Annotated in this window: 52 protein-coding genes (2 of these 52 cut by a window edge); 35 read left to right on the top strand and 17 right to left on the bottom strand. The window is 67.2% G+C overall.

Annotated elements, in window-relative coordinates; genetic code table 11:
- The 18 genes from VF167_14240 to VF167_14155 all read left to right on the top strand — a co-directional run.
- Positions 1–832 carry the end of a TonB-dependent receptor gene (locus VF167_14240; GenBank protein HEX6926577.1) on the top strand. Its footprint begins 2,171 nt before the window's first position, so only the last 832 of its 3,003 coding nucleotides appear in the window; the start codon falls outside the window, past its left edge; the stop codon is at positions 830–832.
- Positions 833–926: 94 nt separating this feature from the next.
- Entirely contained in the window at positions 927–2,618 is a 1,692-nt protein-coding gene (locus VF167_14235) for a RagB/SusD family nutrient uptake outer membrane protein (protein ID HEX6926576.1), read from the top strand.
- Between the two features lie 348 nt (positions 2,619–2,966).
- Positions 2,967–4,151, top strand: a complete 1,185-nt coding sequence (locus VF167_14230) for an O-succinylhomoserine sulfhydrylase (protein ID HEX6926575.1) — start codon at positions 2,967–2,969, stop codon at positions 4,149–4,151.
- 294 nt (positions 4,152–4,445) lie between these two features.
- A complete protein-coding gene (locus VF167_14225; GenBank protein HEX6926574.1) occupies positions 4,446–4,967 on the top strand; it encodes a M67 family metallopeptidase in 522 nt (173 codons plus the stop codon).
- Between the two features lie 273 nt (positions 4,968–5,240).
- Positions 5,241–5,468, top strand: coding sequence for a ferredoxin family protein (locus VF167_14220; protein HEX6926573.1), 228 nt, complete (start codon positions 5,241–5,243; stop codon positions 5,466–5,468).
- Positions 5,469–5,563: 95 nt separating this feature from the next.
- On the top strand, positions 5,564–7,258 hold the full coding sequence (locus VF167_14215; GenBank protein ID HEX6926572.1) for an NADPH-dependent assimilatory sulfite reductase hemoprotein subunit: 1,695 nt from the start codon (positions 5,564–5,566) through the stop codon (positions 7,256–7,258).
- Positions 7,255–7,971 (top strand): phosphoadenylyl-sulfate reductase, encoded by a 717-nt coding sequence (locus tag VF167_14210; protein HEX6926571.1) that lies wholly within the window; start codon positions 7,255–7,257, stop codon positions 7,969–7,971. Before VF167_14215 ends, VF167_14210 begins: the two co-directional genes overlap by 4 nt.
- A 30-nt stretch (positions 7,972–8,001) precedes the next feature.
- Positions 8,002–8,886, top strand: coding sequence for a sulfurtransferase (locus VF167_14205; protein HEX6926570.1), 885 nt, complete (start codon positions 8,002–8,004; stop codon positions 8,884–8,886).
- Positions 8,887–9,074: 188 nt separating this feature from the next.
- The gene (locus tag VF167_14200) at positions 9,075–10,844 is read left to right on the top strand and encodes an SLC13 family permease (protein ID HEX6926569.1); all 1,770 of its coding nucleotides are present in this window, start codon (positions 9,075–9,077) and stop codon (positions 10,842–10,844) included.
- Positions 10,845–11,810, top strand: a complete 966-nt coding sequence (gene cysD / locus VF167_14195; protein HEX6926568.1) for a sulfate adenylyltransferase subunit CysD — start codon at positions 10,845–10,847, stop codon at positions 11,808–11,810.
- Positions 11,811–11,996: 186 nt separating this feature from the next.
- Complete coding sequence (gene cysN / locus VF167_14190) at positions 11,997–13,904, top strand: sulfate adenylyltransferase subunit CysN (protein HEX6926567.1); 1,908 nt, start codon at positions 11,997–11,999, stop codon at positions 13,902–13,904.
- A 75-nt stretch (positions 13,905–13,979) separates the two neighbouring features.
- Positions 13,980–14,570 (top strand): DUF2231 domain-containing protein, encoded by a 591-nt coding sequence (locus VF167_14185; GenBank protein ID HEX6926566.1) that lies wholly within the window; start codon positions 13,980–13,982, stop codon positions 14,568–14,570.
- Positions 14,571–14,678: 108 nt separating this feature from the next.
- A complete protein-coding gene (locus tag VF167_14180) occupies positions 14,679–14,927 on the top strand; it encodes a hypothetical protein (GenBank protein HEX6926565.1) in 249 nt (82 codons plus the stop codon).
- A gap of 145 nt (positions 14,928–15,072) precedes the next feature.
- On the top strand, positions 15,073–16,656 hold the full coding sequence (locus VF167_14175; GenBank protein ID HEX6926564.1) for an alkaline phosphatase family protein: 1,584 nt from the start codon (positions 15,073–15,075) through the stop codon (positions 16,654–16,656).
- A 157-nt stretch (positions 16,657–16,813) separates the two neighbouring features.
- Positions 16,814–18,778 (top strand): M1 family metallopeptidase, encoded by a 1,965-nt coding sequence (locus tag VF167_14170; protein HEX6926563.1) that lies wholly within the window; start codon positions 16,814–16,816, stop codon positions 18,776–18,778.
- 15 nt (positions 18,779–18,793) lie between these two features.
- Positions 18,794–21,364 (top strand): carboxypeptidase regulatory-like domain-containing protein, encoded by a 2,571-nt coding sequence (locus VF167_14165; protein ID HEX6926562.1) that lies wholly within the window; start codon positions 18,794–18,796, stop codon positions 21,362–21,364.
- Positions 21,365–21,369: 5 nt separating this feature from the next.
- A complete protein-coding gene (locus VF167_14160; GenBank protein ID HEX6926561.1) occupies positions 21,370–21,864 on the top strand; it encodes a sigma-70 family RNA polymerase sigma factor in 495 nt (164 codons plus the stop codon).
- Positions 21,861–22,631, top strand: a complete 771-nt coding sequence (locus VF167_14155) for a zf-HC2 domain-containing protein (GenBank protein HEX6926560.1) — start codon at positions 21,861–21,863, stop codon at positions 22,629–22,631. Before VF167_14160 ends, VF167_14155 begins: the two co-directional genes overlap by 4 nt.
- Positions 22,632–22,826: 195 nt before the next feature.
- On the opposite strand, the gene VF167_14150 is transcribed toward VF167_14155, so the two are convergent.
- From VF167_14150 to VF167_14130, 5 genes are all read right to left on the bottom strand, one after another.
- The gene (locus VF167_14150; protein ID HEX6926559.1) at positions 22,827–23,687 is read right to left on the bottom strand and encodes an RNA polymerase sigma factor RpoD/SigA; all 861 of its coding nucleotides are present in this window, start codon (positions 23,685–23,687) and stop codon (positions 22,827–22,829) included.
- Positions 23,688–23,925: 238 nt separating this feature from the next.
- Complete coding sequence (gene fabF, locus VF167_14145) at positions 23,926–25,215, bottom strand: beta-ketoacyl-ACP synthase II (GenBank protein HEX6926558.1); 1,290 nt, start codon at positions 25,213–25,215, stop codon at positions 23,926–23,928.
- Positions 25,212–25,706: an SRPBCC family protein gene (locus VF167_14140; GenBank protein ID HEX6926557.1), complete on the bottom strand. Its 495-nt coding sequence runs from the start codon at positions 25,704–25,706 to the stop codon at positions 25,212–25,214. The genes fabF and VF167_14140 overlap by 4 nt, the downstream gene beginning before the upstream one ends.
- Before the next feature lie 37 nt (positions 25,707–25,743).
- Positions 25,744–26,823: a M42 family metallopeptidase gene (locus VF167_14135; protein HEX6926556.1), complete on the bottom strand. Its 1,080-nt coding sequence runs from the start codon at positions 26,821–26,823 to the stop codon at positions 25,744–25,746.
- Positions 26,824–26,948: 125 nt separating this feature from the next.
- The gene (locus tag VF167_14130) at positions 26,949–27,464 is read right to left on the bottom strand and encodes a CoA pyrophosphatase (protein ID HEX6926555.1); all 516 of its coding nucleotides are present in this window, start codon (positions 27,462–27,464) and stop codon (positions 26,949–26,951) included.
- A 300-nt stretch (positions 27,465–27,764) separates the two neighbouring features.
- Here VF167_14130 and ilvA point away from each other — a divergent pair, with 300 nt between their 5' ends.
- From ilvA to VF167_14110, 4 genes are all read left to right on the top strand, one after another.
- Positions 27,765–28,973 carry a threonine ammonia-lyase gene (gene ilvA, locus VF167_14125; protein HEX6926554.1) on the top strand — a complete coding sequence of 403 codons (1,209 nt, stop codon included), beginning with the start codon at positions 27,765–27,767 and terminating at the stop codon, positions 28,971–28,973.
- Between the two features lie 11 nt (positions 28,974–28,984).
- On the top strand, positions 28,985–29,320 hold the full coding sequence (locus VF167_14120) for an HNH endonuclease (GenBank protein ID HEX6926553.1): 336 nt from the start codon (positions 28,985–28,987) through the stop codon (positions 29,318–29,320).
- Positions 29,321–29,495: 175 nt separating this feature from the next.
- Positions 29,496–31,889 (top strand): hypothetical protein, encoded by a 2,394-nt coding sequence (locus tag VF167_14115; GenBank protein ID HEX6926552.1) that lies wholly within the window; start codon positions 29,496–29,498, stop codon positions 31,887–31,889.
- 49 nt (positions 31,890–31,938) lie between these two features.
- A complete protein-coding gene (locus VF167_14110) occupies positions 31,939–32,409 on the top strand; it encodes a hypothetical protein (protein ID HEX6926551.1) in 471 nt (156 codons plus the stop codon).
- Between the two features lie 160 nt (positions 32,410–32,569).
- On the opposite strand, the gene VF167_14105 is transcribed toward VF167_14110, so the two are convergent.
- Positions 32,570–33,571, bottom strand: coding sequence for a DUF4837 family protein (locus VF167_14105; GenBank protein HEX6926550.1), 1,002 nt, complete (start codon positions 33,569–33,571; stop codon positions 32,570–32,572).
- Positions 33,572–33,575: 4 nt separating this feature from the next.
- Positions 33,576–34,250 (bottom strand): bifunctional phosphoribosyl-AMP cyclohydrolase/phosphoribosyl-ATP diphosphatase HisIE, encoded by a 675-nt coding sequence (hisIE, locus tag VF167_14100; protein HEX6926549.1) that lies wholly within the window; start codon positions 34,248–34,250, stop codon positions 33,576–33,578.
- 404 nt (positions 34,251–34,654) lie between these two features.
- Between hisIE and otsB the strand changes: the two genes are divergently transcribed.
- The gene (gene otsB, locus VF167_14095; GenBank protein ID HEX6926548.1) at positions 34,655–35,488 is read left to right on the top strand and encodes a trehalose-phosphatase; all 834 of its coding nucleotides are present in this window, start codon (positions 34,655–34,657) and stop codon (positions 35,486–35,488) included.
- A gap of 71 nt (positions 35,489–35,559) precedes the next feature.
- Here the strand turns inward: otsB and VF167_14090 are convergent, their stop codons facing one another.
- Complete coding sequence (locus VF167_14090; GenBank protein HEX6926547.1) at positions 35,560–35,751, bottom strand: hypothetical protein; 192 nt, start codon at positions 35,749–35,751, stop codon at positions 35,560–35,562.
- A 90-nt stretch (positions 35,752–35,841) separates the two neighbouring features.
- Between VF167_14090 and hisZ the strand changes: the two genes are divergently transcribed.
- The 4 genes from hisZ to VF167_14070 are packed head-to-tail and all read left to right on the top strand — an operon-like array spanning position 35,842 to position 39,212.
- The gene (hisZ, locus tag VF167_14085; protein ID HEX6926546.1) at positions 35,842–36,825 is read left to right on the top strand and encodes an ATP phosphoribosyltransferase regulatory subunit; all 984 of its coding nucleotides are present in this window, start codon (positions 35,842–35,844) and stop codon (positions 36,823–36,825) included.
- Complete coding sequence (gene hisG, locus VF167_14080) at positions 36,822–37,475, top strand: ATP phosphoribosyltransferase (protein ID HEX6926545.1); 654 nt, start codon at positions 36,822–36,824, stop codon at positions 37,473–37,475. The genes hisZ and hisG overlap by 4 nt, the downstream gene beginning before the upstream one ends.
- Complete coding sequence (hisD, locus tag VF167_14075) at positions 37,459–38,805, top strand: histidinol dehydrogenase (GenBank protein HEX6926544.1); 1,347 nt, start codon at positions 37,459–37,461, stop codon at positions 38,803–38,805. The genes hisG and hisD overlap by 17 nt, the downstream gene beginning before the upstream one ends.
- Positions 38,802–39,212 carry a hypothetical protein gene (locus VF167_14070; protein HEX6926543.1) on the top strand — a complete coding sequence of 137 codons (411 nt, stop codon included), beginning with the start codon at positions 38,802–38,804 and terminating at the stop codon, positions 39,210–39,212. The genes hisD and VF167_14070 overlap by 4 nt, the downstream gene beginning before the upstream one ends.
- Here VF167_14070 and VF167_14065 read toward each other — a convergent pair.
- Positions 39,209–40,306, bottom strand: coding sequence for a quinone-dependent dihydroorotate dehydrogenase (locus VF167_14065; protein HEX6926542.1), 1,098 nt, complete (start codon positions 40,304–40,306; stop codon positions 39,209–39,211). The two genes, VF167_14070 and VF167_14065, sit on opposite strands and share 4 nt — an antisense overlap.
- Positions 40,307–40,640: 334 nt before the next feature.
- On the opposite strand from VF167_14065, the gene VF167_14060 reads away from it, so the two are divergent.
- Genes VF167_14060 through VF167_14050 form a run of 3 tightly spaced genes read left to right on the top strand, consistent with a single transcriptional unit; the run spans position 40,641 to position 43,608 of the window.
- Positions 40,641–41,846, top strand: a complete 1,206-nt coding sequence (locus VF167_14060; protein ID HEX6926541.1) for an acetyl-CoA C-acetyltransferase — start codon at positions 40,641–40,643, stop codon at positions 41,844–41,846.
- 28 nt (positions 41,847–41,874) lie between these two features.
- A complete protein-coding gene (locus tag VF167_14055) occupies positions 41,875–42,702 on the top strand; it encodes a hypothetical protein (GenBank protein ID HEX6926540.1) in 828 nt (275 codons plus the stop codon).
- A gap of 9 nt (positions 42,703–42,711) precedes the next feature.
- Positions 42,712–43,608, top strand: coding sequence for a 3-hydroxybutyryl-CoA dehydrogenase (locus VF167_14050; GenBank protein ID HEX6926539.1), 897 nt, complete (start codon positions 42,712–42,714; stop codon positions 43,606–43,608).
- A 12-nt stretch (positions 43,609–43,620) separates the two neighbouring features.
- Here VF167_14050 and VF167_14045 read toward each other — a convergent pair whose 3' ends face one another.
- Positions 43,621–44,961: a radical SAM protein gene (locus VF167_14045; protein HEX6926538.1), complete on the bottom strand. Its 1,341-nt coding sequence runs from the start codon at positions 44,959–44,961 to the stop codon at positions 43,621–43,623.
- A 280-nt stretch (positions 44,962–45,241) separates the two neighbouring features.
- On the bottom strand, positions 45,242–46,252 hold the full coding sequence (locus VF167_14040) for an L-threonylcarbamoyladenylate synthase (protein HEX6926537.1): 1,011 nt from the start codon (positions 46,250–46,252) through the stop codon (positions 45,242–45,244).
- Positions 46,253–46,435: 183 nt separating this feature from the next.
- On the opposite strand from VF167_14040, the gene VF167_14035 reads away from it, so the two are divergent.
- Positions 46,436–46,729 carry a hypothetical protein gene (locus VF167_14035; GenBank protein ID HEX6926536.1) on the top strand — a complete coding sequence of 98 codons (294 nt, stop codon included), beginning with the start codon at positions 46,436–46,438 and terminating at the stop codon, positions 46,727–46,729.
- A gap of 30 nt (positions 46,730–46,759) precedes the next feature.
- Here VF167_14035 and thiI read toward each other — a convergent pair whose 3' ends face one another.
- The 3 genes from thiI to VF167_14020 all read right to left on the bottom strand — a co-directional run bounded on the left by thiI (position 46,760) and on the right by VF167_14020 (position 50,963).
- Positions 46,760–48,244: a tRNA uracil 4-sulfurtransferase ThiI gene (gene thiI, locus VF167_14030; GenBank protein ID HEX6926535.1), complete on the bottom strand. Its 1,485-nt coding sequence runs from the start codon at positions 48,242–48,244 to the stop codon at positions 46,760–46,762.
- A gap of 80 nt (positions 48,245–48,324) precedes the next feature.
- Positions 48,325–49,623: a pitrilysin family protein gene (locus tag VF167_14025; protein ID HEX6926534.1), complete on the bottom strand. Its 1,299-nt coding sequence runs from the start codon at positions 49,621–49,623 to the stop codon at positions 48,325–48,327.
- An 8-nt stretch (positions 49,624–49,631) separates the two neighbouring features.
- Positions 49,632–50,963: a pitrilysin family protein gene (locus VF167_14020; protein HEX6926533.1), complete on the bottom strand. Its 1,332-nt coding sequence runs from the start codon at positions 50,961–50,963 to the stop codon at positions 49,632–49,634.
- 105 nt (positions 50,964–51,068) lie between these two features.
- Between VF167_14020 and asd the strand changes: the two genes are divergently transcribed.
- Entirely contained in the window at positions 51,069–52,019 is a 951-nt protein-coding gene (gene asd / locus VF167_14015; GenBank protein ID HEX6926532.1) for an archaetidylserine decarboxylase, read from the top strand.
- Here the strand turns inward: asd and VF167_14010 are convergent.
- Positions 51,977–53,362, bottom strand: coding sequence for a dipeptidase (locus VF167_14010; GenBank protein ID HEX6926531.1), 1,386 nt, complete (start codon positions 53,360–53,362; stop codon positions 51,977–51,979). The genes asd and VF167_14010 overlap by 43 nt on opposite strands.
- Positions 53,363–53,501: 139 nt before the next feature.
- On the opposite strand from VF167_14010, the gene VF167_14005 reads away from it, so the two are divergent.
- Positions 53,502–54,725 (top strand): hypothetical protein, encoded by a 1,224-nt coding sequence (locus tag VF167_14005; GenBank protein ID HEX6926530.1) that lies wholly within the window; start codon positions 53,502–53,504, stop codon positions 54,723–54,725.
- 283 nt (positions 54,726–55,008) lie between these two features.
- Here VF167_14005 and VF167_14000 read toward each other — a convergent pair whose 3' ends face one another.
- Positions 55,009–56,154, bottom strand: coding sequence for a hypothetical protein (locus tag VF167_14000; protein ID HEX6926529.1), 1,146 nt, complete (start codon positions 56,152–56,154; stop codon positions 55,009–55,011).
- Between the two features lie 40 nt (positions 56,155–56,194).
- Positions 56,195–57,022, bottom strand: coding sequence for an acyltransferase (locus VF167_13995; protein ID HEX6926528.1), 828 nt, complete (start codon positions 57,020–57,022; stop codon positions 56,195–56,197).
- 195 nt (positions 57,023–57,217) lie between these two features.
- Here VF167_13995 and VF167_13990 point away from each other — a divergent pair, with 195 nt between their 5' ends.
- Together VF167_13990 and VF167_13985 are read left to right on the top strand one after the other, a co-directional pair.
- On the top strand, positions 57,218–57,622 hold the full coding sequence (locus tag VF167_13990) for a hypothetical protein (GenBank protein HEX6926527.1): 405 nt from the start codon (positions 57,218–57,220) through the stop codon (positions 57,620–57,622).
- Positions 57,623–57,645: 23 nt separating this feature from the next.
- Positions 57,646–57,671, top strand: the 5' end (the start) of a protein-coding gene (locus VF167_13985) for a YkvA family protein (protein ID HEX6926526.1). 460 nt of this gene lie beyond the right edge of the window; the window shows 26 of its 486 coding nt (coding positions 1–26); the start codon lies at positions 57,646–57,648; its stop codon lies beyond the right edge, outside the window.

Raw genomic sequence — 57,671 nt, 5'->3', positions numbered from 1 at the left:
TACCGGCTTCACCAGCGTCCTGCAGAACATCGGTGAGACCCGCAACACCGGCGTGGAGGTGGCGCTCTCGACGGTGAACCTGGACAACTGGCACGGGATCACCTGGACCAGCGACATCTCCTGGACCAAGAACAAGAACGAGATCGTCAGCATCTACGGCGGCAAGGAGGACGACGTCGGGAACGAGTGGTTCATCGGCAAACCGATCGACGTCCACTATGAGCTGGAGTTCGCCGGGATCTGGCAGCTCGACGAGGCGGAGGAGGCTGCCAAATACGACCGCCGTCCGGGCGACGTGAAGGTGGTCGACCAGGACGGGGACGGCCGCATCACTGCGGACGGCGACCGCGTGATCATTGGCCGCCACCCCGACCATCCGGCCTGGGTGGGCAGCTTCTCGAACCGCATTACGTTCGGACAGTTCGACCTGTCGGCGCTGGCCACCGCCCGTTGGGGCTACATGGTCGACACCAACACCTGGCCGGGCCAGATGTCGTCTCGCTACAACCAGCCGAAGATCGACTACTGGACTCCGGAGAATCCGAGCAACCGCTGGCCGCGGCCGAACCTCGACTCCGAGGGAGCGGTCGACGCCGGGGCACTCCAGATCATGGACGCCTCGCACTGGCGCATTCGCAACATCACGCTCGGGTACACCGTGCCTTCGTCCGTTCTGGGACGACTGAGCGATGGGAGCTCCATGCGCGTTTATCTGCAGGCGCAGGATCCCTTCCTCTTCACCGACTTCCCCGGCTTCGATCCGGAGGGAGGAGACAACACCGGCGTGCCGAGCTTCCGGACGCTGCTCATCGGTGCTTCGGTCGGCTTCTGACGCCGGGCGCGAGATCGCTGGTCATGTGCTCCACCTGAGCCGTGCCCCGCGCTCGACGCACGAACCTGCATAGCCCAGAACACGAAGAATAGAGATGAAATCCATACAATCACTCTCGATCGGCCTCGCCGCGGTCATGGCGTTGACGACCGCGACCGCCTGTGTCGATCTCGACGAGAAGATCGTCGCAGGCGTGACGGCGGACTACTACGAGCAACCCGAAGGTTTCGAGGCCGCGGTGAATGCCGCCTACGCCGGGCTCTGGCACCTGTACGGCCAGGAGCGCGACATGACCTTCCTGGAGTACGGTACCGACATCTGGGCGGGAGGCGCCGACGGTAGCCGGAAGCAGTGGAATACCTACGACGCCCGCATCGACCCGCGGGAGACATGGCTGCGGGACATCTGGAACGATGTGTATCGGCACATCAACACCACCAACGCAGTGGTAGGGCGAGCGGCGAACCTCGACCCCGCCGTCGTCGACGAGGCGACCAAGACCTTGCGGGTGGCGGAGGCACGCTTTCTCCGCGCGCTGTACTACTTCTATCTCCTGCGCTACTTCGGCGACATACCGATCTCCCTGGAGGAGACCACCACGGTGACCAACCAGGCGCGCCGGGCTCCGGTGGCGGAGGTCTACTCGACCGTGATCATTCCGGATCTGGAAGCAGCAATCCAGGCGCTACCGCCTACGGCGGATCCCGGTCGGGCCACCAAGGGAGCAGCGCAGCACCTTCTCGCCCTCGCTCTTCTCTACCGGAACGAGCCGGGTGATGCGGAGCGCGCGGAGCAGCTCGCAAAGGAGGTCATCAATTCGGGAGTTTACTCCCTGATGCCGAAGTACTCCGACATCTGGACGCTGGAGAACGAGGCGGGCCCGGAGGTGGTCTTCTCTCTCCAGTCCACCAACGATCCGCTCACGCGCTCGAGCGGCAACCGTTGGCATCTCTACTGGGGGATGGTCTATGACCTCGAGCCTGGCATGACCCGTACGCTCGAGTACGGGCGTCCCTTCCGCCGGCTGCGGCCATCCGGCTACATGCTGGATTCCCTCTGGGATCGGAGCATCGACGACCGCTACGACCTGAGCTTCAACCACGTCTGGTTTTCCAACAGCGCCAACCGGCCCGAGGGGATGGAGCTCGGGGACACCGCGATCTTCCTGCCGAAGGTCAAGACCTCCGAGCTGGATCAGGCTGTGTACTGTGGCAAGCCCTACGTGATCTACACGGAGCCGGACGACTTCTGGAACGCGAAGGCGAATCCGATTCCGAACTGCTCCAACGTCAAGGGCGAATACAACCCGAGCAAGTTCCCGGTCCTCAACAAGTACCTGGATCCCACCCGCCTCTCGCTGAACGAGGAGATCAGCCAGCGCGACTTCCTCGTCTACCGGCTGGCTGAAACCTACCTGCTGGTGGCGGAGGCTCTGGTCCGCCAGGGCAAGCTGGACGAAGCCGCGGAGTACGTGAACGCGGTCCGCGTGCGGGCGGCCAAGCCCGGCTTCGAGGAGGAGATGAAGGTGACCGCGGCCGACATGAGCCTGGAGTTCATTCTGGCCGAGCGGGGCCGCGAGCTCTTCGGCGAGGGGCACCGCTGGTTCGACCTGGTGCGCTTCGGCAAGCTGGTCGAGTATGTCCGCGCCAGGAACATGGACGCGGCGCCGAACATCCAGGATTACCATACCCTGCGGCCGATTCCGCAGTCACAGATCGACCTGACGCGGAACGAGGACGGCACGCCGTTCCCGCAGAACCCGGGATACGGGGTAGCGGAGGAGTAGCCCCGCCGCGCTGGCTCCTCCGCCAGCGGTTTGAGCCGCTGGCGGAGGGGCCGGGTAGGAAAGGTGAAGGGCGGGAGGCCTGTACGGCTCCCGCCCTTTCCGCTGTCGCTTCCTGTTTTCGTTCCCTGTTCCGGTTTCGTTTTTCCGAGTTCCTGTTCCGGGTGCCTGTTCTCGCTTGCCGCGCAGTACGCCCGCTCGTGCGGTCGGGGACCGGGTCGAAAACCCCCGGCTGGATGCCCGGGCGAAGCGAGTCTGTTCTCCCGGATCGCCCCGAGGCGATTGACAGGAGTGGGGGTGCAGCGATATCTCCCCAGCCGGGCTCATTGTGACTCGTCCTCGGTGAATTGCATGTCCCATCGACCGTTCCACCCGGAGACGCTCGCCGTCCGCACGCAGGCCGCGCGCGGGCCCGAGCGCGAGCACTCCGTACCGCTCTACCTCACTTCCAGCTTCGTCTTCGACAATGCGGAGCAAGCGCGGGCGCTCTTTGCCGAAGAGGAAGTTGGCAACGTCTACAGTCGCTACTCCAACCCCAACATCGACGAGCTCGTACGGAAGCTCTGTGCGCTCGAAGGCGCGGAGGACGGCATCGCCACAGCCAGCGGTATGGCGGCCGTGTTCGCCACCTTCGCGGCGCTGCTGAGCGCGGGTGACCACGTGGTCGCGTCGCGCGCGCTGTTCGGATCGACGCACCAGCTCCTCACGCGGGTGCTTCCGCGCTTCGGCATCACGGCGAGCTACGTCGATACCACCGCCACGGCGGCTGACTGGGAAGCTGCCATGCGCCCTGAGACCCGCATGGTCTTCGTCGAGACCCCCTCCAACCCGGGGCTCGACCTGATCGACATGGCGCAGCTGAACGGCCTGTGTCGCGCGCATGGCGCCCTGCTGGTGGTGGATAACTGCTTCGCCACACCATACCTGCAGCGACCGATCGATTTCGGGGCCGATATCGTGGTTCACTCGGCCACCAAGTTCATCGACGGGCAGGGGCGGACGCTCGGCGGGGCAGTCCTCGGCTCGGGGGAGCTGATGCGCGAGCTGCGCTTCTTCGCTCGGCACACCGGCCCCGCGATCTCGCCCTTCAACGCGTGGGTGCTCTCCAAGAGCCTGGAGACGCTGGCGGTGCGCATGGACCGCCACTGCGAGACGGCGCTGGCGCTGGCGCGGCACTTCGAGGGCCACCCCGAGGTCGAGCAGGTACGCTATCCGTTCCTGGAGAGCCATCCGCAACACGAGCTCGCGCGGCGGCAGATGCGGGCGGGCGGCGGCATAGTCGTGCTCGTGATCCGCGGTGGATTGGAGCGCGCTCGCCGCTTTCTCGACTCGGTGCGGATGCTCTCGCACAGCACGAACCTCGGCGATACGCGCAGCATCGTCACCCACCCAACCTCCACGACGCACTCCAAGCTGTCCGAGGAGGAGCGGCAACAGGTGGGTATCGTGCCCGGGCTGATCCGCATCTCCGTCGGCCTCGAGCACCCGGACGACATCATCGGGGATGTTGAGCACGCGCTGACGGCTTCGGCCTGAGCCTTGCTGTACTTCTGGCCAGGGCCGCTTGACGATTACAGAGACTATGGTTATCGTCCGATAGTCTAAAGTGTGGGAAAATCTACGAACCGGATCGGTTTCGTGAATCGCTACTCTGCCTGCTGCGCGTGTTGTATGTGCGCCTGTCCCCGCTGTCGAGGGGCCGGGGCGGAGAGCCATTGCGCGATGGTGGACGACGTAAGCCGATAGCGTCCGATCCGGAGACAAAGGCAGATCGCCCCGGCCCGCGCGTACGCGGACCGGGGTTTTCTTTTTCCTGCAGCAACGAGTCAGATGCCCGCACAGCTCGCCAGGGAGTTCGAAGAAGAGGCGGTCCAGCCGTGGCTGGTCAGCCAGGTGGTGGTCAGCGGTCCCGTGCGCGATTCGCTGCGGGCTCACGCGACGCGGGCTTACCCGGAGGAGGCCTGCGGTCTCCTCATAGGCCGCATCGAGGCGGAGGAGGTGCTGATCACCCGCGCGGTCCCCTGCCCGAACCAGGCGCCGCTTGCGGAGCGGCACCACCGCTTCAGCATCGACCCGCGGGCGGTCATCAACGTGCGGCGCACGCTGCGCGGAAGTCCCGAGTCGGTCGTGGGCTTCTATCACTCCCACACGAACGGGCGGGCGGTCCCCTCGGCGCTCGATGTGACGCACATCCGCCTCTGGCCGGAAACGGTCTGGGTCATCGTACCGGAGGGGGGAGAACCCGGAGCGGCCCCCAGGGCGTGGTGGCTCGACGAAAGAGAGGCGGAGGTGAGGGAGTTGACCATCGAGGTGGCGGCGCTCGGCTCGGGCCGGCTCGTCTGCCCTGAATGAGAAGCTGTATCGTGTCCACCAGCGCAATGACCCCTCGTTCCGCCCGTGCGGCGAGGCCGACTCAGCTCGGTTTCGCCCGGATGTGTGCTTGTTGCTGCGGCTGCACCTGCTGTCCCGCGTGTAGCGGGGCCGTGGCATCGGAGCGCGCGCCCGGCGGGCGCGGCGGATAGCGGATTGCTAGGTAATACGCCATTCAACGTTCCAGGCCACGGCACACATCGGCGCCGTGGCCTTTTTTCATGGCCTCATTGAAGGAGAACCGAGTTGACGTACGTGATCGCCGAGCCGTGCATCGGGACCAAGGACGCAAGCTGTGTCGAAGTGTGCCCGGTGGACTGCATCTACGAGGCGGAGGACATGTACTACATCAACCCCGAGGAGTGCATCGACTGTGGGGCGTGCGAGCCGGAGTGCCCGGTGCAGGCGATCTTCCCGGACACCGACGTCCCGCCGGAGTGGGCGGAGTACATCGAACGGAACCGGGCGCTATCCGGCGCCTGATGCGGGTTTCCGCGGCGACCGTCACGCCGCCCCCGCCGCATGGCGGACGCCCAGCGCCGCCAGACCTCGACAAGAGCGAATTAACGGAAGGTTTTATGAGCACGATCGTCGATGATGTGGCCCTGAGCGAGGTCGAGAGGCTGAAGGAGGAGAGCCTCGGTCTGCGCGGGGGGCTCGCGGCGGAGCTGGACAACGACAGCAGTCACCTCAGCGAGGCGTCGAAGCAGATCCTCAAGTTCCACGGCTCCTACCAGCAGGAAGACCGCGACCTGCGCAAGGAGCGGAAGAAGGCGGGGCTGGAGCCGGCTTATCAGTTCATGGTCCGCTCCAAGGTACCGGGCGGGGTTTTGACCGCGGCCCAGTACCTTCTGCACGACCGCCTGGCGGACGACTATGGCAATGGCACCCTGCGGATCACCACGCGCCAGGGCTTCCAATTCCACGGTGTGCTGAAGGGGAACCTGCGACGCCACATTCACGAGCTGAACGACGCCCTGGTGACCACCTTCGGAGCTTGCGGCGACGTGGTCCGCAACGTGGTGACCTGCCCGGCGCCGATCGCCGGCGGCCTGCGGGAGGAGGTGATCGAGTGGGCGCGTCGCATCCGCGATGAGACGCTCCCGCGCTCGCGCGCATATCACGAGATCTGGATCGAGGGGCAGTCGGTTACCCGCGAGGAGGCAGAGCCCGACCCGCTGTACGGCGAGCGCTACCTGCCCCGGAAGTTCAAGATCGGGTTTGCCTTTCCCGACGACAACTGCACCGATGTGCACTCCAACGATCTCGGGTTGCTGGTGATCCCCGAGAACGGTCGCATTCGCGGCTTCAACGTGCTCGTTGGTGGTGGTCTGGGGATGACGCACAACAAGGCCGACACCTATCCGCGCCTCGCCGACCCGCTCGCTTTCGTCGAGCCGGACGAGCTGATCGACGTGATCAAGGCGGTAATCGGAGTGCAGCGCGACTACGGCAACCGGGTGAACCGCAGACGCGCGCGTCTGAAGTATGTGCTGGACGAGCGCGGGCTACCCTGGTTCCGCGAGCAGGTGGAGAGTTATCTCGGCCGACCGCTGCAGGACCCCCTGCCCGTCGAGGTCTCCGGCATCGAGGACCACCTTGGCTGGCACGAGCAGGGAGACGGTCGCTGGTTCCGGGGGGTGTGGGTGGAGAACGGGCGCGTGCTCGATCGCGAGGGGCTGCGGCTGCGCATCGCGATCCGCGAGGTGGTGGCGCGCTTCGGTGCGGACATTCACCTCACCACGCAGCAGAATCTCCTCCTGGTCAACATCGCTCCGGAGGACCGCAGTGCGGTCGACGACATCCTCCGCACTCACGGTGTGATCGCGCCAGAGGAGCTGACTCCGGCCAGGCGCTGGTCGATGGCCTGCCCGGCGATCCCCACCTGCCCGCTCGCGGTGGCGGAATCCGAGCGCGTGCTTCCAGGCATCATGGACGAGCTGGAGGTCGCGCTCTCCCGGATCGGGCTCGCCGACGAGACGATCTCCGTCCGTATGACCGGTTGCCCCAATGGGTGCGCCCGGCCGTATACGGCCGACCTGGCTTTCGTGGGGCGGTCGTTGAACAAGTACGTGATCTACGTGGGAGGCAACCTGGAGGGTACGCGACTCGGAACCGAGTACGCCAGCCTGGTCCCACTCGATCAGCTGGTCACCACCGTACGCCCATTGCTCGAGCGGTTCCGGGACGAGCGGCGGGAAGGGGAGCGGTTCGGTGATTTCTGGAACCGCGTGGGCGTGGAGCCGCTGGAGCCAGCGGGAGCATCCCGATGAGCGCCGCGACACTCGCCCCGGAGGCACGGCCTTCCTCAGCCGCAGCCTGGAGGGCGCTGAACGAAGAACTGGACGACGCGCCCGTAGAAGATATTCTACGGGTAGCGATCCATGCCTTCGACCCCGCGAAGCTCGCGGTGGTCTCGGCATTCGGGCCCGCCAGCCTGGTGGTGCTGTACCACATCTCCCGCCTGGCTCCGCGCTTGCCGGTGATCTTCATTGATACGCTCCACCATTTTCCGGAAACGCTGGAGCACGTGGAGCGGGTCACACGGCATTTCGGTCTCAATCTGGAGGTCTATCGACCGGCCGCCACGCGGGATAAGTTCGAAAGCCGGTACGGTCCCCGTTTGTGGGAACGTGACCTGGACCTCTATCAACGCGTCTCCAAGGTCGAACCCTTCCGCCGAGCGACGGCGAACCTCGACGGCTGGATTACTGGACGGCGGAGGGAGCAGTCGGAGACCCGCGCCCATCTCCCGATTTTCGAGGTGGGTGACTGGATCAAGGTGAACCCGCTCGCCCGCTGGACGCGGGGGCAGGTCTGGAACTTCATTCTCGACCACGGGATTCCTTACAATCCGCTGCACGACCTGGGATACGCCAGCATCGGCGACGCCCCTCTGACAACCCCCGTGCAGGTGGGGGAACCGGAGCGGGCGGGGCGCTGGAGGGGCCTGGGCCGGACGGAGTGCGGGATTCACCAGCTGTAACGACTGCTACCTTCAACCAGAGAGGACACGATGTCGGGTACGACGACGCAGAGCACGCCGATCGAGAACCGGGGTTACGCTCACCCCGAGGCACTCGTCAGCACCGACTGGGTGGCTGAGCACCTGAACGACCCCTCGATCCGGATCGTCGAGTCCAACGAGGATGTGCTGCTCTACGACACCGGGCACATTCCCGGGGCGGTGAAGATCGACTGGCATGCCGACCTGAATGACCCGGTGCAGCGCGACTACCTGACGCCGGAACGCTTCGCCGAGCTGATGAGCTCGAAGGGGATCTCGCCGGACACGACGGTCGTCTTCTACGGGGACAAGAACAACTGGTGGGCGACCTACGCGCTCTGGGTGTTCCAACTCTTCGGCCACAACAAGGTCAAGATCATGGACGGCGGGCGGAAGAAGTGGGAGGACGAGGGCCGTGAGCTCACCACCGAGGTGCCGCAGTACCCGCGCACCGAGTACCCGGTACCCACCCGCGACGACTCGGCAATCCGCGCCTTCCGCGAGGACGTCCTCGAGCACCTGAAGCGGGGGAATCCCCTGGTCGACGTTCGGAGCCCGGACGAGTACAAGGGCCTCAAGCTGCACATGCCCGAGTATCCGCAGGAGGGGGCGCTGCGTGGGGGACATATTCCCACTGCGAAGAATGTCCCCTGGGCGAGGGCGGCCAATCCGGATACCGGGGAGTTTCGCAGCGCCGATGAGCTGAAGGCGATCTACGAGGGCGAGATTGGCCTGAAGAAGGACGACGACGTGATCGCGTACTGCCGGATCGGGGAGCGCAGCAGCCACACCTGGTTCGTGCTGAAGTACCTGCTGGGCTTCGACAAGGTGCGCAACTACGACGGCTCCTGGACGGAATGGGGCAACATGGTGCGCGCGCCGATCGAGAAGTAAGTGCGAAGCGGCGATAGCGGTCGAAAGGCCGGGAGGGCGAGCCCGCTCTCTCGGCCTTGCCTTGCGAGCTCCGGCGCGGTGGCTCTCGATGCGGAACGGGTATGGAAGCTGCTCGTCGCGCGGGCGCAGCCGGACGACTGGCCGCCCGCGCCTTACCGGACCCATCCTGAACGAATGAAGTCACCCGCATGACGTGGGAAGGCTGGTTCACACTGCTGGTGGTGGTGGCGGTGGTCGCGGTCATGGTGTGGGATGTGGCCCCGCCGATGGTGGCCATTCTGGGTGGCGACGTCGCCCTTCTCCTGGCGGGTGTTATCACGACGGAACAAGCCTTCGCGGGCTTTTCCAACCCTGCCCCGATCACCGTGGCGGCGCTCTTTGTGGTGGCCGCGGCCGTGGAGAAAACCGGAGCCTTGCAACCGCTCATCGCCGCGATTCTGGGGAACGGTGACGGTGGTCGCCCGCGGTTGCTGCGCCTACTGGCGCCAACGGCTGCCGCCTCGGCGTTCCTCAACAACACGCCGATCGTTGCGATGTTGACGCCGCAGGTGTCGGATTGGGCCAGCAAGAGGGGCCTGTCCGCGTCGCGCTATCTGATGCCGATCAGCTTCGCGACGATCCTCGGGGGGGTTCTCACTCTGATCGGAACGTCCACCAATCTGGTGGTGTCGGGCTTGATGCAGGCATACGGTCTCGAGCCGATGGGGATGTTCGAGATCACGCGGATTGGCCTGCCAGTCGCCGTTACGGGGATCACCCTGCTGGTGTTGCTCTCCCCGATTCTGCTGCCGGAGCGGCGGCCCGCGCGTGTTCAGTTCGAGGAAGAATCACGGGAGTACGTGGTTCACCAGGTGGTGGCACCCGGCGGTCCCCTGGACGGGCAGACGGTGGAGTCGGCGGGGCTACGCCACCTGCAGGGGGTCTTCCTGGTCGAGATCGAACGTGCGGGCGAGACCATCGCCCCCGCGACACCGAACACGCTGCTGCGCGGCGGCGATAGGCTCGCGTTCGTAGGCCAGGTCGATCTGATCCGGGATCTGCAGATGATCCGCGGGCTCATTCCCGCAGAGCAGCATCACGCCGCCTGGCTCGACGGATCCGACCATACCTTCTTCGAGGTGGTGATCAGCGGCACCTCGCGGCTGGTGGGTTCGACGCTCAAGGAGTCCAACTTCCGCAGCCGATATCAGGCGGCAGTGCTGGCGATGCATCGCGCGGGCGAGCGTGTGCAGGCGAAGCTGGGTGAGGTGGTGTTGCGTGCCGGTGATACGCTGCTCCTGGTGGCCGACAGCGGCTTCGCCGATCGCTGGCGCAACCGAAGCGACTTCCTGCTCGTCTCCCACCTGGGCGGATCGCCGCCGCCGAGCACGCGGCAGGCCTGGTTCGTCGGGATCGTGACGGCAGGTATCGTCGCCCTGTCCGGACTGGGATTGGTTCCCATTGTGCACGCAGCGATTCTCGGGGCGATCACCCTGGTGGTGGGAAAGGCGTTGTCACTGCCCGAGGCGCGCCGTGCGATCGACATGGACACCCTGGTCGTGATCGCCGCCTCGTTCGGGATCGGCTCGGCGCTCGAGAATTCGGGTGTTGCGGCGTTGCTTGGAAGCTCGATCGTGGAGACGTTTCAGTCGGCTGGTGCGCTGGTGGTGTTGCTGGGGGTGGTGCTCTCCACCATTGCCCTGACCGAGCTGATCACCAACAACGCGGCCGCGGTCCTGATGTTCCCGATCGCCATGGCCGCTGCCCGGCAGATCGATGCTGACCCTCGCCCGTTCGCGATCGCGTTGGCGGCGGCGGCTTCGGCGAGCTTTCTGACGCCGATCGGGTACCAGACCAATACCATGGTCTACGGTCCGGGCGGATATCGATTCGGGGACTACTTCCGTCTCGGGTTTCCGCTGACGCTGACGGTGATTCTCACCATCGCACTCTTTGTCCCGTTATTCTGGTCGTTCTAAATGACTATTCCACAGCCGAAAGATTCGTTCGAGCTCGACCCCTCAGCGGGTGATCAGACGGGCTACTCGTATCGCCAGAGTCACCTGGCCCAGCTCGAGAGCGAGGCGATCTTCGTGATGCGCGAGGTCGCGGCGCAGTTCGAGCGGCCGGTGATGCTCTTCTCGGGCGGCAAGGATTCGATCGTCATGGTGCACCTGGCACGCAAGGCTTTCTGGCCAGGGAAGTTCCCCTTCCCGCTGCTGCACATCGACACCGGGCACAACTTCCCCGAGACCATCGAGTTCCGCGATGCCATGGTGGCGGAGGTCGGTTGTGAGCTGATCGTGCGCTACGTGCAGGACTCGATCGACCAGGGTCGATGCCAGGAGGAGCCGGGACCGAACCCGAGCCGCAACGCGCTGCAGACCGTCACGCTGCTGGATGCCATCCGAGAGCTGAAGGTCGACGCCGCCTTCGGCGGGGGGCGCCGCGACGAGGAAAAGGCGCGTGCCAAGGAGCGTTTCTTCAGCCACCGCGACGCCTTCGGCCAGTGGGACCCGAAGAACCAGCGCCCCGAGCTGTGGAATCTGTTCAACGGTCGCAAGAACCTGGGCGAGCACTTCCGCGTCTTCCCGCTCTCCAACTGGACGGAGATGGACGTCTGGCAGTACATCGCGCAGGAACAGATCAGGCTTCCCAGCATCTACTTCGCGCACCAGCGGGAGGTGGTGGAGCGCGACGGAATCCTGCTCGCGGTGGGCGAACACAACCGCCTGGTCGGCGATGAGCGCTCCGAGATCCGGACCGTCCGCTGCCGCACCGTCGGCGACATGACCTGCACGGGAGTCTGGGAGAGTACCGCGTCCACCGTGGAGGAGATCATCCAGGAGGTCGCCGCCGCCCGCGTTGCCGAGCGCGGCGGTCGCAGCGACGACAAGCGCAGCGAAGCGGCCATGGAAGACCGGAAGCGCGCGGGATATTTCTGAGATTCTGCCGTATTCGAGATCGCGCGCGAATTACGAATTACGAATTACGAATTACGAATGATTACGGATGCTGCGATACGATGAGTCTGAGGGAGATCCGCCGCGCCAAGGAAATTGAGTTCTACGGTGGGCTCGACTTCGGTAGTCGTAATTCGTAATTCGTAATTCGACAAAAATCGGAGACGAATGATTCAGACTGCCACATCCGCGGCGCCCGACATGGATCTCCTCCGCTTTACCACGGCGGGGAGCGTCGATGACGGAAAGAGCACGCTCATCGGGCGGCTGCTTTACGATACCAAGAGCATCTTCGCGGACCAGCTCGAGGCGATCGAACGGACCTCGCGGCAGCGCGGGGAAGGGTACGTGAACCTGGCGCTCCTCACCGACGGTCTGCGCGCCGAGCGGGAGCAGAACATCACCATCGACGTGGCCTATCGCTACTTCGCCACGCCGAAGCGGAAGTTCATCATCGCCGACACGCCGGGGCACGTGCAGTACACCCGGAATATGGTCACCGGCGCCTCCACGGCGGAGCTGGCGATCGTGCTCGTGGACGCGCGCAAGGGGGTGCTCACGCAGTCCAAGCGGCACGGCTTCATCTCGAGCCTCCTGCGCATTCCGCACATCGTCGTGGCCGTCAACAAGATGGACCTGGTGGACTACGACGAGGAGGTGTACGAGCAGATCGTCGCCGAGTACCGCGAGTTCGCGCAGAAGCTCGATATCTCCGACCTGACCTTCATCCCCATCAGTGCGCTGCACGGCGACAACGTGGTGGAGAAGAGCGAAAACATGCCATGGTACGACGGCAGCACGCTCCTCCACCACCTGGAGACGGTGAATGTCGGCGTGACCCGCAACCTGGTGGATTTCCGCTTCCCGGTGCAGTACGTGATCCGGCCGCACCAGGACTTCCGCGGGTTCGCCGGGCGGATCGCCTCGGGGACGGTGCAGCCCGGCGAGGAGATCGTGGTCCTGCCGAGCGGCCACGGCAGCCGCATCGCCAGCGTGCAGTCGGCCGACGGTATCCTGGACGAGGCCGCCGCGGGTGAGTCGGTTGTGATCACCCTCGAGGACGAGATCGACGTCAGCCGCGGGGACATGATCGTACGGAAGAAGAACGTCCCCTCCATTGCCAACCGGTTCGAGGCGATCATCTGCTGGATGAACGAGAAGCCGCTCGACCGGAACATTCCGTATGTGTTGATGCACACCACGCGGCAGGCGCAGGCGTTCGTGAGCGATATCGTCTACCGCATCGACGTCGATACGCTGCACCGCGAGAAGGTGCCGACCTTCGGCCTGAACGACATCGGTCGGGTGGAGATCACCACCAGCCTGCCGCTCTTCTTCGACCCTTACGAGCGCAACCGCCAGACGGGTAGCTTCATCCTGATCGATCCGCACACCAACGTCACGGTGGCGGGCGGGATGATCCGCGGCGAGGTGAAGGAGGCGCCGCAGCCAGCGGAGAGGCCTGCGATCCGGGCCGTTTCACCGGATGTGGTCTGGCAGTCCTGGAACATTCCGCGCGAGGAGCGTGAGGCGAGGAACGGTCACGGCGCGGCGGTGGTCTGGTTCACCGGCCTCTCCGGGTCCGGCAAGAGCACGATCGCTCGCGGCGTGGAGAAGGAGCTTTTCGCCCAAGGGCACCAGACGATGCTCCTGGACGGAGACCAGGTGCGACACGGCCTCTGCGGCGATCTCGGCTTCTCGGACGCGGACCGGCGGGAGAATCTGCGCCGGGTGGGAGAGACGGCGCGGCTCTTCTTCGAGTCGGGCGATATCGTGCTCTGCACCTTCGTTTCGCCCTTCCGAGAGGACCGGGAGCGAATCCGCGCTCTCTTCCCGGAAGGCCGGTTCATCGAGGTTCACGTGGCCGCCGACCTGGAGACCTGCCGCAAGCGCGACCCCAAGGGCCTGTACCGCAGGGCGCTGGCGGGTGAGATCCGGGACTTCACAGGCGTGAGCAGCCCCTATGAGGAGCCGGAGGAGCCCGAGCTGCGCCTTGACACCACCGCTCAGTCCGTGCGGCAGTCGATCGAGCAGGTGATAGAGGCGCTGCGGCGAGCGGGGGTGTTGCGGAGCTGATAGGCGGAGCGCGGGTGCCAAGCTTGCATTCCTGGAGACCTCGGGCTCGATACTACGCTTACCCGGAGGTTCTCCATGGCCATGCGAATTCAGGAGCTGCACCCCGCGGCAGTGCACTACCCGATCGCGCTACTGCCGGTCTCCATCGCTGCGGACACGCTGGGTCTGCTCACCAGGAACAGGGGGTTGCTCGAGGTGGGCCGGCTCACCATGCCGGTGGCAGCGGTCTCGGCGGCCTTTGCGGGAGTGCTCGGGCTGATTGCGCAGGAAGCCGTCCAGACGGACGAGGAGGGTGCGGCAATGCTGGCCACTCACCGTACCCTGAACCTGGGTCTGATCGGCGCCGCCGCAGCGATGGCCATCAAGCGGGTAGGACAGCGCAAGCCCCATCCGGCCTACCTCGCTGTGGGGGCGATGGGGATCGTGGCGATGATCTACAGCGCCTATCTCGGCGGCCAGATGGTGTATGACAAGGGTGTGGGCGTCCGGACGGCGGGAGGTCTTCGTGAAGAGGAGGCGCCCCCGCTCACCCACCCGAGAGAGGCCACGGTGACGTCGGCTCGCCATGTGGCGCGCGGCGCCCGCCATGCGGTGGAGGAGTCCCTGGAAGGGCAGCTGGTGCCAGCCATGCTGCCGGACCGGCGCCGTGCCGAGTCCGCTCACTGACCCTGTTCCTGACCCGGCCGCCCCGCGAGAGGATGCACAATCTCTCGCGGGGCACTATTTTCCTCCCGCGCCCCGCCGCGGCGCTTCCCTTCGAACGTATCACAGTCCGTGTCGGCAGAAAGATCACGAGCGACTCCGAGCCCCGACGATGTCCGGCTGGCGGATGGACTCGCGGGGGTGATCGACCGCGCCCTCGAGCGACATCCGCCGGGCGAGACGTTCGTGTACGGCATCCACCAGCACCTCAGTCCGGGCGCCCTGGAGCGGCTCCGGCAGCACTACCTGGAGGTCGGCTGGAGGGAAGTCGTTCTGCGTGAAGGGGCTACCGGCACGCATCTGCTGATCCTCACGCCGTAGCGAGAGAGGCGGATGCTGCCGCTGCGGGTTTGCGTCGTCGGTCCCCGATACTCTCCGGGCGCCGGTCTTTCACCGGAACTTGACACTCCGCTCGCCTGGTTCCCATGTCCAGACCATCGTTCAACATCCCGTCAGAGGAGGCGCTGTGAGCCTGCGCAGTCGGTGGGTCGCCCCGTTCCTGGCTTGCGGCTGGATGGCCGCGTGCACGTCGGCGGCCTCGAATCCGCCAGCCGATCCGGCAGTTGTCGTGCTCATCTCCATTGATCAGCTCCGGGCCGACCTCGTGAGCCGCTACGATGCTTTCTACACCGGCGGATTCAGGCGCCTCATCGACCAGGGTGCCTATTTCGAGGGAGTCCACGACCACGGCATCTCGGAGACGGCAGCGGGCCACGCTACTCTCTCCACCGGCACCGTGCCGGCGCGTACCGGGATCGTCGCCAACGACTGGCTGCAACGGGTTGGCGAGGAGTGGGTCAACGTGTACACGGTCGCTGACACGACCTCTCCGATCCTGGGGTTTCCGGAGATGGAGGGTCGATCTCCACTGAACCTGCTGCGTAGCGGGCTCGCGGAATGGATTGTGGAGGCGAACCCGGAGGCCAAGGTCGTCTCCGTGGCAGGGAAGGATCGGGTGGCGGTGTTGCTGGCGGCGCACGCCAGGGGAGAGATCTACTGGTACGAGGCGGGTAAGGCGCGCTTCGTGACCTCGTCCTACTACCGGGATGCATATCCCGAATGGGTGGACCGCTTCAACGCAGAGGTGCTGCCGACGCTGCTCGATTCGGTCTGGGACGCCACTGCATCGCCGGAAGCCCGTGCCCTCGCCCGGCCTGACACGGCCCCCTACGAGGGCGACGGCGTTCACACCTACTTCCCGCACCGCTACGACGTCGAGGGAGGCGAAAGGGGCGAGTCGTTCGCTGACTGGGTGGCGGGCACACCCTACCCGGATCGGGCGACCCTCGAGTTCGCCAAGGTGGCGGTTCGCGAGGCGGGTCTCGGGGACGACGAGATCACCGATTATCTGGCGCTGGGCTTCTCCCAGACGGACCGGATCGGCCACGATAACGGCCCCCTGAGCCAGGAGCAGCTCGAAAACCTGCTGCACCTCGACCGGGTGCTCGGCGACCTCTTCGACTTCCTCGACGAGGAGATAGGGGAGGGAAGGTGGGTAGCCGCGCTTTCCGCCGACCACGGAGCGTTGACGATGCCCGAGTGGCGCGCGGAGCACGGTGAACCTGGGAAGCGCCTGACGCGTGGGGAGCGCGAGGAGATGCTGCGCGTGGCCGAGGCTGCACTGGCGAAGGCCGCGCCGGGAGAAGAGGCGGCCGCGCAGGCGCAGGCGCTCCGCGAGCTGCCGTTCCTCCACGACGTGTACACGCGCGACGAGCTCGCCTCCGGTGAGCCCCGCGACTCCGTCGCGAGGCTGCTGCGGAACTCATTCCACCCGGAGCGCATGAAACCCGATCTCGCGCGGCGTGGCTGGATCGCGATCGGACCTCCCGGCACTTACATGTCGACGGCCCGCACCGGGAGCGGGCACGGGACGCCCTGGTTCTACGATCGCAACGTTCCCGTGATCTTCCTCGGCGCGGGAATCCAGACGGGCAGACGTAGCGAGCTGGTACGAACGGTCGACGTGGCGCCCACGCTCGCCGCTGTTGCCGGCATTGCCGCGCCCGACGATCTGGACGGGGAGGTACTGCCCGTGACGACTGCCCCCTGAGCAGGGCACCCTCCTTGCGCGCTGGAGAAGCTCGGGCGAAATCATCCTGAGCAGGCGTCCCGACCGTCCGCCCTCACGGATGGTCGGGACGCTCCATTACGCCTCCGCCTGCCTCACCAGGGAGGTCCATCAACCAGCAGTCAGAGGAGACGAGCGCATGTACCGCTGGTCCGTCGTACCACTCGCCATTCTGCTTGCCTGCGCCCCTGCCTCGCGCTCGGGTGCTCCCTCTGTTCCCACCCCGGTCGACGAAGGCCGCGCGGTAGCCGCGGCAAAAGCCCCCGAGGTGGTGCCCCCGCCCGCTTTTCGTGGGGCGATCGCCGCGGGGACGAGAACCGACACCGGGCGACCGGGGCCAAACTACTGGCAGAATTACGCCGAGTATACGATCGAGCTGCGGGTGCACCCGGACTCCCAGTTTCTCGAGGGTAGCTCGACCGTCCGCTACTACAACAACTCGCCCCACGGGCTCAACGGCCTGGTGGTCGATCTCACGCAGAACTTCCATGCACCCGGCGCCATGCGATTGGAGCCGGTGGAGGTGACCGGCGGAGTCCAGCTTCGCCGCGTTGCCGTGAACGGGCAGGAGCTCAGCGAAGCGGAGGGGCAGGGCATCTCCGGCTACCAGGTGGATGGTACCAAGCTGCTCATCGTTCCGCCGCAGCCGGTCGCTCCGAATTCGACAGTAGAGCTCGGGTTCGAGTGGGCACTACGCATCCCGCAGCAGGGGGCCGGCGGGCGGATGGGCCACAGTCGGGGCAACCTTATCCACCTGGGTTATTTCTATCCCCAGATGGCGGTGCTGGACGACGTGGTGGGCTGGCATCCCGACCAGTTCCTCGGCACCGCCGAGTTCTACGCGGGGTTCGGCAATTATCGCGTGACCATCGAGGCGCCCGCCGGGTGGCTGGTGATGGGGACCGGCCGGCTCACCAATGCGGAGGAGGTGCTTGCGCCCGAGGTGCTGGAACGCCTGCGGATTGCCGAGCAGAGCGACACCGTCGTTCACGTGGTCACGGCAGAGGACCTGGGTCAAGTCACGCGCCAGAGCTCGGGTGTACAGCGCTGGGTGTTCGAAGCGGATTCGGTGCGGGATGTGGCGTACAGCCTCACTCGTGAGTCAGTATGGGATGCGGCACGAGCTCCGGTCGGTGATCGCGACGGAGATGGGCAGACGGATTACGCGCGTGTTGACGCGATCTATCGCCAGACCGCCCCGCTCTGGGTGGAGATGGCCGAGTATGCACAGCACTCGGTGAGCTTTCTTTCCGAGTTCACGGGGATCGAGTATCCGTGGCCGCAGATGAGCGTGGTGGAGGGCGGGGGGATCATCGGCGGCGGGATGGAATTCCCCATGATCACGCTGATCGGCGAGTACACCACGGCGGGTCCCGAGGCCCTCTACAACGTGGCGGCGCACGAGATCGCGCACATGTGGGTGCCGATGATCGTGTCCAACGACGAGCGCCGGCGCGCCTGGATGGACGAGGGTACCACGAACTTCAACGAGAGTCAGGCACGCAAGGACCGCGGCGCCGAAGCCCCTGAGCTGGACGACCGCACCAGTTACCTGGATGTCGCGCGCGCGGAGCTGGAAGGCGAGATCATGCGTCGCTCGGACTATCATTATCCCGGTCCGGCGTACGGGGTCGCGACCTACGCCAAGCCGGCCACGGTGCTCGCCACGCTACGCGAGGTGTTGGGTGAGGAGGTCTTCCTCCGCGCCTACCGCGAGTACCTCCAGCGCTGGCGCTTCAAGCACCCGTACCCGTGGGATATGTGGAACACCTTCGAGGACGTCTCCGGGCGTGACCTGGACTGGTTCTGGAAGAGCTGGTATTACGGCACGGGTGTGCTGGACCAGGCGGTGGATTCGGTAGCGCAGAGCTCGGACAGTACGGAGATCGTGGTGCGCTCGCTCGGCGAGATCCCGATGCCCACCCGGCTCACCATCCAGCTCGATGACGGGTCGGTGGTGGAGAGAGAGATCCCGGTAGAGCGGTGGTTCGGAGGGGCGGATACGGTTTCGTTGACGGTGCCGGGCGCGGCCACCCGCGTCGAGATCGACGCGGAGAACGCGTTTCCGGACGTGAACCGAGCGAACAACGTCTGGGGCGGCTGACCGGCCCCACGCCGCATGTCAGAACCCCGCGAAGCGGCTCGTTATCCTGACAGTCGACACCGGCGGAAGAGGTGCTCCGCGCCGGGTGTCCGGGCGTGCCGCCTTCGCGGGGTTCGGCTGCTCTTCCGCGCCCTCTTTCTGGTCGGCGCCAGCGTGTTGTCGGCTGCCACGGCGGCGGCGTACGCTGGGGCGCAGGAGACGGGAGCGATTGCGGGGCGAGTGGTCGACGCTGCGACGTTGCAGCCTTTACCGGGGGCCGTCGTGCGCCTCCGCCCGGTCGAGGATGGCGGGGCCGGGCGGGCGGGCTGGGCGACTGCCGCGGATTCCGCGGGGGAGTATCGCTTTCCGGCGGTCCCGGCCGGATCGTATCAGCTGCGGATCAGCCGGCTGGGGTACCTACCCGCTCACATCCAGGTGGAGTTGCGCGGTGAAGCGCTCACCCGGATTTCCGCCGGGCTGGAGGTCGAACCCGTCAAGCTCGCGCCGCTCGAGGTGCGCTCCCGAGGTACACCCCCCTTCCTGCGTAAGACCGCCATCATCGATTCGGCAGGCTCGGGGCGCCTCCTCCTCTCGCCGCTACGCGGTCCGGAGCATCTCGTTCTCGATATTCGATCGCTGACGCAGGATGAGCTCGTCGAGGCGGTGACCCTCGCGGAGACCGATCTCTTTCGGGCGCTACAGCGCACCCCGGGCGTGACCACGCGGGACGACTTCACCGCCACGCTGTGGACGCGCGGAGCATCCTGGGACCAGACGCGCGTCTTCCTGGACGGGATGCCGCTCTACAATCCGACCCATGCCGGGTGGCTCTTCTCCGCGGTCAACCCGGACGCGCTCGGCGAGGCGGTGTTCTACCCCGGGCCGCGCCCCGCCCGGTTCGGGGAGGGAGCGGCGGCGGTGCTCGACCTGCACGCCCGGAGCGGGGCAGACGAATTGGAAGAAGGGGTGCAGGGGCGCGGGGAGTTGTCCCTGGCCAGCGCCCGTCTCGCGTTGAGCGGGGCCGCGCCCGATGGGGCTTTGAACTGGATGGTGGCTGGCCGGCGAACCTACGTCGACCTGCTCACCCGCATGGCCGGCGCCGCCACCGCGCAGGAGGACCTCTACATCCCGTACGACTTCTCCGACGTCGTCGCCAGGGTCGATGGGAAGCTGGGAGGATTCGATTACGCGGCCACGGGGATCGTCGAGCGCGACCATCTGCGCGGCGGAATCCCCGGAATCCTCCAGGCGAACCGCGGACGGTGGGGGAACCAATCGGGTCGTGCGACGGTTGGGGTGCCGCTCGGACCGCTGAGGCTGGGCCTGAGCATCGGCCAGACGCGCTTCCGCGCCTCGATCCTCCGCGATGAGCGTGTCAGACTGCGTGGGGACGAGCCGACCCTGCCACCCCTGGAGAGCACCATCCGTCATCGGACTCTGCGCGCGGAGCTCTCGCCACGGGGGGAGTCGCCGGGGTGGGTGGTAGGCTTCGAAGTCGTCCGCGACACGGTGGGTTACGAGGGCCCCTTCTCGCTCCTGGGCGATCTGGCGGTGGTGCTACCGCGGGACAGCACGCCGGTCAACAACCTGACCCTGGGCAGTAGCCTCCGCTATCGAGCGTTGTGGGCGGAGAAACGCCTGGCGTTTGGTCCGCTGGCGTTGGAGACGGGTCTGCGGGTCGAATCCGGCGACCCGGTCCTGAACGGAGGGGATGTGCGGCTGGGGCCGCGGCTGGCGACGAGCCTGGAGGTAGGCGCGAGTACGCAGCTCTCGGCGGGCTGGTCCCGAACGTGGCAATACACGCAGGACATCGCTCCCGTGGCGGGGCCGCTCGGGCCACAGCTGCACCTGACGCACCTCTGGGTCCTGGCCCAGACGGCGGGGTACGCGGCCGTCCGCTCGGACGTAGTGAGTGCCGGAGTGGAGCGGTGGCTCCATGGTAACTGGATCGTGGGCGTCAACGCCTATCGTCGCTGGGCCGCAGGGGTGGAGGTGCCGAACCCGGACAGCGGACGGGTGGTGCCCGACCGGGACCCCTCGGTGCAGGCCAGCAACGACGCCTACGGCTTCGAGCTGCTGCTCCGGCAGCAGAACGAGCGATGGTCCGGCTCGCTGGGCTACACGCTCGGCTTCTCCACCATGCGGGCCGAGGTGTTCGAACCGGACACCGCTCGCTTCGAGTTCCCGGCTCCGGCCGACGTGCGGCACGCGCTCGACGCGATGCTCTTTGCCAACGTGGGGAACGGCGTACGTCTGGGGGGAGCGTTTACCTACGGATCCGGGGTGCCGTTCACGCGCCTCATCCTGCCGGACGAGGGCGAGGACCCGCCGGTCGTACGGTTGGGAGAGGCGAATGCGATGCGAACGCCGGCGTACGCGAGTCTCGATCTCGTGGCCGAGATCACTCGCACGGTGGGCACATGGGATGTTACCGCCTACGCCCAGCTCCGCAACGCTCTCGGGCGGAACAACGCGGTGACTTACGCCGGCAGCACGGGGTGCGCTGCGACGCGCGGCATGGAAGGGGAGTGCGGGGATGGGGTGATCGATCGCTTCGAGCCCGGAATTCCGCGGCTCCCTCTCGTGGGCGTACGCTTCACCTTCTGAAGCGCGTGAATGTCGAGTCGATCTTCGAGGCCCAGTACGACGGCCTCTATCGCTATCTGGCGAACCTCACGGGCGACCCCGACCTCGCGGCCGATGTTGCCCAGGAATGCTTCATCCGCCTGGTCGAGCGACGGCCCGCCGAGCACCAACTCCGCGCCTGGCTCTTCCGGGTGGCAACGAACCTGGTCCGGGACGACTCTCGTGTCAGCCGCCGACGGCGAGAGCTGCTGGACGAGTCCGCGGAGCTGCTCGTGGCAACCTCGCACCCTCCGGATCCGGAACGCGCGCTGGAGCTCGCAGAACGGCGGGCCCTGGTGCACCGGGCGCTGGATGCGCTGAGCCTCCGCGATCGCACGCTGCTCCTGATGCGGGAAGAAGGCTTTACCCACAGGGAGATTGCCGAGGCGGTAGGAACCACCACGAAGTCGGTCGGAAGCATGATCGCACGCGCCCTCAACAAGCTCGCCCGGGAACTCTCCAGATCCGAGGTCGACTTATGACGGCAACCAGACGTTCACGCCACCCGTCGCTCGGGGATCTCGTCCGGCGACTGGATGGCGAGCTCGACGAGGCGACTTCGGAACGCATGGAGCGCCATCTGCTCGGGTGCCCCGGCTGTCGCGCACGCCTTGCCGAGGTGGAAGGCCACTCGCGCGAGGTCACGCGGTATCTCCGCTCTTTGCGGACCGCGACACCACCTTCGGCGGTGGAGCGGGCCAGGGCGCGCAGCGCCCTGCGCGCGGCCGAGACGCGTCACCAGTCGGCCGTTCGGGCGCGCCGCACGTGGGCGGTCGCCGCGGCCATCAGCGGCGTGATGGTGATCACGCTCTCCGTCGACGCGGTGCGCGCCCGCGTGGTCGGCGTCCTCCCCTTCGACCTCGGGGTTGGGAGGGCAGCGCCGGCAGCGGTGCCGGTCCTGCCTCCCGCCGTGATCGGGCCAGGCGGCTCGGTGGTGTCGTTCCCGGCTTCGGGGGAGACCTTCCGGCTCTCGCTGCAGTCGCGTCAGGTGGCAGGGCAGCTGCTGATCCAGGTCCTTCCGCTGGATCGCGCCACGGCACAGATCACCAACGGCAACGGGGAGAGTCTGATGGTCCTGCCCGGGGGGATGCTGATCGAGAATGCCGAGGAGTCCCGCGCGAGCTACCGTCTCACCCTGCCGCCGACGATTCGGAGAATGGATGTGTCGATCGGGACTGAAAGGACGCAGTCGGTGACAGTGCCGGCAGCGGCCGACGATTGGCGCGTCGTACTGCCGCTGAACGAATAGACAACACCAGGATTACGTCGGAACCGCGGCCTCGAGGTGGGAAGCAAAAGCGGGGGATCGGAAGATGACTTCCGATCCCCCGCTGCTTTACCCAGCGACCCGTGCCGGCGATCGTGGATCGCTGCGTAAAGGATGGGATCTCGGCGAGCCCGCTTCACCACTCCGCGACACGGGGCAACGAGACCGACGTTCGGCTCAGGAGACTGCCCAGAATCCTTCGAGCGCCGCCCCGTCCGGGCTCTCCCGGAGCTTCTCGAACGCCCGGTTGCGAATCTGGCGAATGCGCTCGCGAGTGACCCCGAGCAGCATTCCGATCTCTTCCAGCGTCCGCTCCTCACCCTCGTCCAGACCATAGTAGAGGTAGAGGATCTTCCGCTCGCGCTCCGTCAGGTACTTCTCGAACATCTTCTCCAGGAACTCACGGCGCGCCTGAAACTCGACCTCTTCCTCGATCTCCTCCGCCTCGGAGCCCGCGAACCGCTCCCCGAAGGAGGATGAATCGCGATCGCCCCGGTCGAGCGGGGCGTCCAGTGAGAGCTCGCTGGCCGCCACCCGGCGCAGGGCACGGATCGTCTCCACCGGCTCCGCCATCTCGTCCGCAATCTCCTGGTCCGTCGGAGTGCGGCCGAGCGTCTGGGTCAGCGCGGTCTCCGTGCGCGAAAGGCGCACGAGGTTAGAGTTCTGATTCAACGGGATGCGCACCGAGCGGGTCTGCTCGGCCAGCGCTTGAAGGACCGTCTGGCGGATCCACCAGACAGCGTAGGAGATGAACTTGACCCCCTTCTCGGGGTCGAACTTCTTGACGGCTTTGAGCAGCCCCTCGTTGCCGATGCAGACCAGCTCGGCCAACCCCAGACCCCGCCCCTGGTACTTCTTCACATAAGAGATGACGAATCGCAGATTCGCCGTTACCAGTCTCTCCGCTGCTGCCTTGTCACCGGCCCGCGCCTTCCGTGCCAGTCTTCGTTCCTCTTCCGGATCATCGATCAGGGGGTACTTCTCGACGTCGTGCAGGTACTGGTCAAAGGAATCGAGGGCTCGGGAGCTGAAGAACATAGTTCGGCTCGTTCGAATGGGAAAACAACAGGGGCAGCGAGCCTCGTCGGTTTGCGACGCTCACCGCCCCTGCGGTCACACGTACGGATTCTCTGCCCCGGAAAGATAGGTCATAACCCGCACAATATATTGCTGCAGGCACGGGAAGTCAAACCTCTAGGGGGAATAATTATCCGCTCGTCCGACCGATTTGGGATTAGTAGTCTCGAATCGGAGGGAAGTTCCCGCAGCGCGAAATTTAGCTTTTGCCGAGCACGAGCGAGGCGTTGATCCCGCCGAAGCCGAAGGAATTGGAGATCGCGTACCGGATCTCCCGGGTTTGGCCTTCGCCGGTCACGTGGGGGAGGTCACACGCGGGGTCGGGGCTCTCGAGGTTGAGCGTGGGAGGGATCCAGCTGCGCTGGATGGCGAGAGCGGTGATGGCGGCCTCGATCGCGCCGCTGGCACCGAGGGCGTGACCGTAGTAGCCCTTGGTTCCGCTCACGGCGGCGCGGTCGGTCTGCTCGCCCAGCACTTCGCGGATGACGTGGCTCTCGGTAGGGTCGTTGAGGGGGGTGGAGGAGGCGTGAGCGTTGACGTAGTCGATCTGGTGCGGCTGGACTCCGGCTGCGGTCAGCGCGAGGCGCATCGCGCGGGCGGCTTCCCGTCCGTCGGGACGGGGTGCGGTCATGTGGTGGGCATCGTTGGTGTTGCCGTAGCCGAGCAGCTCCGCGTAGATGCGCGCGCCGCGCGCCAGCGCATGCGAGCGCTCTTCGAGCAGCAGGACCGCCGCGCCTTCGCCCATGACGAACCCGTCCCGCTCGGCGTCGAAGGGGCGGCTCGCCCGCTCCGGATCGTCGTTGCGGGTAGACATCGCGCGGATGATGGCGAATGCCCCATAGCAGAGTGGAGCCAGGGGGGCCTCGATCCCGCCCGCCAGGGCCAGATCCGCGCTGCCGTCACGCACATACCGCCACGCCTCGCCGATCGCGATCGCCCCCGACGCACAGCTCATCGCGTTGGTCGAATTCGGGCCCGTGAAACCGAACTCGATCGCCACGTTGCACGAGGCGGAGCCGCAGAAGACGGTGAGTGCGAGCATGGTTTCCACCGCCTTGACTCCGTCCCGGTGGAAGCGCAGGAGCTGGTCCTCGCCGAAGCTCATCCCTCCGAGCGCCGATCCCATCTGCACCGCCACCCGTTCCCCCCGCAGCTCGGTCGGATCGAGCCCGGCGTCCTGCAGGGCCATCCGCGAAGATGCCACCGCGAGCTGGGCGAACCGGTCGAGGCGGCGAGCCCTGGAGCGCTCCATGTAATCGAGCGGATCGAAGTCGTCGATCTGCGCCGCGATGTGACTGCGAAACGGGCTGGGGTCGAAGCGATCGATCTTCCTCACCGCCGATCGACGACGACGCAGCCCCTCCCACAGACCTTCGGGGCCCGATCCGATCGGGGTGACGCAACCGATTCCCGTGACCACCACGCGGCGGGCGGCGCCCGTCTGGTCGCCGCCCTCGTCGTGTATCCCCGCCCGATGGGGTGCGATCATGCAACTCTCTCCTGCTCGCGTGACTTCTCGACCTGCCGGCGAATCCCGTTCAGGGTGCGCCCGGCGATATGATGGATGAAGACCGGACCGATGATGGCGTCGGCGATCATCCGGCGTACGAAGCGGGGCAGCGGCCACTGCGGCCCCTCGGCCCAGTCGTGTACGATGCGGATCCGCGTTCTTCCGCCCGCCAGCGCATGGAAGGTCCATTCCACGTCCATGCCGGTGGTGACCCCGGCCACGTGGCGGTAGCGCACCGCGGGGCGGGCCTCGTCGACATTCATCTCGGACACCCACCAGACCGGATAGCGGAGGGGGCCAAAATCCCTGCGCGCCGCCATCTCGACACGTCCGGTGCCGAAGCCGCGCTTCTCGTGGAATCGCACCCAGCGGTAGTGGGGGAGGATTTCAGGCCAGCGCTCTACGTCGGCGCCGGCCCGAAAACAGGCCTCCACCGTCCCTTGAACGTCGATCTCGTCTATCGTGTGCATCGCGGACACGCCTCCCGACAGGGAAGAGCCATGCCGATCAGCGGGGGATGAAGTCGGACCCGGCGTCGAGCGAGATAACGAACTCTGCCAGCAGGCGTGCAGCCGCCTCGAGGTCAGCGAGCGAGACCATCTCGTTGGGCGAATGCATGTATCGGTTCGGGACAGACACGACTCCCGTCGCTACGCCATCGCGGGACAGGTGAATCGCGTCCGCGTCCGTATGGGTGGCCCGGGCATTCGCCTGAATCGTGTGCGGGATGGATGCGGATCTGGCGACCTCCGCGAGCCGCTCGAAGACGAGGGGGTGGATGGCCGATCCGCGGCCGAGCACCGGGCCCCCGCCCAGCTTGTGCTCGCCGACCTGGTTCTTGTCCATCTGCGGCGAGTCGGTGGCGAAGGTCACGTCCACCACCAACGCGATTTCGGGGCGGAATCGGTGAGCGCTGGTGCGGGCGCCGCCTCCGTGATACCCGATCTCCTCCTGCGTCGTCGCCACCGCGGCCACACACGCGCCCGGTCGCGGGTCGCGTCCAGCGAGCAAGCGCAGGGCTTCGAGTACCACGAATGCCCCGATCCGGTTGTCGATAGCGCGGGAGACGATGCGATCCTCCCCGACGCGCAGCATGCGGGCGTCGAGAACGGCCGGATCGCCGACCCGTAGCCCGAGGGCGGCCGCCGCCTCGCGATTGCTCGCGCCCACGTCGATCCACAGGTCGGTGATCTTGGAGACCTTGTCCCGCTCGTCGGCCTTCATCAGGTGGATCGGCTTCTTGCCGATCACCCCCGGCACCTCCCCGTTCTGCCCCTGGAGCCGGACTCGCTGTCCCACCAGCACCTGCGAATCCCAGCCTCCGATCCCGTCGAAATAGAGGAAGCCGTCGGAATCGATGTGGGTCACGATGAGGCCGATCTCATCCACGTGACCCGCCAGCATCACCCGCGGCGAGCCTTCCGGATTGAGGATGGCGATCGAGTTGCCGCTGAGGTCGACCTCGAGCCGGTCCGCCACAGTCTCGGCCTCGGTTCGCCAGACGCGCGCCGCCGGTAGCTCGAAGCCTGAGGGTCCGGGCGCATCCAGCAGGCGGGCAAGGAAGCTCGAAGGTTCCGTATCGATCATCGCAATTTGTCGCTTCGGGTCAGCTCACTCACTCAGCGCGTCGGGGTGGCGATCTGCTCACCCGTTCACCTTGTCACCGTGTCACCTCGTCACCTCGTCACGTCGCCATGCGCCACAGGCCTTCCTCACCCCGCCCCCTCCCCATCCAGCGCGTGGCGGACGATATCCAGGAACTCGGTCATGATCCGGTGGGTGAGCCCCCAGATCACGTGCGATTCGTAGGCGATCGCCGGAAAGCGGAGCTCCTCGCCCTCCGCCAGGGCATGGAGATACTCTGTCGCTGACCCCGGGGCCGTCAGCGTTCGCAGAGGAATCCAGAAGGCATCCGCGACCTCGTGGTTGAGAACGAGGTCGACCCCGGAGGTCACGGCAAAGACGAACGGAGCCACGACCACTGAGGGAGCCCCGGATCGTGGCCAGACGGGATCGAGAGGGCCCAGGAATCGCCCATCGTGCGCCAGGCGGATCCCCACCTCCTCCGCTGTCTCCCGCTCCGCGGTTGCGCGCGCCGAATCGTCCTCCGGCGACTGTCTCCCTCCCGGGAAGGCCAGGTGACCCGACCAGGGATCCCCCGCTCGCGTGGCTCGTTTGATGACGAGCAGCTCGAGGTCGGAAGGGGCGGGTCGCACAACGAGTGCCACGCTCGCCCGCGCTACTTGGTCCGTGGTAGGCTCGGATCCGGCGGCGCTCCGCGCCTGGGGGGGCGCTTCACGGGTCGCGAGCGCCGTCGCAAGGGCTTCGATCCTGGGGTCGTCCAATGGGGTATGCAATGCACTCAGAGCTGCGGCGGAGTTTCGGCGAGCGCTTTCGAGAACCGTGCCCGGGAAGAAGGCCCGTGTGACAGAGGCGTGCCGACGACGGTGCAGCCACCTTGCGGCGGTGGGAGTCGAGGGTTACAGCTACTCCGCCCGCAGAGCCGTCTTTCACATACACTTCGAGGCATGGTCAGTCTAGCCGACGTGGAGGCCGCGAGAACCCGCCTGGAGGGGCGGATCCTGCTGACCTCTCTCACGCAGTCGGAGTCGTTCCGGGATCTCATCCCGGCCCGCCCCTGGTTCAAGTTCGAGAATCTGCAGCGCACCGGCTCCTTCAAGGAGCGAGGGGCGCTCAATCGCATGCTGCTCCTCAGTCCGGAGGAGCGTGCTCGCGGGGTCATCGCGGCCAGCGCCGGCAATCACGCCCAGGGCGTCGCCTACCACGCCGCCCAGCTCGGCATTGACGCGACCATCGTCATGCCCGAGCGCACGCCTCTCATCAAGGTCTCGAATACAGAACGTCTGGGAGCGCGAGTCGTGCTCCATGGACACAGCTACGACGAGGCGCAGGAGGAGACCCTTCGTCTGGTCGACAGTGAAGGGCAGATCCTCATCCACCCGTTCGACGACCCGGCGGTGATCGCGGGGCAGGGGACGATCGCGCTGGAGGTGCTGGACCAGTTTCCGGGCATCGACGTGGTGGTGGTGGCGCTGGGGGGCGGCGGCCTGATCTCGGGGATGGCGGTGGCGCTGAAGGAGCTGGCTCCGCATGTGCGCGTCATCGGCGTGGAGGCGGAGACCCTTCCGGCCGCGATCCGCGCGCTCGAGGCGGGTCGGCTGGTGACGATCCCCCCGGGGGAGACGATCGCTGACGGTATCGCGGTGCGGCGGATCGGCAACCTTACCTTCCCGCTCATCGAGAAGTACGTCGACGACGTGGTCTGCGTCTCCGAGGAGGAGATCGCGAGCTCGGTGCTGCTCCTGCTGGAGCGCGAGAAGACGGTGGTGGAGCCCGCGGCAGCGGCGACACTCGCGGCGGTCGCCTTCGGCAAGGTGAAGGGTATCGAAGGCAAGGACGTGGCGATGATCCTCAGCGGCGGCAATATCGACGTCAATTTGCTGTCCCGGATCATCGATCGCGGGCTCATCAACGACGGCCGCCTCGCGCAGATGGAGGTCACAGTGCTGGACCGACCGGGGGCTCTGGCGGCGCTCACGGCGCTGGTGGCGCGGCAGGGGGCGAATATCCTTCGTCTCGACCACCGACGTGGAACGGCGGCGCTGCGGATCACGGAGGCGGAGGTGGATCTCACCCTCGAAACCCGGGGGCGGAGTCACGTGGACGAGCTGGCTGCCGCGCTGCGCACCGCCGGCTACCGGGTCCGCCGGCACTGACGGGGATGAGCATGGAGCCGTCACGCAAGGGCCGGCGCACCGAGCCCACTCCCCGGGAGCGGATCTTCGAGCGGGACCGGTACCGCTGCGTCTATTGCGGCGGAGTCTTCCCGGCCGAGGAGCTGAGCGTCGACCACGTGGAGCCGAGGATGCGCGGCGGCGATCGCTCCGGGGGAAACCTCGTCACCGCCTGCCGCGCCTGTAACCAGCGTAAGGGGTCGCAGCCGGCCTGGGCGTTTCTGGCCGACGATCCGGTGGCGCGAGGAAATTTCCTTCGCCATGCTACCTCGGTATGGCCGCGCCTGCGACGCGCCGTAGTGGAGGCTGCACAGAAGCGCAAGCGATGAGGTTCAACCCCGGGAGCTTCCGATCCGAAGCTCCTCATCATGGAGTCCGGATCGCCTCGCGGGGACCCCTTCTCCATCTCCCTACCCACCTGTAGGGAAACCTCCCTAACGTGGTTTCTGGTCGGATCATTGTTGGCCCCTGGCGGGTACCTCGATACAGATCCCGACAACTTCAATGAAGGTGGCTTTCGAGATGCAACGGCACCGCACCGCTGCCCGCTGCGCGCTTCGGACCATCGTCCTTGCGGCGGTGGCGGTGCTGTCGTTTGCCTGCCAGCCAGCCCGGCCGAACGCCGCCACCGAAGCCGTCGAGATCTCCCTTCCCGCGGCGCGCGCGTACGTGGAGCGCCTGGCCGCGAAGCCCGCTGCTGAGCTGAGCGACAGCGAGGTGGTGGTGCTCGGCTACCTGGAGCGTGCCCGGATCGGTCTGGGTAGCCCCTTCCGCTTGATCGAGTTCGCGCTGCGCGACCCCTTCCTCGATCTGGAGCAGCGACAGGCGGTCGCCTTCGCGCTGCTGGCCCGCGCCCGCGAGGGCCGCACGTACGAGATCGACCCCCGCGTGCTCGACCTGGTTCGGCTCAACGGGGTGGATCCCCGTGTGTCGACTGGTGCCCACCAGCTCGCGCTGATCGAGCGCATCATCGGGATCGCGCCCAGCGCGGCGAGCGGCGAGCGCATGGTGCGGCTCGGTTTCGAACTCGCCAGGGCGGAGAACACGGTAACGGCGAGCTTCCCCTCGGTGGTCTCGCACGTCGCGGCGCTGGTGGCGGATCGACGACGGGCGCGGGAGGACGCCAATCGGCTGATCGCGGCCGCGCGACAGGAGCGCGTCTCGCCGCTCGATCTCATCCCCTCCTGGCGGGCCGAGCGGCGCTTCAGCGTGGAGACGCCGGCGATGGCAGTCCTCACGGCGGCCGAGGAGGAGGCCGTGGCCACGCAGGGTCCGCGCGTGGCGCAGGGAATCCGCGCGATTGCCCACCGCCTGGGCGGATCGGGCGTCGCCGCGGTGCTAGTCGGCGCGGAGGAGGGTGGCCCGGAACCGGTGCTCTCGCTGGAGGCGGCGGGGCGGCTCCTCGAGGTGGCGAGCCGTCGAGATTACCCGCCGCAGGCGCCCATCAGTGTCGCCCTGATGATCAATCGGGACGAGTACGTGGCCGGCGCTGGCGGGGAGGAGGCTGAGCAGGAAGCGCGGGCTGCGTTCATCGATACGATGTACAATGAGGAGCGCTTCGTGGCGGGGTGGATCCTGGAGAAGGCGGGGCACCCGGCGGAAGGGCTGCGCCTACGGCTGATCCAGTTGCAGGCGACCGTTTTCTTCCGGGTCTGGAACCAGGAACAGCCGTGGTTTCCGGGAGATCCGGCCCCTGCGGCCAAGGACCTCATCGCCCGCTTCGGACTTGCCGGGGTTGAATTCGGGGAGCAGGTCCCGGATCGCTGGCGTCCGTATTACCGACGTATCCTGGGGCAGGGGCTGGTCGATCTGCAACGGGTGCTCCCGACCACCTCGGTGCGCGGCCTCACCATCCGCTTCGACGAGCTCCCCGGAGGGCGGCGGGCTCTGGCCCTGCACGACCCGGCAACGCGCACCCTGTACCTGCCGCCTCGCACGGGGGCCGGGACGCTGGCGCACGAGATCGCGCACGACCTGGACTGGCAGCTCGCGCGCAAGCGTTACGACTCGCACCGCGGCTACGCCACCGACATGGCGGTGAGCCTCGGGCGTGGCGACAGGCTCGCGTACGCGCTGAGCAGCCTTGCCGCCTCCATTACCCAACCGGATAGCGTCGGACGAGCGCACGATACCCGACCGGCAGAGGTCTTCGCCCGCGGGACCGATTGGTTCGTGGCGGCTCTGCTGGCGCGGGAAGGCCGTGCTGGCGGATATCTGACCTCCTTCCAGGACCCGGCACTGACCGGCTACGGGACTACGCGCGGACCGGACATCGGAGGCGGGGCGGTGGGGTCGCTGCTGGAGATCCTGCAGCGGATCACCCCGGTGGAGCCGGCCGCGGCGGAGTGGGCGCTGGAAGTACATGGGCCGCAGCGGCGACTCTCGCCCATCGAGCTGGCCAAGGCGCTCACCGAAGCGGGGTCGGACCTTCCGGCGATGGAGCGGTTTGCGGTGATCCGGGAGCACCGCGACCGGGCGCTGAGCCTGCTCGACAACGCGAGCTGTCGCATGAGCTCGGCGGAAGGCCTGCGGCGTCTCAGCGCCGCGCAGCGGAGCCTGATCGAGGCTGCCGCGGAGGCGGCTGCGCGCGGCGCCGCCTTCGAAGCCGCTCGTGAAGTCGGCCGCGGAGCCGGGATATCGGCGAGTCGGACCGACGCGTGGATGACGCACCGTCTCTACGGTGCACCGGAGCCTGCCGACAGCGCGCTCGCCGAGCTTGCTCCGGCGCTGGAGGAGATCGTCTATCACGTCAACACCCTGCGCGCCCCGGAGGAGGTGGAGCTCGTGGACGTGTTCGGCTTTGCCCCCCGGCCTACGGTGTGCGGTGGCAACCCATTTGCGATCCGCCGCTTCGGCGCGGCGGCGCGTCCGCCGGCCACGTCCGCTCCCCGCCCGTGATCGGCACCGGAGAGCTCGCCAGGATCCTCCATCCATCGATACCCGACGAATGATCCGGCCCCAGCGGGTTCTGGAACTGGCTCACTCGTTCCTGGAAGAGGTACGCAGAGATCTGGAGAAGGCCGCGGCGGAGGGGACCGACCTGCCACCCCGGCTACGTACGGTGCACCAGAAACAGGGTCAGTCGGCCCCGGAGCTCCGGACTCTTAGGGTGCCAGTTCCGCCGGGTGGAGAAGGAAATTCGCCCGAGATTCTCTCGGGCCTGATCGCGAAGTACACGGCTCAGAAGCCGCCCACCTGCCTCCTGCTCGCCCTGGACGTTCTCTCGACCGAGGCCGACGGTACCACCCGTCCGCTTCTCATCGCGGAGGCGCGTGACCGCAACGGGACCCGCCTGTTCATGATGCAGCCCTTCCGGGTGGAGAATGGCGTGGTCACGTGGGGAGAGCCGCTGGGCGGAGGATGGCAGGACCCGGGCGACGAGGAGATGATCCTGGATGCATCGTTCCGGAACGACTGAGCCTTCCGGAAGATGGTCACGGTATCGGCCTGTGAGGGCGCCTCCTTGTGGGCGCCCTCACACCATGCCACAAGCCGCTACCGTCCGGAACCCTCCGCTTTGTCGTGCGGGCGGCCACAAGAGCCGAGTCCCTGCAGAACGACCCGGCGGTTGACCATCGTCACGCGCAGCGGAAGCTGTCGAGAAGCGCCTCGAGCTGGATCATGTACTGGTACTTCGGACGTCCCGGAGCGTACAGCCAGCCATCGGTGAGGTAGGCGTACTCTCCGCAGCGCACCAACCGGGTGATGACCGGCCCTCCAGCCGGCCATGAACCCGGCGGGTTCGACCAGGTCGTCTGCACTTCCAGGGCGGGATTCCCGCCGACCTCGATCCCAATTCGTGTCACCAGAGCGCTGTCGGCGGTGACCTGCGGCGGCGTGGTGGTACGCGCCGCCAGTTCGGCGCGCCAACCGATCACCGCCCGCGGGGTCGACTCCACCTCGTCCCATGGCCGACGAGTCACGGTGACCTGTCGGATCAGGTCGGAAGGGTCGGGCTGATCGTTGCGGAAGACGAAGACGCCGACCTCGGGCTCAGTCACGCGGTAGACCGCGGGAACCCGGAGGGAGAATCCGGCGATGCGGGCGAGCGAATCGGCGAGCTCGGTCTGCTCGCCGCTCACGAACATGCGGGCGAGGGAGTACTCTTCCAGCTGCCGGAGGTAGAGCGCGCCCACTTCCGGCATCACCGCCGCTGCTTCGGCGGCTTGTGAGCCCGGCGGCAGCAGCAGGATGGTGACCGTCTGAGGGCGCGCCCAGACGTTCCTCGCCACCAGAATTTCCGGCCCCCGGGGAACCCGGTCGCCGACCTTCTTCAGCGCGGTCGCCACCCAGGGATCGGCCGCCTCCCCGATCACCAGGACCTGCCGCAGCTTGCGGAAATCGGCCCAATCCTCGCTGGTCGCCGGGTCGACGTGAGCGACGTCGAAGATCCGCTCCTCGCGCACGGTGAATCGGCTGGGCTCCAGCGCCTCGACGATCGACGCGCCGACCTCGTGCCAGGTCGCATCGTCGACCGCCACCATGATGCGCGAGTGATCGCCCACGGCGGCGGGAAGGTCGCAGCCCGCGAGCACGGAGCCTGTCAGCAGCAGAGCCACCGCGCGCGCCGTGCTGGGCATAGGATCAGCTGTGCGGGTGTGCGGACGCGCGCGGGGAAGGGATCCGCTGCGGAGCGCCGAATCGCGTCTCCAGCTCGCTCCAGACCTCCTCGAGGGGGAGTCCCCGCACCTGCAGGAGCACCAGCAGGTGGAAGAAGAGGTCCGACATCTCGGAGCGCAGCTCGGCGTTGTCGGCGTTCTTGGCGGCAATGACGACCTCGGTCGCCTCCTCCCCCACCTTCTTGAGAACTTTATCGAGGCCCTGCTCCAGAAGGTACGTCGTATATGATCCCTCCGGCCGCTCCGCTGCGCGCTGTGCGACGATGCGGTGGACGCGTGAAAGGATGTGCCCGTGTGGCGGAGTCTCGAGCAAGCCCTCCTCACCCACGCCTCGGTAGAAACAGGTGGGCTTCCCTGTGTGGCACGCCGCGCCCTTCTGGTCGACGAGATAGAGCACCGCGTCGCCGTCGCAGTCTACCCGGACCTCACGGACCTCCTGGATGTGGCCGCTGGTGTCCCCCTTTCGCCAGAGCTCCTGGCGGGAGCGGCTCCAGTAGTGCGCACGTCCGCTCTGGGCGGTGCGCTCGAGCGCTTCCCGGTTGGCGTAGGCCACCATCAGGACCTCGCCGGTGGTCGCCTCCTGCGCCACCACCGGGAGCAGTCCGTCCGCGTCGTATTTGAGCTCGTCGAGCCAGGACATCGATTCGTTCGGCAAGGGGGATTACTCCGCGAGAATGTACCCGCCGCGCCGAGTCGGGGTCAACGGGCGGGTGTCAGTGCCGGCCGGCAGCGCAGACTGCCAGTCCGGGAGTGCCAGTCGCCCGACCAGGAGTGTCTGTCACGGGCACTTCGGGATGCAGCGCTTGCCGGCGACGCGATGAGTCGCTATCCCTCAGCGCCGGTCGTGCCTGGTCGCGGCACGCTTCCGGACGCCGTGCGCGAAGCGGTCGGCCCGGACTTCGGCGTCGGAGGTTCCCCCTCCCACGGGCGGGTAGGCGAATGAGCGCGAATGACATAGCCGCCCGATCGCCTTGCTGTCGACTCGTGGGCCTGCGTAGGGAGCAGATTGAGAGATCAGGGCTGGCGTCCAGCAACTGCGGTAGCATGGAACCGAACGCACTGCCACACGCGAGCGAGCGACTAGCGCACTGGCGCGACGCCTGGTGGAAGGCAGGCAAGCTCGTGCTCCTGCTCGATTTCGACGGCACGCTCGCCCCGATCGTCTCCCATCCGGAAGATGCCGCGCTTCCCGAGGCTACCGCCTCTGCGCTCCGGCACCTCAGGGCGATCCCCTCCCTCGAGATGGCGGTGGTGAGCGGCCGGGCCATGGCCGATGCGCGCGGGCGCGTGGGGATCCCGGATATCGCATATGCCGGTAATCACGGAATGGAGATCGAGGCCCCCGGACTCAGCCGCATTCACCAGGAGGCGGCGGCGTCGCGGCCGTGGCTCGAGTCTGCTGCGGCAGAGCTGGAGAGGGAGATCGGGGGGATCCCCGGCGTGCTGGTCGAGGACAAGGAGCTGACGCTGAGCGTCCACTATCGTCGCGTCGCGCCTGAGCGGGTGGAGGAGGTGCGCCGTGCAGTATTCGCAGTGGCCGGTGGGCACGAAGGGCTCCGGGTAACGGAAGGGAAGATGATCCTGGAGGTGCGACCCAGAGTCGACTGGCACAAGGGAAAGGCCGTCGAGTTCCTCCTGGGCGAGCTGCGCCCCCCTGCCGGTGCCCCGGTGATCTATCTGGGTGATGATCAGACCGACGAAGACGCCTTTCGCGTGCTGCGGGCGCAGCGATCCGTCGACGGCGAAGGGGTGATTGTCGCCGATCCACAGCCGATCCATACCGCCGCCAGCGCATACCTGCGCGGTCCGGACGAGGTGGCCGATCTGCTGAGGAAGCTCGTGGAGGTGGCGCCGGAGGGGCGGCTGGGCAGAGATTAGCCGGCGTGAATACGGAGCGGCCGGAGCACCTCGCGATGCTCCGGCCGCCCCACCTTATCCCTGCGCCGGTATTAGACGGGTCTCCTCCCGGTGATGATCCGCCATGCGATGACGATCACCGCGACGATCAGCAGGACTACCGCAACGCTCTCCAGTGCCGCGATCGTACCCGAGAAGCCGAGCAGAGCGAGCACCAGCAGGATGATTCCCAGCAGCAGGATGATGTCCACGATTTCTCTCCAGGTGGCGGTGATCGATGCCATCGATCACCCTTTGCGCAATGGCTGTGCCGATACCCGGAAATGGCGGTGGGGGCGTTGATTTCCGCCCTCGAGCCGGGCTATGTTGAGCGGATGTCGAGCTTTCCGATTTCCAGCGTACCGCCGGGGTCGCAAGACCTGCTGGCCGAGGACGTTCGTCGGCGCCGCCGAGTGCAGGCCGCCTGGTTCGCGCTGGCCGAGGAGCGTGGGTACGCGGAGGTTATTCCTCCGACCTTCGAGTACGAGGAAGTGTTCACGCTCGGCGCGGGGCCCGATCTGGCTTCGCGCCTCGTTCGCTTCGTTGACCAGGATGGTCGCCTGGTGGCGCTGCGGGCGGACTTCACCTCCAGCATCGCGCGGGTGGCGGCGACGCGCCTTGCCTCCGCCCCGCTTCCGCTCCGGCTCTGCTATGCTGGCAAGGTCTACCGCCAGGAACCTGAGGGCGGAAGCCGCCACCGCGAAACCTTCCAGCTCGGGGCCGAGCTGATCGGGGCAGGGGACGTCTCCGCGGACGTGGAGGTGCTGCGGCTGGTGATCGATCTGCTGCACCGCCTGCAGATACGGGATTTCCAGATCAACCTCGGGGAGATGGGCTTCGTGCGGCCCCTGCTAGCCGGGCTTCCTGCCGACGCGTCGGAAAGTCTGCGCGGGGCGATCGATCGCAAGGATCGGGCGGAGCTGGCGGCCGTCGTCGCCGAGCGCAACCCTCGTCCCGAGGTGGCGGCGGCGCTGGTCGAGCTCCCGCAGCTGATCGGGCGGGGGGAAATGCTGCTTCGCGCACGCTCGCTTGCCCCGGGCGAGGAGGGCCGGCAGGCGATCGAGCGCCTGGCGAGGATTGACGAAAGCCTGACGGAGGCGGAGCGCGCGCACGTCGTCTACGATCTGGGGGAGATTCGCGGGCTCGGCTACTACACGGGGATCCAGTTCGAGGTGTTCGTGGCGGGGGTCGGTCGCGCCATCGGATTCGGCGGCCGCTACGACGGGCTCCTCGCCCTCTACGGCGCGGATCGCCCGGCGGTCGGGTTTTCGCTGGAGACCGACGCGCTGGCCGAGCTACTGGGAGGTGAGGGCACATGAGCGCGGTCCCTCTGCGGGTGGCGCTACCCAAAGGCCGGTTGATGCCTCAGGTGCTGAAGCTCTGGGCACAGCTCGGCTGTGAGGTCCCCGAGGAAGCGCTAGGCAGCCGCCGCCTCATCCTCCCTTGCGAAAACGGCCGGTTCGAGTTTCTCCCGGTCAAGAACCGCGACGTCCCCACCTACGTGGAGGCCGGCGTGGCCGATCTCGGCGTGGTGGGGCTGGACGTGCTCAGGGAGCAGCGTCCGGACGTGCTGCAGCCGCTCGATCTGGGGCTGGGAGCCTGCCGAATGGCGGTGGCCGCGCCGCGCGGCACGCCCTATCCGCGCCTGCCCGGCGCCGTTACCCCGCGGGTGGCCACCAAGTATATCGCCACGGCCCGGCAGTTCTTCGCCGAGGCAGGGGTTCAGGTGGAGCTGGTGCGGATTACCGGTTCGGTAGAGCTGGCCCCTTTGCTGGGGCTCTCGCACTGGATCGTCGACCTCGTGGAGACCGGTCGTACGCTGGAGGAGAACGGGCTGGTCGTCCTCGACACGATCTTCGCTTCTTCGGCGCGGCTGATCGTGAACCGGGCGAGCCATAAGCTGCGGCTGGAAGAGCATCAACGACTGATTGGCGAGCTGGAGGAGGTCCTGCGTGGCGCAAGGAAGTAGCGAAGTGGGCATCCGAATCAAGCGCGCGCAGCCCCCTTTCACGGAGCTGCGCGCGATGATGCGCGCCGCCTCCACCTCCGACCCGGAGCTGTCCAGCCGGGTCTCCGCAATTCTGCAGACGGTGGCCAAGGATGGCGACGCCGCATTGATCCGCTTGGCCCGCGAGCTCGACGGAGCGACGGAGGAGCGGGTAGCGGATCTCCGGGTGTCGCGTGAGGAGCTCGCCCGCGCCGCCGACGCGCTGCCGGATCCAGTGCGCGCCGCCCTGGAGGGTGCCGCCAGAAACGTCCGGCGCTTTCACGAGCGGCAGCTGGAGCGCGGGTTTCTCGACTTCTTTCCCGACGGAAGCGTGCTCGGTCAGCGGGTGCTGCCGCTGCGCCGCGTGGGCGTCTACGTGCCGGGCGGGCGAGCGAGCTACCCCTCGTCTGTGTTGATGAACGTGATCCCGGCACGGGTGGCGGGCGTGGACGAGATCGTCATGGTCAGCCCCACCCCCGACGGCGCCAACCCGGTCGTGCTGGCCGCGGCTCACCTGGCCGGGGTGACCGAGCTCTACCGGGTGGGCGGGGCACACGCCGTCGCGGCGCTTGCCTATGGCACGGACACCATTGCGCCCGTCGACAAGATCGTCGGTCCGGGGAACCGCTGGGTGGCGGAAGCGAAGCGCCAGGTCTTCGGCCGGGTGGACATCGACATGGTGGCCGGCCCTTCCGAGATCCTGGTGATCGCGGACGAGACCGCCGACCCGGTCCACGTAGCGGCCGACCTGATCGGCCAGGCGGAGCACGATCCCGACGCGATCGCCTGGCTGGTGACCACCTCCGAGGGCCTCGCCGCCGCGGTGCCGGACGCTCTAGATCGGCTGCTGATCGCGAATCCGCGGGCCGAGATCGCCCGGGCTGCCCTCGCCGCGTACGGCCTCATCCTGGTCGTCCCGGACCTTGCGGCCGCGGCCGCGGCCGCGGATCTCCGGGCGCCCGAGCACCTCGAGCTGCTCGTTCGCGAGCCGCTCGCCCTCGCCGGGAAGATCCGCAACGCGGGCGCGATCTTCCTGGGGAGCCATTCTCCCGAGCCCGTGGGCGACTACTTCGCGGGGCCGAACCATGTTCTGCCGACGGGGGGCACAGCGCGCTGGGCATCGCCGCTCGGCGTCTACGATTTCCTGAAGCGCACCAGCCTGATCGGCTACTCGGCCGAGCGTCTCCAGCAGGACGCCGCGGACGTGATCCGCCTCGCGGAAGCCGAGGGTCTGCATGGGCACGCGGAGGCGGTGCGGGTGCGTCTGGCGGCATCGCCCCGCGAGGGGACACCAACCAAGGATCGATCGTGAGGATTCTGTACGCATTGATCTGTGAGGAGGCGTCGAGCCGGGCGGACGGCAGGCTCGACGCCGGCGGGGTCTTCCATCAGCTGTACGCACCGGGATTTCCGGCGCAACAGGATTCGCTGGTCCTCGCGCTCGCGATCGAATGGAACGAGGGCGAGACGGGCCGCCGGCACTTCCGCATCGACCTCGTGGATCCGGACCGCAGCCCATGCCTTACCGTCAGCGGCCACACCGACGTCAACCCCACGCCGGCTGGTGAGGCGCCGCCGCAGACGCGTCTGGTTCTCCCCGTGGAGAACGTCGTCTTCCCGAGCGCGGGCACGTACCTGTTCGAGCTGCACCTCGACGATCAGACCTACCCGCTTACCCCGCTACACATCGTCGAGAATAGCGAGGCGGGGGCAAATTAGCCTCCGCTCCCCACGACCTCCTCGATCGAGCGGACCCCCTCACGTCGCATCCGCGCGAGGAGCCCGCGGTTGATGTCGCGGGCGATGGTGGGGCCCTGGTAGATGAAGCCGGTGTAGACCTGCAGCAGGCTGGCGCCTGCACGCAGGCGCTCCCATGCATCCCCCGCGGTGAAGATGCCTCCCACCCCGATGATCGGGATGCGACCACCGGTATGCTTGTAAATCCGAGCGACCAGCTCCAGGGCGCGCCGACGCAGGGGTCTCCCGCTGATGCCCCCCAGCCCCAGACGCTCGACTTCGTTAGCGGGTGTCCGTAGCCCCGTCCGTTCGACGGTGGTGTTCACCGCGATCACACCGGAAACGCGCTCCGCGGCCGCGATGTCCACCGCCTCTTCCGCCTGCGTATCGGTCAGGTCCGGGGAGAGCTTCACCAGCACCGGTGGAGGCGAGCCTCCCGCGGCTCGCGCCCGGGCTCTCTCCACCACCGCCCGCAGCAGCGCCCGTAGCGGCTCGGTCTCCTGAAGCGAGCGGAGGCCGGGGGTGTTGGGCGAGCTGACGTTGACGACGAGGTAGCGAGCAAAGGGAAGCAGCAGATCGAGGCTACGAAGGTAGTCCTCCGCGGCCTTCTCCAGCGGCGTGACCTTGCTCTTTCCCAGGTTGATCCCGAGGATCGGCTCAATGGGCGTGCGCTGGAGGTGGTGCGCCACCGCGGCGGCACCCGGATTGTTGAATCCCATCCGGTTCAGGAGAGCTTCGTCCTCCGGCAAGCGGAAGAGCCGGGGCCGCGGGTTGCCCGGCTGTGCTTCAGCCGTGACCGTGCCGATCTCTATGAATCCGAAACCCAGCGCCCCGAGGGCGTTGAAGGCCGAGCCAGCCTTGTCGAAGCCGGCGGCCAGCCCGACGGGATTGGGAAAGTCGATCCCCCACCGCTGCACGTGGAGGGTCGGATCGCGGACCTCGAAGAAGGCTCGTGCCGCAGTGCGTGCCGCGCGGGTGGCGAAGGCGGTCTCGAGCCATCCGGTGACCACTTCGTGGGCGGTCTCCGGCGGCATGCGGAAGAGCGGAGCACGCGCCAGACGGTAAATCAGCGACACGGTATCAGGGCTACGGGGGCACTCGGCACGGGCCTCGCGAGTGATCACGGCGCGGCAAGCTAGACCAACCCCGTGATGCTTGCAAGTCTTGGCCTGGCTTGACGCTGCGTCGGCGCGGCGGGCATATTCACGCGCGCGCCTGCAGCATTGGCTCGCTTTCTGGAAGGCCAGACTGCAGGGCAGCCGTTGCGGCTCCCCACAAGGAGCCGACAAGGCGCCCACCCGGGCGCACCTCCGGGCCGAAATCCAGTAACACGGGCATCGGCCCTCGATCCCCCAGCGCGGCCGCAGCCGGTGGGCGAGTCACGCATCCGCGACCCAGGAGTAGGCAACCATGGGAACCCAGCGGCACGAAGCCGACGTCGTCTTCCTTTCCGCCAAGAGGACACCTTTCGGTACTTTTGGCGGCTCGCTCAAGGACTTCAGCGCCACCGATCTGGGCGCACACGTCGCGCGGGCGGCGCTGGATGCCTCGGGCGTGGCGGCGGCCGAGGTCGGCCACGTGATCTTCGGAAACGCTCTGCAGACTTCAGCCGATGCGCTGTACCTGGCCCGGCACATCGGGTTGAAGGCGGGCCTTCCGGAAGCGGTACCCGCCCTCACCGTGAACCGCCTGTGCGGATCGGGATTCCAGGCGGTGGTGAGCGGCGCCATGGAGATCCTGCTGGGCGAGTGTGACGTGGTGGTCTGCGGCGGGACGGAATCGATGAGCCAGGCGCCGCACGTGGTACGCGGCGCCCGCTGGGGGGAGCAGCGCCTGGGATCGGCGGGTCAGTTCTACCAGGATCTCCTCTGGGAGGCCCTCACCGATCCGGTGGCGGGCTGCTCGATGGCAATGACCGCGGAGAACCTGGCCGAGCGGTATCAGCTGACCCGCGAGGAGGTGGACGAATACGCCGCACGGTCGCAGCGGCTCGCGCACGCAGCCTGGGAGGCGGGCCACTTCGCCTCGCAGATCGTCCCCATCCGGGTCGGTCGCGGGAAGAACGAGCGCGAGTTCACCCGCGACGAGCACATCCGGCCGGAGACCACACCCGAAATCCTGGCGGGGCTCAAGCCGTACTTCAAGGAGGGCGGGACCGTCACCGCAGGGAACGCTTCGGGAATCGGCGATGGCGCGGCGGCGATGGTGATCGCTTCCGGGGAGTGGGCGAGCAAGCGCGATCTGCGCCCGCTCGGACGGCTGGTGGCCTGGGGCGTGGCGGGCGTCGAACCTGCCTACATGGGGATCGGGCCGGCGCCTGCCTCGCGGCTCGCCCTCGACCACGCGGGGCTCACGCTCGATCAGATCGATCTGGTGGAGATCAACGAGGCCTTCGCCTCGCAATACTGCGCAGTGGAGAAGGAGCTAGGCCTCGACCGTGAGCGCACGAACGTCTCCGGAGGGGCAATCGCCATCACCCACCCGCTGGGCGCCTCGGGGGCGCGCATCACCGTGCACCTGCTTCACGAGCTGAAGCGGCGCGGCCTGCGGCTGGGGCTGGGGAGCGCGTGCATTGGTGGCGGGCAGGGAATCGCAGTGATCGTGGAGGCTTTCTGACCCTCTCGGACGCACGCAAGGGAAGCGAATGGCCAACGGGGTTCCGGATCGTCCTGGTGCCACCAATCTGCCCGCCGAGCGACGGCTGACCCAGGAGCAATTCGAGATGGTGATTCGGCGCGCGGCGGAGCTGCAGGCCCGCGCCGCCGAGGAAGGGGGATCCACCGAGCTCACCGAGTCGGAGGCGATCCGGATCGGCAGGGAGATCGGCATCGCCCCCCAGCACCTTCGCCGTGCGCTCGCGGAGGCGATTGGTGGCGAGGAGACGGCCCCCGGGCTGGCGGTGAGGATCTTCGGCCCGGGCTGGGTTCAGGCTTCCCGCACCGTGCCCGGGAGCGCCCCGGAGGTGCAGCGCCACCTCGAGCGCTACCTCGTCAACCGGGAATGGCTCGCCCCGATCCGACGCTTTCCGGACCGTACGGTCTATGCGCGCGCCCGCGGGATGGAGCTTCACCGCATTCTCCAGATCACCCGCGACACCCTGGTAAACCGTAAGCAGCAGCCGATGGTCGGGGCGGGGTTCAAGCTGCGGCGGGCGGAGAAGGTCGAGGTGGTCGTCCAGCCGCTGGAAGAAGGCTACAGCTACGTGACGATCGGCGCCGATCTCAGCAATCTGCGAACGGGACTGGCCATCACCGGAGTGTCCCTCGGGGGCAGCTTCGGTCTCGCCACGGCGGCGGTGTTGGGCGTGGCGATCGATCCGGCCGCGGCCCTGCTGGGCGTGCCGCTCCTCCCAGGGGCGATGTGGGGCACCCGCCTGGCGCAGGTGAAACAGGCTGTCCAGGCGCAGACTCACCTCGAATCAATCCTCGACAGCCTCGAACGCGGGGAACCCCTGGTCCTGGAACGTCCCTGAGGAGGCGATATGACCGAGATCCGTCGGGTAGGCGTGCTCGGTTGCGGGCTGATGGGAAGTGGTATCGCGCAGGCGTGCGCGACGGCCGGCTACGAGACCGTGGTTCGCGAAGTGAGCGAGGAGCTGATCTCGCGCGGAATGGATGCCATTGCGCGAGGGCTCCAACGGGCTGTGGAGAAAGACCGCATGTCCGCGGCCGAGCGCGATCGCGCGCTGGAGCGCATCACGGCGACCATCGAGCTGACGGACCTTGCGGGGTGCGACCTCGTGATCGAGGCGGTGGTCGAGGATCTCGAGGTGAAGAATTCGCTCTGGCGTGAGCTGGAGGGGATCTGTGCGGAAGACGCGATCTTTGCCTCCAACACCTCCTCCCTCCCCATCTCCGAGATGGCGGCCTCCCTGCGCCGGCCGGATCGCTTGGTGGGGCTGCACTTCTTCAATCCGGTGGCGATGATGCCGCTGGTCGAGGTCGTGCGCACCATCGCCACCGATCCATCCGTCTTCGAGACTGCCGTCGCTTTCGCGCGCTCGCTGGGCAAGGAGACGATCGAATGTAAAGATCGCTCCGGTTTCGTGGTCAACCTCCTGCTCGTCCCCTTCATGATGGACGCCATTCGCGCGGTCGAGCAGGGCGTGGCGTCCATCGAGGACATCGACCGCGCCATGCGTCTCGGTGCCGGCCACCCCATGGGACCGCTGGCCCTATGCGACTTCGTCGGCCTGGACACCCTCGACCGCATCGGTGAGATCATGTTCCGCGAGTACCGTGAGAAGCGCTACGCCTCGCCCCCGTTGCTCAAGCGGATGGTCGCGCTGGGGTATGTGGGGAAGAAGGCGGGAAGGGGGTTCTATGACTATACGAAGGAGCCGGTGGAGCCGGTGGGGGGAATTGGGCCGGGAAGTTGAGGGAGGCAGGAGTTAGGAGTTCGAACTCCCAACTCCCTCAACTCCCACCTCGTCCCCAGCCAACGAATCCATAAACGAGCTGACCGAGAACACGGCGACGCCGGGGCCGGGGGGGCCATAGCCCGGCGGTGGGCGGTGGCCGTACTTCTCCATCGTCTCGCGGTACACCTCGAGCAGCCGGATGTGGTACTCCAGCGGGGCTCCTTCCGGATTGGCCTTCCCCAGGGGCGTGGTGGGCTCCGGGCACCAGGTGGTGAAACGCGGCGTCACCCCGCGAGACATGAAATAATCGAGCCCCTCGGCTGTTGATCGGATCGCCTCGTCCACCGAGGTGAAGCCATACGGACGCGCCATCTCCACGCCGGCCACGAAGTTGGGGATCACGTAGCGGGCCCCGAAGATGTCGCGTGCGTCGAGGATGCGGCGATGCCACTCCGACCGCCCCACGTAGCGCTCCTTGCCCGGCGACACACGCTTGAAGATCTCCTCGTCCCACACCTCGTAGTTGGGGTGGTAGATCCGGATCCCGTGCTCCTTGAAGATGCGGGCCTCCTCCTTGGGGAGCGCCTGCGCCACCACCTTGCCGATCCAGCGGCCGGGGAAGCGCTCCTCGATCGCCCGCGCGTAACGCCCATAGAATTCGGCCTCGCGCAGCCCCTCCACGGTGGAGGTGATGCTACCACCGGTGAGCGTGTAGGCGCGCGCCGCGCCGGCCGTGTCGTACCGGTCGATGATCTCTAGCGCCTCGATGACCTCCTCGACCGGCTTCACCCCCGTGTACGGCCGCCCCGCCTGCTTGTGCTGCCGCCAGTTGTGGTTGATGTCACAGAACTGGCACTCCTCCTTCGCCCCGAAGTACTGGCAGAGGCGAAGAACGGTGAGATAGATCAGGTATCCCCACTGGATGGTGGGGGCGATCTCCATCACCGACTTCCCGTTCGACAGCCGGTGACGGTAGTACTCCGGCATTGGCGGCAACGTGACGTCGGCCAGTGGCACGCCCTCCACGGCGAGCCCGAGCGCGCCATCCTGCCCGCGCGAGATGCGATAGGGGGAGTCGGGATTGGTGCGCACGGAGACGATCGTGCGACGCAGCTCGAAAGGCCCGCCGGTGAGCGCGACCTCCTCGGGCGGGCGCCGCACCGCTGCCTCCCCAAGCTGCGGCAGGGTCTTATGGTCGAAGGAGAAGATGAAGTACGACTTCGGCTTCACCTCTCCGCTCTCGTTCTCCGTGAGGGCCGAGGCGTCGAAGGCGATGCCGGTACGCAGCAGGTCTTCCTTCAGCACCGCCTCCCGCGGAACGTGGGGGAAGCGGGTAATCAGGGACTCCAGAAGCTCAAGACGGCCGCTCATCGGATTCAGCTCACTACGGGTTGCAAGGTGCGGCCAATGTATGGGCGGGAGGGGCTTGGAAGCTAGAAGTGAGAAGCTAGAAGCTAGAAGCCAGGAGGGGGTGGAGCTCAGGAAGCCAGGAGCCAGAAGCCAGAAGCGCGCGGGACGGGCGCCGAGCTTCGGGGGGTTCTGAGTTCTGGAGCGGTTGGATTTCTCCAGGTTTCGGGACGCATGCTTCCGCTCCTTCTGGCTCCTGGCTCCTGGCTCTTGGCTCCTGCCTCCCTTTGCGGCTTCCGCTCCCTCATCCAGTTCGCGCGGCGCGTGTCAGCCGGTCGCGCACGCCGGCCCACTCGCCGTCGTGCGGCACGGCGTCGGCGAGGATGACGTCGCACCCCTGCGCGTCGAGCTCGTGCAACGCGGAGTACAGCCGCGCCGCATAAGCGGAGGGCTCGGCAGGCATTTTGATCCGCTTGTGCACCTCGACGTCCAACGGGCGGAGTAGCAGGGCACCTACGCGACGCCCGCGCGCCACGGAATCACGCGCCACGTCCACCATCCTTGCGCGCGCCTCCGGCTCGAAGAGCCGCAGCTCCCCTTTTGGTGCGTAGTGCTGCCCCACCATCCCGGGCGACGATCGCGGGGCATCTCCCGCCTCTGTCGAAGCATCACCAGGGACCTCGATCGGCCCGACGATCGCCTCCAGCGCCTCGCGGGAAATCGTACCCGGCCGCAGCAGTCGGGGAACCTCACCGGTGAGGTCGAGGACTGTCGATTCGATCCCCACGGGCGTCGGCCCGGCGTCCAGGATCATGTCGACGCGCTCGCCCAGACCGAGCCGGACGTGCTCGGCCGTGGTGGGCGAGATCCGGGTGAAGGGGTTGGCGCTCGGCGCGGCGACGGGAAGCCCCGAGCTCCGCAGCAGCGCGAGCGCGACCGGATGGTGTGGCACGCGCACCGCCACGGTCGGCAGCCCCGCTGTCACACGGTCCGGCACGTCCGGTCGCTTGGGCAGCACCAGGGTCAGCGGACCCGGCCAGAAGCGGGACGCCAGATATCCCGCTGCATCGGGCCACTCGGTCACCAGCTCGCGGGCCAGCTCCGTCGAACCCACGTGCACGATCAGCGGGTTGTACGACGGCCGGCCCTTGACCTCGAAGATCTTTTCGACCGCCGCTTCATCGAGCGCGTTCGCCCCCAGCCCGTACACCGTTTCCGTAGGGAATGCGACCACCCCGCCAGCACGCAGGATCTCGGCGGCGCGCTCGATCGCGGGGCCGTACGGACGCGCCGAATCGACCGTCTCGATGATCATCGCTGCCCTGATCGCGGCGCCGCGCCAGGGGGTCTGGAATTTGCTCCGCAAGCAGATGGAACCGGTCCCACCGCAGCGCCAGCGTGGCTCGCGATATGCGTGGCTTCGGGCGGTGGTGTGAAACTCCGCAAATGCATGTCGGACAACATATTAGCTTGATCTGGCCGGGGCCAGGAGGTGCTTATGCTCTGGGTGTTCGTTACAGTGCTGTGGGCGGCCATGCTGCTCTCGCCCTTCATCCTGCTCTACCTCTTCCTGCCCGCAGGCCGAGATTGCCCCCGTTGCGCTTCGGAAACGGTGCCTGTGCGTTCTCCGTTCTTTGCCCCGTTCCGCAAGTTCGCGACGTTTCGCTGGTGCCTGACCTGCGGCTGGGAAGGGGTGACTCGCACGACGGTTCTCCGACGCCCGCTACCGCGCTTCGAGGTTGTTCCCGACGACCGTGACGACGTGGACGAAGCGCCGTGGCGCACCGTCTGAGCTGGCAGCGAAGGCCGCTCTCGCCACGGATCAGGCGGAGTTCGCCCCCGCACCGGTGAGAGCCTTCAGCGCGCGTGTGCCGCCCCGGAAAGCGAAAGCGTCGAGTCCCGCCCGCTGCATCTGCTCCGCGAGCAGCACCGCCTGAAGCCCTGCGTCGCAGTAGAGCACGTAGATCCGCTCCGGGTCCATTTCGCGGATCTTCCGCGCGATATCCCAGGAGCTTCCCCGCAGCGCCCCCGGATACTGCCAGGGGTCCCCCTCTCCAGGAGCCCGCACGTCGATCACCACCGCGTCCTCGGGAAGCTCGTCGGTGTAGAGGTAGGCATCCACCAGGTCCGCAGTATTCAGCGTCTGCAGGTCGATCACCTTCCGCTCGGAAACGGCGCGCGCGAGGGGGGTCGGGTCGACGGTGGCTTCTTCGCTGGCGGCCGCCTCGGCGCTGGCGTGGGTGACCGGATTGCCCGGAGCGATGGCACAGTACTCCTTCACCCGCGCCGAGATCTCGAAGGTGCCGATGCGGCGGGCGCGATCCACGATCTCCGCTTTGTCGAACCCCAGCAGTGGGCGGAAGACCACCGTCCGGCTGGCTCCGTCGATCGCCGCCAGGTTGGCCAGGGTCTGCGAGGAGACCTGACCCAGGGCCTCGCCGGTGACCAGCGCCCCCGCCCCGACCTCCCGGGCGATGTGGTCGGCAGCCCGATACATCAGCCGCTTCAGCACGACCTGCCAGTACTTGGGCTGGGAACCGGCGCGGAGCGCGTCGAGCACGGGCCCGAAGTCGACCACGTGCAGCCGCGGACGCGTCCCGTAGCTCCAGTTGTCCGCCAGCACCTTGGCCACCTGCACGACCGACCGCTCGTACGACTCACCCGCCAGATTGCAGAAAACGTAGTCCTGCTCCACGCCGCGCTTCAGCATGAGCCATGCGGCCACGGCCGAATCGAACCCACCACTGAGCAGGCAAACCGCTTTACCTTCTACGCCCAGGGGAAGTCCACCCAGCCCCGGCGTGCGATGCGAGAAGAACAGTGCCACCCGGTCGCGGATCTCGACCTCGACCTCGATCTCCGGATTGTCGAGGTTCACCTTGGCGCCGGGATTCAGCGCGGCGCCGAGCTGCTGCTGCACGTCGTGCGAGGAGAACGGGTGCGTGCCGGTGCGCTTGGCGCGAACCGCGTAGGTTCGACCCTTTACCCGCTCGCCGTAGATCTGCTGACCCACCCGCACGATCTCCTCGAGATCCGCCGCGCAGCTCCCCTCCACTCGCGACATCGAGGAGAGACCGGGCACACGCTGAAGCCGTTGCAGGGCGTCGGGCGCCTCGGAGCGCACGTACAGACGGGTCCATTGCGACTCGACGTGGAACGGCGATCCTGATTCGCGCAGCGCATCGCGCACGTTCTCGACGAGCTTGCGCGTGAATCGGCGGCGGGTTCCACGCGCCTTGGTCGTCAGCTCCGCCGAGAGACGGACCAGGATCAGGTGCTCGGTGTTCGGGGCTCCGCTGAAGGCCATCTGCGCGTACCACAAAGAGTTCAGGTCGAATCGCCGCCCGAGTCGGGCTGCCCATTCCTACCACCCTGCGACCGATCGGTTCAGCCTCCCACCGACACAGTCACCAGCCGTGCAGGGTCGAAGAGCGTGCGCGCGACGCGCCTCAGCTCTTCCGGCGTGACCGCCTCCACGCGCTCAGGGAAGGTGGACCAGTAGTCTTCGGGAAGCCCGAAGGCCTCTACGGTGGCGAGGCGCGCGACGATGCGACCGGGCGTTTCGAAGGCACGTGGAAGGGAGAGAATCAGGGCGTCCTTACCGCGGCGGAGCTCCTCCTCCGGCACCGGCTCCTCGAGGAATCGGGTCAACTCGGCGGCGATCTCGTCGATGGCCGCGTCAGTGACGTCGTCGTCCACGGCGGTTTCGATGACCCAGGCTCCCGGTTGCACGGAAGCGGAGAATCCCGAGCGAACCCCGTACGTCCAGCCCTTGTCCTCCCGCAGGTTGGCGCCGAGGCGTCCGGTGATGGTGCTGCCGCCGAGCAGATAGTTGCCCAGCGCGGCCGTCACCCAGTCGCTCGAGTTGCGGGGCAGCCCGATCCCGCCGACCCGGATCTCTGACTGGGTGGCGTCCTCCCAGGGAATGGAGATCCGGCTCTCGCCAGAAGCCGGGCGCTCCGGGGCCGCCGGGTACTCCGGGTGGGCCGTGCCCCCGTTCCAGCCCCCCAGCCGGACGTCGAGCAGCCGGACGAAGTCTGCCGACTCGAGGTCCCCCGCGGCGATAAGCACTGCACCCTGGGGTCGGTAATGGCGCCGATGGAAGTCGACCACCAGGTCGCGCTCGAGACCGCTCACCGATTCGATCGTTCCCTGGGGCAGCAGGCCATAGGGATGTGCGCCCCCGAAGAGGGCTTCGGCCAGCGCGTCGTCCGCTACGTTGGCCGGTTCGTCCCGCCGGGCCTCCAGCAGCTCGACCGTTTCGCCCCGTAGCCGCGACAGCTCCCTTTCCGGGAAGGCCGCGTGCACCAGGATGTCGGCCAGGAGATCGATCCCCTCGGGAAGCGTTTCTTTGAGCAGCAGCAGGTCCACCTCGGCGAAGTCGTGCCCGACCTGCACGGTCAGGGACGCGCCCAGCCAATCCAGGCGGCGGTGGAGCTCGTAGGCAGAGAGGGCCTCCGTGCCTTCCAGCAGCAGCCCACCGGTCAGAGAGGCCAGCCCCTCGTGCCCCTGCGGGTCAGCCGCCGACCCGGCCGGCAGCACGAGCCGGATGGCGATCTGCGGAACCGTTGCGCGGGTCACGGTCACCACGCGCAGGCCGTTGTCGAGCGTCTGGCGCTCTGCCGCGGGCGGACGCGGTCGCGGGGGCCGGCCCGGGACAGGCCGCGGGAGCACCGCCCTACGCATTGGAGCACTCACGACTCGACTCCCGCTTCCTCACCAGCCCGAGGGATCACCATCACCGCGGCGCCTCTGCTACGGCCGAGATACCCGCGCGCGGCGTCCCGCACCGCTTCGGGGCCGACGGAGGCATACGCCTCCAGGGTCTCTTCCAGCGCCTCGGGATTTCCGAGAACCGTGGTGGCGTAGGCAAGCTCCTCCGCCCGCTCCTCCAGATTCGCGATCGACGAGAGCTGGTCGCGCCGCGCCCGCATCACCGCGCCGGCGACCTCGCCCTCGTCCAACTCGCCCGCGGCGATCTCCTCGATCACCTCATCCACCGCCGTCGCGAGCTTCTCGCGGGCAATGCCAGCGCGCGCGGTGGCCACCACGCCGAGCACGCCGTTCAGCTCGGTCGGGTAGAGATAGGCGTCCACGTCCAGGGCGACCTGCTCGTCGCGCACCAGCCGGCGCTGCAAGCGCGAGCTCTCCCCATCCGAGAGCAGGTAGGTCAACACGTCCAGCGCGATCCATTCGGAGGTGCCATATGGAGGCACCACGTGGCCCAGGTAGAGACGGGGCAGGGTGACCCGATCCTCCATCTCCTCGGTGCGCCGCGGACCGGGGTCCTGGCCGAGTCTCGGTAACACCCCCTTCCCGTGCTCGGGCCCCGGGGGAAGGTCCCCGAAGTAGGCTTCGGCCAATCGAAATCCCTCATCGGGCGAGACGTCGCCCGCCAGGACCAGGACGGAGTTACGCGGGACGTAGTAAGTCTCGAAGAAGGCGCGGGCATCCTCCAGGCGCGTCTGCTCGAGATCACGGAGGTATCCGATGGTCGGCCAGAAGTACGGATGGTCCTCGGGGAAGAGCAGCTCGTGCAGGCGCTCGTCGGCCATACCGTACGGCCGGTTGTCGCAGCTCTGTCGACGCTCGTTGATCACCACCCCGCGCTGCACCTCCAGCATCGTTTCATCCAGCACGGGGAGGAAGTGGGCCATCCGCTCGCGCTCCAGCCACAATGCGAGCTCCACTGCGTGGCTGGGGACGATCTCGTAGTAGTTGGTCCGGTCGAGCCAGGTTGAGCCGTTGTTAACGCCTCCAACCTGGTCGAGCAGGCGGTCGAACTCCCCCTTCGGGCAGTTCTCCGAGCCCTCGAAGAGAAGGTGCTCCAGTAGGTGCGCCAGCCCCGTCCGCCCGGGGGATTCGTGCCGCGAGCCGACGTGGTACATCACGTGGACGGCGACGATGGGCGAGGATCGATCCTCGTGCACCACCACCCGCATCCCGTTGTCGAGTTGCCGACTGCGCTGCGATATTCGCAGCGGCGACAGACGTCTATCGATCCCCATCTCCCTGTCTTCGTCCAATGCTCCTCTCGCGAACGCGGATGCCTCGAGCTCCGTGGGCGGCGGAATCTAACACCCTTCGCCCGCGCTCGCCGGTAGGTGTGATCCCTGCACTCGGCGCCTGGCATGTCCGAGCCGTCTGACCTTCCGGAACTGCCCTCCCGCGGCTGGCGGATGGCGCTGGCGGTACTCGCCCGCCTTCCGCAAGGCAGCCTCAGCCGCGGATTCGGCCGCTTTGCCGATCTGCCCCTACCGCGGCCGTTGCGCCGGCCCGTACTCCAGAGCTTCTCCCGACTGGTAGGGGTGGACCTCACCGAGGTCGAGCTACCGCTGGAGAGCTACCGCACCCTGAACGAATTCTTCGTCCGGCGGTTGCGGCCGGGCGTACGCACCTGGCCGCAACCGGCGGATACGCTAGCCTCACCCGTCGACGGGGCGATCGGGCAGACTGGACGGATCACCCGTGGCAGGGTGCTGCAGGCGAAGGGCCGCTGGTACTCGGTCGCGGATCTGATCGGGGATGATGTCGAGGCGGAGCGGTACGAAGGTGGGTCCTTCGTGACCCTGTATCTCAGCCCGCGGGACTATCACCGCATCCATGCCCCCATCGGCGGCACGATCCCGTATGCCCGGCACATACCCGGGGCGCTACTGCCCGTGAATGCCGCGGCGGTGGCGCACGTGCCCCATCTATTTCCCCGGAACGAGCGGCTACTGTGCGCCATCGACGGGCGGCTGGGCCGGGTGACGGTGGTGGCTGTCGGCGCGTACAACGTGGGGAGGATCTCCGCCGCTTTCGACCAGGACTGGCACGCCGGGGAGGGGGAGACGCGCTGGGTGACGAACCGCGGGGGAGGGGAGCCCGCACGCCATGATTACTCTCCTCCGATTTCGATCGAACGGGGGGAAGAGCTGATGGCCTTCCATCTCGGCTCGACGGTGGTGCTCCTGCTCGAGCCGGGACGATGCGAGCTGGACCCCACCCTGGCCGCCGGTCGTCCGGTCCGGCTGGGTATGACGCTCGGGCGGCGGATTCAGGGCGCTTCCGGCGAGGAAGAGGTGGCCAGCTCCTCGTAGAGGAGGGCGATTGCGTACGTCCCCTTTTCGAAGTTCTCGAGCGACAGCCACTCGTTGGGGGCGTGGGCGTTCTCTCCGGGAAGGCCGAAGCCGATGAGCACCACCGGCGCGTCGAAGGTCGTCTGGAATGCCTGCACGATGGGAATCGAGCCACCTTCACGAATGTAGACCGGTTCCCGACCGAAAGCACGGGCCAGTGCGCGCTCCGCAGCGGCAAAGATCGGGGCGTTGGGCTCCGCCGCCCATGGCTGCCCGCCGTGCAGGGCGCTGACCTCCACCGTCACCCCCTTCGGGGCGAGCGACCGCACGTGCTCGGCAAAGGCGCGCTGAATCACCCGGAAGTCCTGATCGGGCACGAGGCGCATGGAGATCTTCGCCATCGCCCGTGCCGGCAGAACCGTCTTCGCCCCTTCGCCGGTGTACCCGGAGAGAAGCCCGTTCACGTCTAGCGTCGGGCGCGCCCAGATCCGCTCGAGCGCGCCGAATCCTGCTTCACCGCCCAGCTCGGAGGCGCCCACCTCTTCCCGCAGTCCCTCCTCGGTGAAGGGGAGCCGCCCCAGTGAGGCGCGCTCCACGTCGCTCAGCGCGCGGACGTCATCGTAGAAGCCGGGGATCGTAACCCTTCCGTTCTCATCGTGGAGGCCCGCGATGATGCGGGCGAGCGCGTTCGCCGCGTTCACCACCGCCCCGCCGTACGATCCGGAGTGTAGATCCGTCCGCGGGCCGCGCACCGTCACCTCCATGTAGGCGAGGCCGCGCAGGCCGGTGGTGATCGACGGCAGGCCGGGCGCAAACATCGTGGTGTCGGAGATGAGCACGGCGTCGCAGGCGAGGAGCTCGCGGTTCTCGACCAGGAAGCCCTCCAGGTGGTCGGAGCCGATCTCTTCCTCGCCTTCGATCAGGAAGACTACGTTCACCGGCAGCGCGCCGTACTCGGCGAGATATGCCTCCACCGCTTTCAGGTGCAGGTAGAGCTGCCCCTTGTCATCCACCGACCCGCGAGCGTAGAGCTTCCCGTCGCGCTCCGTCGGCTCGAACGGCGGGCTGACCCATTCGTCCAGGGGTTCGGGGGGCTGCACGTCGTAGTGGCCGTAGATGAGGAGCGTGGGGGCATCGGGCGCCCCCCTCCATTCGCCGACTACGGCCGGGTGCCCCCCGGTCGGCATGGTCTCGGCTTTCTGCAGCCCGGCCTCGAGCATCCGATCGACCAGCCAGGTCGCCGCCCGCTCCATGTCCTCGCGGTGCTCGGATTTCGCGCTGATGCTGGGAATACGCAGAAAGTCCGCGAGCTCGGACCGGTGGCGCGAGCGGTGGACGGCGAGATACGCGGCGATATCGGGCATCGGTCGGTAGACGGGTGAACGGGTGAACGGGTGAACGGGGCGCGCACGGACCGCGCCAGTGTACGGCTGAAACCCGAGGGCAGCGGATGCGTAGGGACCTGCTGCCGCAGGACCAGCATCTTACCGCATCAAACTGCTCATGAAAGTACTTCTTGGGGCTCTGGGGACGCTAACCGTGCTGTTCCTGTGCGTGCTGCATACCACCAGCGCAGCGGCACAGAACGGAGTGGTTCTGGGGGTGGGCGAAGTCGGGCTCGGCATTGGCAACGTAGCCCGCCTCACCGGACTGCGCATCAACGCGGTCGACAAAGGGGTCGAGCGGGTGAACGGGATCAATCTGACCCTGTGGCGCCCGAGGGAGAACCCCGACTTCGAGATGAACGGGCTCGCCCTCGGGCTCGTGTCGCCGCAGATGGATCGGCTGCGCGGGTTAGGTGTGGGGGGGCTCGCGGTCGTCTCGGGAAGCTTTATCGACGGCATCGGGCTCGGCGGGCTGGCAGTGGTCTCGGGAGGTCGGATGCGGGGCATCGGGGCAGGCGGGCTGGCGCTGGTCAGCGAGGGGAATATGCAGGGGATCGGCGCGGGAGGACTTGCGCTGGTCTCCCAAGGGGACGTCCAGGGGGCCGGGGTCGGAGGGCTCGCTCTGGTGGCCGAGAGGAACCTGGAAGGGATCGGGCTGGGGGGCCTGGCCGTGATCTCCCAAGGCGCGATGCGCGGGTTGCAGCTCGGCGGACTGGCCGTCGTCTCGGAAGGAGAGATGTTCGGGGCGCAGGGGTCGCTGCTCGCGGTGGTGTCCCAGGGTGGGCTCCGGGGCGCCCACGCCTCGGGGCTCGCGATCGTGTCCGAGGGACCAATGACCGGTGTGCAGAGTGCCGGGCTGGTGGTCGTCAGCCAGGATGATCTCACTGGCCTCACTGTGTCTGGCCTGGCAACGGTGTCGCAGGGCGATCTGCGCGGGATCAACTTCTCCGGTCTGGCGACGGTCTCCGAGGGAGAGATGATGGGTCTCAACGCGGCGGGGATCGCCGCCGTTTCTCAGGGAGACCAGACCGGGATCAACCTGGGAGGGCTGGCGGTGGTATCGCAGGGGACAGCCCGGTGGCTGAATATCGGTGGGCTTGGAGTGGTGGCAGAGCGCTTGGTAGGAGCGTCCGTCAGCCTGGGGAAGATCGCCACGCCGGATCAGACAGGGTTGGCCCTCGCCAGCTACAACGATCTCCGCGGGGTGAATCGCGGCCTGAGCATCGCCATCTACAACTACGCTCGCTCCTCGCCGGGGGTGCAGATCGGTTTGCTCAACTACGTGCGTGACAACCCCGACGGGCTACGCCTGCTTCCGTTGTTCAACCATTCCTTCCGGTAGCGACGTATCGCGAGGATTCCGGTAGCCGGCTTCGAGGGTTCCGGTAGCCGGCTTCGAGGAGCCCGGTCACTACCTACCTCGAGGACTCGTGAGGACCTGCCGCGAGTAACTCGGCGCGTCGATCGAGCTCATCTGCGGGGGGGACGCTGTACGAGACGCCCGAACCCGGCATCCTCTCGAAGGGGGTCCCAGCGCGGGTCCACACGAGGTGTGTCGTGGAAGGGCCGTCGGTTCAGCCCCCTACCGTCCGGCCAACACTGTTGGACGCGAGGGTGAAACCCCCTCAATCCGGCCGCATCGTCTCCGGGTCGATGCCCACGGACCTGCACCACTCGACGTACGCCAGCGGCGAGATCTCCGAGGGCTTGATCTCGCTCCTCCCTCCCCAGAACACGTTGGTGTAGCCGATGGGGATCCCCGCCTCTTCGAGATGCTTGTCGATCGCCGCCTTGTGCGCCAGCACGCGCTGCTTATCGGTGCCATGCGCGACGGCCATGATGTTCACGTTCCCGAATTCCGGACCGCCCTCGCGCCAGTAGGCGTGGGTGAGAATATAGTGCCGCCCGACCTCTCGGCCGGCCTCGATCTCCCTGCCCGGCGGGACCTGCCAGTGGAAGAGCGCGTTGTAGCGCGTGACCCTCTTGCCCTCCGCGGTGGGCTTGTAGTGTTCGAGGAAGGTGGAGAAGCGCCCGATCACCCCTCGCTCGTCGAGCGTGCGGGCGACCTCGTAGAACTCCTCCAAGGGAACGCCGGCCTCCGCCGCCCGGCCCTCCCAGGGTCGCTCCCGGATCTCGTCAACTACCAGCTCGCGCTTGAGGGCCTCCAGTACCTGCCATTCCCGATCCGAGAGCTGCACGACCTGCGTGTCGATCACCGCGCCGGGCTCCGGCGAGCGGGCGCCAGGTTCCATGTTCCGGCGCCGCACGTGGCCCACCCCCAGCGCGAATAGTCGACGCGCCGGCATTATCCGGTACGCCTCGGCCCCGATGCGACTCGCCAGGTAGTCACAGTGCTTCTTCATCGAGAAGCCCTGCGGCACCTTCAGCGTGGTCCACAGCCGGTAGCCGGAGCCGGTGGTCTCCCGATCGGTGGAGCGAATGACGACGTGGCCGGAGAAGGGGTCTTCCTTGAAGAGGTAGTCGAAGGCCTCGTCGAGCCTGTCCTGTGGAACCTGCCAAGCCACCAGCGCGCCCGGAGCGAGGTTGGTGGCCATCAGCGTTTGCCGCACCCGCCGGATCGTTCCCGCCGCCAGCATGGCGCGGATTCTTTCCAGCACATCGGAGAGCTCCACGCCCGAGAGGCGGCTGATCTCCCGGAACGGCTCGGGATGAAAACCCTGCACCCGGTCCTCCGAGACCGCGAGGATGCGTGCGTTGAGCGGGTCGTCGAAGGCAACCGGTATGGCCGGGTCGATGATTTCCTGCATCATGTACTGCGTTCGGGTACGGGAAAGCGCTGGTTGGAAGCGCTCATTGCTCGGGCTCGGCGCGCGACGCGCGCACGATGTTCTTGTATGCTTCAGGTGGGGCATTCGGCTTTACCCGCACCGATTTCGCCGGGATCCCGACGTTCACGTGCCACGGCCGGACGTCGCGGGTGGCCACCGCCAGAGCACCGATCATCGAGTTCTCTCCCACCTGCGTCCCGGCCAGCACGGTCGCGTGGTAGGTGATGCGGACCCCATCGCCGATCACGGTCTTCGCGTTGGTCACGTCCACCTGGTCGACGATCGAATGGGTGTGCGAATAGATGTTCGCGTAGTCCGAGATGGAGACCCGGTTGCCGATCACGATCCCGCCGCGGTCGTCGAGCAGGACGTTACGGTGCACCACCACGTCGTCGCCGATCTCGAGGTTGTAGCCGAAGGAGAACTCGACGTAGTGGAAGCACTTGAAGTTCCGCCCGACCCGCTTGAAAATGTGCGGTGCCAGGATGCGACGAAAACGCGTTCCGATGTGGATGTTCGAGCCGAGCGGCGTACGGTCGAACATCTGCCACATCCAGATGAGCGGTTTGCGCTCGTTGAAACGTTCGACGTCGACTTCCGCGTAGTATTCGGGCTCGAGGGTGATGTTGCGGGCGTCCATATGCGCCAGGGCGACGCGGGTCGTCAGCGGCAACGTGGCCGGATCTACGCCCGCGAGCCCCGGGTAGAAGAGCTGCGTGAGGGTTCGGCGGCAGAGCTCCCAACGGTCGTCCCCTCGGGCGAGGGCGGTCTCGAGCTCGCCCAGCCACTCGTCATATAGCTCCACCGATTCGTCCGACGGGACGAGCTGGCGGAGAGGTCGCAGGACCATGGTATCCTCGAATCTGGTGTAGGTCGGAACCGCTCGGAGAAACTAGACCGCCGGCAGAGCCGGCGTCAATCGCAAGCCGTGTCGTCCGTTGCCCCTCTGCCGCGGTCGGCACAGATTGAAGCCCGGCGGGAAAGGCCGATCGAGTTCATCCCCGTTCCCGCGGCCCCGGTGCCGCACCGATGAAGGGAGCATCGCATGCACGACATTCTGCGCGATCGCATCTGGCGGAACCTCGAGGCCCTGCCGGAGGAGAAGGTCTACCAGGTGCTCGATTACATCGAGTTCCTGAACTCGAAATACGCTCGTGAGCCGGTGCGTCCCGGCTCGCCGTTCCAGCGATTCGGGGAGAAGCTCGAGGATCGGCTTCGAGGCAACCGAGTCGGCCTGGACGCGATTCGCAGCACGCTGGGCGTGGTCAACACGGCGGATCGGATGGTGTCCGGACTCACGGAAGCGGGGCGCACGCTGATCCGCGAGGTGGGCGGCAGCGTTCTCGGTCCGGTGCAGAAGCCGACCACTCCGGCGAAGCCTTCCTCGTCTTCCAGCCCTGATCGTACTTCGGTGCAGCCGCGCCGGAACGACATCCGGATCGACGAGTGATCAGCCTCTGACGCACAATAGCCATGCACGATCAACCGGCCGATCTCCC

This window comes from Longimicrobiaceae bacterium (assembly GCA_036375715.1).
Lineage (GTDB): Bacteria > Gemmatimonadota > Gemmatimonadetes > Longimicrobiales > Longimicrobiaceae > DASVBS01.
This window is presented reverse-complemented; position numbering and strand designations above follow the sequence as displayed.

Coding starts and splice junctions, on each gene's coding strand:
- VF167_14235 (HEX6926576.1), top strand. CDS start 927: ATGAAATCCATACAATCACTCTCGATCGGCCTCGCCGCGGTCATGGCG.
- VF167_14230 (HEX6926575.1), top strand. CDS start 2,967: ATGTCCCATCGACCGTTCCACCCGGAGACGCTCGCCGTCCGCACGCAG.
- VF167_14225 (HEX6926574.1), top strand. CDS start 4,446: ATGCCCGCACAGCTCGCCAGGGAGTTCGAAGAAGAGGCGGTCCAGCCG.
- VF167_14215 (HEX6926572.1), top strand. CDS start 5,564: ATGAGCACGATCGTCGATGATGTGGCCCTGAGCGAGGTCGAGAGGCTG.
- VF167_14210 (HEX6926571.1), top strand. CDS start 7,255: ATGAGCGCCGCGACACTCGCCCCGGAGGCACGGCCTTCCTCAGCCGCA.
- VF167_14205 (HEX6926570.1), top strand. CDS start 8,002: ATGTCGGGTACGACGACGCAGAGCACGCCGATCGAGAACCGGGGTTAC.
- VF167_14200 (HEX6926569.1), top strand. CDS start 9,075: ATGACGTGGGAAGGCTGGTTCACACTGCTGGTGGTGGTGGCGGTGGTC.
- cysD (HEX6926568.1), top strand. CDS start 10,845: ATGACTATTCCACAGCCGAAAGATTCGTTCGAGCTCGACCCCTCAGCG.
- cysN (HEX6926567.1), top strand. CDS start 11,997: ATGATTCAGACTGCCACATCCGCGGCGCCCGACATGGATCTCCTCCGC.
- VF167_14185 (HEX6926566.1), top strand. CDS start 13,980: ATGGCCATGCGAATTCAGGAGCTGCACCCCGCGGCAGTGCACTACCCG.
- VF167_14170 (HEX6926563.1), top strand. CDS start 16,814: ATGTACCGCTGGTCCGTCGTACCACTCGCCATTCTGCTTGCCTGCGCC.
- VF167_14165 (HEX6926562.1), top strand. CDS start 18,794: ATGTCAGAACCCCGCGAAGCGGCTCGTTATCCTGACAGTCGACACCGG.
- VF167_14155 (HEX6926560.1), top strand. CDS start 21,861: ATGACGGCAACCAGACGTTCACGCCACCCGTCGCTCGGGGATCTCGTC.
- VF167_14150 (HEX6926559.1), bottom strand. CDS start 23,687: ATGTTCTTCAGCTCCCGAGCCCTCGATTCCTTTGACCAGTACCTGCAC.
- fabF (HEX6926558.1), bottom strand. CDS start 25,215: ATGATCGCACCCCATCGGGCGGGGATACACGACGAGGGCGGCGACCAG.
- VF167_14140 (HEX6926557.1), bottom strand. CDS start 25,706: ATGCACACGATAGACGAGATCGACGTTCAAGGGACGGTGGAGGCCTGT.
- VF167_14135 (HEX6926556.1), bottom strand. CDS start 26,823: ATGATCGATACGGAACCTTCGAGCTTCCTTGCCCGCCTGCTGGATGCG.
- ilvA (HEX6926554.1), top strand. CDS start 27,765: ATGGTCAGTCTAGCCGACGTGGAGGCCGCGAGAACCCGCCTGGAGGGG.
- VF167_14120 (HEX6926553.1), top strand. CDS start 28,985: ATGGAGCCGTCACGCAAGGGCCGGCGCACCGAGCCCACTCCCCGGGAG.
- VF167_14115 (HEX6926552.1), top strand. CDS start 29,496: ATGAAGGTGGCTTTCGAGATGCAACGGCACCGCACCGCTGCCCGCTGC.
- VF167_14110 (HEX6926551.1), top strand. CDS start 31,939: ATGATCCGGCCCCAGCGGGTTCTGGAACTGGCTCACTCGTTCCTGGAA.
- VF167_14105 (HEX6926550.1), bottom strand. CDS start 33,571: ATGCCCAGCACGGCGCGCGCGGTGGCTCTGCTGCTGACAGGCTCCGTG.
- hisIE (HEX6926549.1), bottom strand. CDS start 34,250: ATGTCCTGGCTCGACGAGCTCAAATACGACGCGGACGGACTGCTCCCG.
- otsB (HEX6926548.1), top strand. CDS start 34,655: ATGGAACCGAACGCACTGCCACACGCGAGCGAGCGACTAGCGCACTGG.
- VF167_14090 (HEX6926547.1), bottom strand. CDS start 35,751: ATGGCATCGATCACCGCCACCTGGAGAGAAATCGTGGACATCATCCTG.
- hisZ (HEX6926546.1), top strand. CDS start 35,842: ATGTCGAGCTTTCCGATTTCCAGCGTACCGCCGGGGTCGCAAGACCTG.
- hisG (HEX6926545.1), top strand. CDS start 36,822: ATGAGCGCGGTCCCTCTGCGGGTGGCGCTACCCAAAGGCCGGTTGATG.
- VF167_14060 (HEX6926541.1), top strand. CDS start 40,641: ATGGGAACCCAGCGGCACGAAGCCGACGTCGTCTTCCTTTCCGCCAAG.
- VF167_14055 (HEX6926540.1), top strand. CDS start 41,875: ATGGCCAACGGGGTTCCGGATCGTCCTGGTGCCACCAATCTGCCCGCC.
- VF167_14050 (HEX6926539.1), top strand. CDS start 42,712: ATGACCGAGATCCGTCGGGTAGGCGTGCTCGGTTGCGGGCTGATGGGA.
- VF167_14045 (HEX6926538.1), bottom strand. CDS start 44,961: ATGAGCGGCCGTCTTGAGCTTCTGGAGTCCCTGATTACCCGCTTCCCC.
- VF167_14040 (HEX6926537.1), bottom strand. CDS start 46,252: ATGATCATCGAGACGGTCGATTCGGCGCGTCCGTACGGCCCCGCGATC.
- VF167_14035 (HEX6926536.1), top strand. CDS start 46,436: ATGCTCTGGGTGTTCGTTACAGTGCTGTGGGCGGCCATGCTGCTCTCG.
- thiI (HEX6926535.1), bottom strand. CDS start 48,244: ATGGCCTTCAGCGGAGCCCCGAACACCGAGCACCTGATCCTGGTCCGT.
- VF167_14025 (HEX6926534.1), bottom strand. CDS start 49,623: ATGCGTAGGGCGGTGCTCCCGCGGCCTGTCCCGGGCCGGCCCCCGCGA.
- asd (HEX6926532.1), top strand. CDS start 51,069: ATGTCCGAGCCGTCTGACCTTCCGGAACTGCCCTCCCGCGGCTGGCGG.
- VF167_14010 (HEX6926531.1), bottom strand. CDS start 53,362: ATGCCCGATATCGCCGCGTATCTCGCCGTCCACCGCTCGCGCCACCGG.
- VF167_14005 (HEX6926530.1), top strand. CDS start 53,502: ATGAAAGTACTTCTTGGGGCTCTGGGGACGCTAACCGTGCTGTTCCTG.
- VF167_14000 (HEX6926529.1), bottom strand. CDS start 56,154: ATGATGCAGGAAATCATCGACCCGGCCATACCGGTTGCCTTCGACGAC.
- VF167_13995 (HEX6926528.1), bottom strand. CDS start 57,022: ATGGTCCTGCGACCTCTCCGCCAGCTCGTCCCGTCGGACGAATCGGTG.
- VF167_13990 (HEX6926527.1), top strand. CDS start 57,218: ATGCACGACATTCTGCGCGATCGCATCTGGCGGAACCTCGAGGCCCTG.